This is a genomic window from Variovorax sp. GW821-FHT10B04, from assembly GCF_059415645.1.
The window spans coordinates 169,665-224,345 of the sequence record NZ_JBWKNQ010000008.1 but is presented as its reverse complement, the minus strand read 5'-3'; the positions used below and the strand labels follow the sequence as shown (position 1 = coordinate 224,345).

Annotated in this window: 50 protein-coding genes (2 of these 50 running past the window's edge); 27 read left to right on the top strand and 23 right to left on the bottom strand. The window is 67.0% G+C overall.

Going from position 1 to position 54,681, the window contains the following annotated elements:
* From AC07PZ_RS20615 to aptA, 4 genes are all read right to left on the bottom strand, one after another.
* Positions 1 to 675 carry the 5' portion of an ABC transporter permease gene (locus AC07PZ_RS20615; RefSeq protein WP_495296985.1) on the bottom strand. 270 nt of this gene lie to the left of the window's left edge, so only the first 675 of its 945 coding nucleotides appear in the window; its start codon is at positions 673 to 675; its stop codon lies beyond the left edge, outside the window.
* Between the two features lie 6 nt (positions 676 to 681).
* Positions 682 to 2,319, bottom strand: a complete 1,638-nt coding sequence (locus AC07PZ_RS20610) for an ABC transporter substrate-binding protein (RefSeq protein WP_495296984.1) — start codon at positions 2,317 to 2,319, stop codon at positions 682 to 684.
* 28 nt (positions 2,320 to 2,347) lie between these two features.
* Positions 2,348 to 3,439: a C45 family autoproteolytic acyltransferase/hydrolase gene (locus AC07PZ_RS20605; protein ID WP_495296983.1), complete on the bottom strand. Its 1,092-nt coding sequence runs from the start codon at positions 3,437 to 3,439 to the stop codon at positions 2,348 to 2,350.
* A gap of 61 nt (positions 3,440 to 3,500) precedes the next feature.
* Positions 3,501 to 4,889, bottom strand: coding sequence for an omega-aminotransferase AptA (gene aptA, locus AC07PZ_RS20600; RefSeq protein WP_495296982.1), 1,389 nt, complete (start codon positions 4,887 to 4,889; stop codon positions 3,501 to 3,503).
* Positions 4,890 to 5,055: 166 nt separating this feature from the next.
* On the opposite strand from aptA, the gene AC07PZ_RS20595 reads away from it, so the two are divergent.
* Positions 5,056 to 5,985 (top strand): GntR family transcriptional regulator, encoded by a 930-nt coding sequence (locus tag AC07PZ_RS20595; protein ID WP_495296981.1) that lies wholly within the window; start codon positions 5,056 to 5,058, stop codon positions 5,983 to 5,985.
* Positions 5,982 to 7,280, top strand: a complete 1,299-nt coding sequence (locus AC07PZ_RS20590; RefSeq protein ID WP_495296980.1) for a serine hydrolase domain-containing protein — start codon at positions 5,982 to 5,984, stop codon at positions 7,278 to 7,280. The genes AC07PZ_RS20595 and AC07PZ_RS20590 overlap by 4 nt, the downstream gene beginning before the upstream one ends.
* Before the next feature lie 43 nt (positions 7,281 to 7,323).
* Here AC07PZ_RS20590 and AC07PZ_RS20585 read toward each other — a convergent pair whose 3' ends face one another.
* From AC07PZ_RS20585 to AC07PZ_RS20575, 3 genes are all read right to left on the bottom strand, one after another.
* Entirely contained in the window at positions 7,324 to 8,160 is an 837-nt protein-coding gene (locus AC07PZ_RS20585) for an alpha/beta hydrolase (protein WP_495296979.1), read from the bottom strand.
* The gene (locus AC07PZ_RS20580) at positions 8,157 to 9,206 is read right to left on the bottom strand and encodes an alpha/beta hydrolase fold domain-containing protein (RefSeq protein WP_495296978.1); all 1,050 of its coding nucleotides are present in this window, start codon (positions 9,204 to 9,206) and stop codon (positions 8,157 to 8,159) included. The genes AC07PZ_RS20585 and AC07PZ_RS20580 overlap by 4 nt, the downstream gene beginning before the upstream one ends.
* Before the next feature lie 136 nt (positions 9,207 to 9,342).
* On the bottom strand, positions 9,343 to 10,830 hold the full coding sequence (locus AC07PZ_RS20575) for a glycine betaine ABC transporter substrate-binding protein (RefSeq protein ID WP_495297098.1): 1,488 nt from the start codon (positions 10,828 to 10,830) through the stop codon (positions 9,343 to 9,345).
* Positions 10,831 to 11,075: 245 nt separating this feature from the next.
* Here AC07PZ_RS20575 and AC07PZ_RS20570 point away from each other — a divergent pair, with 245 nt between their 5' ends.
* Positions 11,076 to 12,239, top strand: coding sequence for an ROK family protein (locus AC07PZ_RS20570; RefSeq protein WP_495296977.1), 1,164 nt, complete (start codon positions 11,076 to 11,078; stop codon positions 12,237 to 12,239).
* Between the two features lie 43 nt (positions 12,240 to 12,282).
* Here AC07PZ_RS20570 and AC07PZ_RS20565 read toward each other — a convergent pair whose 3' ends face one another.
* Positions 12,283 to 13,656 (bottom strand): phospholipase D-like domain-containing protein, encoded by a 1,374-nt coding sequence (locus AC07PZ_RS20565; protein ID WP_495296976.1) that lies wholly within the window; start codon positions 13,654 to 13,656, stop codon positions 12,283 to 12,285.
* 65 nt (positions 13,657 to 13,721) lie between these two features.
* Positions 13,722 to 14,837, bottom strand: coding sequence for a 5-methyltetrahydropteroyltriglutamate--homocysteine S-methyltransferase (locus AC07PZ_RS20560; RefSeq protein WP_495296975.1), 1,116 nt, complete (start codon positions 14,835 to 14,837; stop codon positions 13,722 to 13,724).
* A gap of 233 nt (positions 14,838 to 15,070) precedes the next feature.
* Between AC07PZ_RS20560 and AC07PZ_RS20555 the strand changes: the two genes are divergently transcribed.
* From AC07PZ_RS20555 to AC07PZ_RS20530, 6 genes are all read left to right on the top strand, one after another.
* Positions 15,071 to 15,799 carry a GntR family transcriptional regulator gene (locus AC07PZ_RS20555; protein ID WP_495297097.1) on the top strand — a complete coding sequence of 243 codons (729 nt, stop codon included), beginning with the start codon at positions 15,071 to 15,073 and terminating at the stop codon, positions 15,797 to 15,799.
* A 194-nt stretch (positions 15,800 to 15,993) separates the two neighbouring features.
* Entirely contained in the window at positions 15,994 to 17,166 is a 1,173-nt protein-coding gene (locus AC07PZ_RS20550; RefSeq protein ID WP_495296974.1) for an ABC transporter substrate-binding protein, read from the top strand.
* Between the two features lie 24 nt (positions 17,167 to 17,190).
* Positions 17,191 to 18,063, top strand: a complete 873-nt coding sequence (locus AC07PZ_RS20545; RefSeq protein WP_495296973.1) for a branched-chain amino acid ABC transporter permease — start codon at positions 17,191 to 17,193, stop codon at positions 18,061 to 18,063.
* Entirely contained in the window at positions 18,063 to 19,052 is a 990-nt protein-coding gene (locus AC07PZ_RS20540) for a branched-chain amino acid ABC transporter permease (protein WP_495296972.1), read from the top strand. Before AC07PZ_RS20545 ends, AC07PZ_RS20540 begins: the two co-directional genes overlap by 1 nt.
* Positions 19,049 to 19,837: an ABC transporter ATP-binding protein gene (locus tag AC07PZ_RS20535; protein WP_495296971.1), complete on the top strand. Its 789-nt coding sequence runs from the start codon at positions 19,049 to 19,051 to the stop codon at positions 19,835 to 19,837. Before AC07PZ_RS20540 ends, AC07PZ_RS20535 begins: the two co-directional genes overlap by 4 nt.
* Positions 19,830 to 20,534, top strand: a complete 705-nt coding sequence (locus tag AC07PZ_RS20530; RefSeq protein ID WP_495296970.1) for an ABC transporter ATP-binding protein — start codon at positions 19,830 to 19,832, stop codon at positions 20,532 to 20,534. The genes AC07PZ_RS20535 and AC07PZ_RS20530 overlap by 8 nt, the downstream gene beginning before the upstream one ends.
* A 34-nt stretch (positions 20,535 to 20,568) precedes the next feature.
* Here AC07PZ_RS20530 and AC07PZ_RS20525 read toward each other — a convergent pair whose 3' ends face one another.
* Positions 20,569 to 22,194 carry an EAL domain-containing protein gene (locus AC07PZ_RS20525; protein WP_495296969.1) on the bottom strand — a complete coding sequence of 542 codons (1,626 nt, stop codon included), beginning with the start codon at positions 22,192 to 22,194 and terminating at the stop codon, positions 20,569 to 20,571.
* A 233-nt stretch (positions 22,195 to 22,427) separates the two neighbouring features.
* Here AC07PZ_RS20525 and AC07PZ_RS20520 point away from each other — a divergent pair, with 233 nt between their 5' ends.
* Positions 22,428 to 22,916 carry a hypothetical protein gene (locus tag AC07PZ_RS20520; RefSeq protein ID WP_495296968.1) on the top strand — a complete coding sequence of 163 codons (489 nt, stop codon included), beginning with the start codon at positions 22,428 to 22,430 and terminating at the stop codon, positions 22,914 to 22,916.
* On the opposite strand, the gene AC07PZ_RS20515 is transcribed toward AC07PZ_RS20520, so the two are convergent.
* Positions 22,910 to 23,845 carry a LysR family transcriptional regulator gene (locus AC07PZ_RS20515; RefSeq protein WP_495296967.1) on the bottom strand — a complete coding sequence of 312 codons (936 nt, stop codon included), beginning with the start codon at positions 23,843 to 23,845 and terminating at the stop codon, positions 22,910 to 22,912. The genes AC07PZ_RS20520 and AC07PZ_RS20515 overlap by 7 nt on opposite strands.
* A gap of 120 nt (positions 23,846 to 23,965) precedes the next feature.
* Here AC07PZ_RS20515 and AC07PZ_RS20510 point away from each other — a divergent pair, with 120 nt between their 5' ends.
* The 3 genes from AC07PZ_RS20510 (at position 23,966) to AC07PZ_RS20500 (ending at position 27,206) form a co-directional block, all read left to right on the top strand.
* Positions 23,966 to 24,934 (top strand): hydroxymethylglutaryl-CoA lyase, encoded by a 969-nt coding sequence (locus tag AC07PZ_RS20510; protein ID WP_495296966.1) that lies wholly within the window; start codon positions 23,966 to 23,968, stop codon positions 24,932 to 24,934.
* An 8-nt stretch (positions 24,935 to 24,942) separates the two neighbouring features.
* Positions 24,943 to 26,106 (top strand): CaiB/BaiF CoA transferase family protein, encoded by a 1,164-nt coding sequence (locus AC07PZ_RS20505; protein WP_495296965.1) that lies wholly within the window; start codon positions 24,943 to 24,945, stop codon positions 26,104 to 26,106.
* A gap of 137 nt (positions 26,107 to 26,243) precedes the next feature.
* A complete protein-coding gene (locus tag AC07PZ_RS20500) occupies positions 26,244 to 27,206 on the top strand; it encodes a tripartite tricarboxylate transporter substrate binding protein (RefSeq protein WP_495297096.1) in 963 nt (320 codons plus the stop codon).
* A 2-nt stretch (positions 27,207 to 27,208) separates the two neighbouring features.
* Here the strand turns inward: AC07PZ_RS20500 and AC07PZ_RS20495 are convergent, their stop codons facing one another.
* Positions 27,209 to 27,691 (bottom strand): Lrp/AsnC family transcriptional regulator, encoded by a 483-nt coding sequence (locus AC07PZ_RS20495; protein WP_495296964.1) that lies wholly within the window; start codon positions 27,689 to 27,691, stop codon positions 27,209 to 27,211.
* Between the two features lie 121 nt (positions 27,692 to 27,812).
* Here AC07PZ_RS20495 and hppD point away from each other — a divergent pair, with 121 nt between their 5' ends.
* Together hppD and phhA are read left to right on the top strand one after the other, a co-directional pair.
* Positions 27,813 to 28,901: a 4-hydroxyphenylpyruvate dioxygenase gene (gene hppD / locus AC07PZ_RS20490; RefSeq protein ID WP_495296963.1), complete on the top strand. Its 1,089-nt coding sequence runs from the start codon at positions 27,813 to 27,815 to the stop codon at positions 28,899 to 28,901.
* A 2-nt stretch (positions 28,902 to 28,903) separates the two neighbouring features.
* The gene (gene phhA, locus AC07PZ_RS20485; RefSeq protein ID WP_495296962.1) at positions 28,904 to 29,800 is read left to right on the top strand and encodes a phenylalanine 4-monooxygenase; all 897 of its coding nucleotides are present in this window, start codon (positions 28,904 to 28,906) and stop codon (positions 29,798 to 29,800) included.
* 41 nt (positions 29,801 to 29,841) lie between these two features.
* On the opposite strand, the gene AC07PZ_RS20480 is transcribed toward phhA, so the two are convergent.
* The 3 genes from AC07PZ_RS20480 to dnaG form a co-directional block, all read right to left on the bottom strand.
* Positions 29,842 to 31,071, bottom strand: coding sequence for a multidrug effflux MFS transporter (locus AC07PZ_RS20480; RefSeq protein WP_495296961.1), 1,230 nt, complete (start codon positions 31,069 to 31,071; stop codon positions 29,842 to 29,844).
* Between the two features lie 94 nt (positions 31,072 to 31,165).
* Complete coding sequence (gene rpoD / locus AC07PZ_RS20475; protein ID WP_495296960.1) at positions 31,166 to 33,505, bottom strand: RNA polymerase sigma factor RpoD; 2,340 nt, start codon at positions 33,503 to 33,505, stop codon at positions 31,166 to 31,168.
* Positions 33,506 to 33,781: 276 nt separating this feature from the next.
* Positions 33,782 to 35,749, bottom strand: coding sequence for a DNA primase (dnaG, locus tag AC07PZ_RS20470; RefSeq protein ID WP_495296959.1), 1,968 nt, complete (start codon positions 35,747 to 35,749; stop codon positions 33,782 to 33,784).
* Positions 35,750 to 35,836: 87 nt separating this feature from the next.
* Here dnaG and AC07PZ_RS20465 point away from each other — a divergent pair, with 87 nt between their 5' ends.
* The gene (locus tag AC07PZ_RS20465; protein WP_495296958.1) at positions 35,837 to 36,742 is read left to right on the top strand and encodes a YihY/virulence factor BrkB family protein; all 906 of its coding nucleotides are present in this window, start codon (positions 35,837 to 35,839) and stop codon (positions 36,740 to 36,742) included.
* A 16-nt stretch (positions 36,743 to 36,758) separates the two neighbouring features.
* Here AC07PZ_RS20465 and AC07PZ_RS20460 read toward each other — a convergent pair whose 3' ends face one another.
* On the bottom strand, positions 36,759 to 37,517 hold the full coding sequence (locus tag AC07PZ_RS20460) for a 3-hydroxyacyl-CoA dehydrogenase (RefSeq protein ID WP_495297095.1): 759 nt from the start codon (positions 37,515 to 37,517) through the stop codon (positions 36,759 to 36,761).
* A 122-nt stretch (positions 37,518 to 37,639) separates the two neighbouring features.
* On the bottom strand, positions 37,640 to 38,191 hold the full coding sequence (locus AC07PZ_RS20455) for a phasin family protein (RefSeq protein WP_495297094.1): 552 nt from the start codon (positions 38,189 to 38,191) through the stop codon (positions 37,640 to 37,642).
* 189 nt (positions 38,192 to 38,380) lie between these two features.
* Here AC07PZ_RS20455 and AC07PZ_RS20450 point away from each other — a divergent pair, with 189 nt between their 5' ends.
* Positions 38,381 to 38,818 carry an acyl-CoA thioesterase gene (locus tag AC07PZ_RS20450; protein ID WP_495296957.1) on the top strand — a complete coding sequence of 146 codons (438 nt, stop codon included), beginning with the start codon at positions 38,381 to 38,383 and terminating at the stop codon, positions 38,816 to 38,818.
* A gap of 71 nt (positions 38,819 to 38,889) precedes the next feature.
* On the opposite strand, the gene AC07PZ_RS20445 is transcribed toward AC07PZ_RS20450, so the two are convergent.
* Both AC07PZ_RS20445 and AC07PZ_RS20440 read right to left on the bottom strand, forming a co-directional pair.
* On the bottom strand, positions 38,890 to 39,294 hold the full coding sequence (locus tag AC07PZ_RS20445) for a hypothetical protein (protein ID WP_495296956.1): 405 nt from the start codon (positions 39,292 to 39,294) through the stop codon (positions 38,890 to 38,892).
* 76 nt (positions 39,295 to 39,370) lie between these two features.
* Entirely contained in the window at positions 39,371 to 39,604 is a 234-nt protein-coding gene (locus AC07PZ_RS20440; protein WP_495296955.1) for a CsbD family protein, read from the bottom strand.
* A gap of 210 nt (positions 39,605 to 39,814) precedes the next feature.
* Here AC07PZ_RS20440 and pncB point away from each other — a divergent pair, with 210 nt between their 5' ends.
* Genes pncB through AC07PZ_RS20415 form a run of 5 tightly spaced genes read left to right on the top strand, consistent with a single transcriptional unit; the run spans position 39,815 to position 46,045 of the window.
* Positions 39,815 to 41,032 carry a nicotinate phosphoribosyltransferase gene (gene pncB / locus AC07PZ_RS20435; RefSeq protein ID WP_495296954.1) on the top strand — a complete coding sequence of 406 codons (1,218 nt, stop codon included), beginning with the start codon at positions 39,815 to 39,817 and terminating at the stop codon, positions 41,030 to 41,032.
* Between the two features lie 23 nt (positions 41,033 to 41,055).
* Positions 41,056 to 42,471 (top strand): sodium:proton antiporter, encoded by a 1,416-nt coding sequence (locus tag AC07PZ_RS20430; RefSeq protein ID WP_495296953.1) that lies wholly within the window; start codon positions 41,056 to 41,058, stop codon positions 42,469 to 42,471.
* 10 nt (positions 42,472 to 42,481) lie between these two features.
* A complete protein-coding gene (locus AC07PZ_RS20425; RefSeq protein WP_495296952.1) occupies positions 42,482 to 43,477 on the top strand; it encodes a 2-hydroxyacid dehydrogenase in 996 nt (331 codons plus the stop codon).
* Between the two features lie 29 nt (positions 43,478 to 43,506).
* Positions 43,507 to 44,871 (top strand): DNA recombination protein RmuC, encoded by a 1,365-nt coding sequence (locus tag AC07PZ_RS20420; protein ID WP_495296951.1) that lies wholly within the window; start codon positions 43,507 to 43,509, stop codon positions 44,869 to 44,871.
* On the top strand, positions 44,861 to 46,045 hold the full coding sequence (locus tag AC07PZ_RS20415) for an MFS transporter (protein WP_495296950.1): 1,185 nt from the start codon (positions 44,861 to 44,863) through the stop codon (positions 46,043 to 46,045). The genes AC07PZ_RS20420 and AC07PZ_RS20415 overlap by 11 nt, the downstream gene beginning before the upstream one ends.
* Here AC07PZ_RS20415 and AC07PZ_RS20410 read toward each other — a convergent pair.
* Positions 46,033 to 46,896 (bottom strand): LOG family protein, encoded by an 864-nt coding sequence (locus AC07PZ_RS20410; RefSeq protein WP_495296949.1) that lies wholly within the window; start codon positions 46,894 to 46,896, stop codon positions 46,033 to 46,035. The two genes, AC07PZ_RS20415 and AC07PZ_RS20410, sit on opposite strands and share 13 nt — an antisense overlap.
* Before the next feature lie 91 nt (positions 46,897 to 46,987).
* Positions 46,988 to 47,542 (bottom strand): elongation factor P, encoded by a 555-nt coding sequence (gene efp / locus AC07PZ_RS20405; RefSeq protein ID WP_495296948.1) that lies wholly within the window; start codon positions 47,540 to 47,542, stop codon positions 46,988 to 46,990.
* A 162-nt stretch (positions 47,543 to 47,704) separates the two neighbouring features.
* Here efp and AC07PZ_RS20400 point away from each other — a divergent pair, with 162 nt between their 5' ends.
* On the top strand, positions 47,705 to 48,481 hold the full coding sequence (locus tag AC07PZ_RS20400; protein WP_495296947.1) for a fumarylacetoacetate hydrolase family protein: 777 nt from the start codon (positions 47,705 to 47,707) through the stop codon (positions 48,479 to 48,481).
* A 17-nt stretch (positions 48,482 to 48,498) separates the two neighbouring features.
* On the opposite strand, the gene earP is transcribed toward AC07PZ_RS20400, so the two are convergent.
* The gene (gene earP / locus AC07PZ_RS20395; protein WP_495296946.1) at positions 48,499 to 49,593 is read right to left on the bottom strand and encodes an elongation factor P maturation arginine rhamnosyltransferase EarP; all 1,095 of its coding nucleotides are present in this window, start codon (positions 49,591 to 49,593) and stop codon (positions 48,499 to 48,501) included.
* Between the two features lie 136 nt (positions 49,594 to 49,729).
* On the opposite strand from earP, the gene uvrC reads away from it, so the two are divergent.
* The 3 genes from uvrC to AC07PZ_RS20380 all read left to right on the top strand — a co-directional run bounded on the left by uvrC (position 49,730) and on the right by AC07PZ_RS20380 (position 53,226).
* Positions 49,730 to 51,694: an excinuclease ABC subunit UvrC gene (gene uvrC, locus AC07PZ_RS20390; RefSeq protein ID WP_495296945.1), complete on the top strand. Its 1,965-nt coding sequence runs from the start codon at positions 49,730 to 49,732 to the stop codon at positions 51,692 to 51,694.
* Between the two features lie 81 nt (positions 51,695 to 51,775).
* A complete protein-coding gene (gene pgsA, locus AC07PZ_RS20385; RefSeq protein WP_495296944.1) occupies positions 51,776 to 52,342 on the top strand; it encodes a CDP-diacylglycerol--glycerol-3-phosphate 3-phosphatidyltransferase in 567 nt (188 codons plus the stop codon).
* A complete protein-coding gene (locus tag AC07PZ_RS20380) occupies positions 52,339 to 53,226 on the top strand; it encodes a DMT family transporter (protein ID WP_495297093.1) in 888 nt (295 codons plus the stop codon). Before pgsA ends, AC07PZ_RS20380 begins: the two co-directional genes overlap by 4 nt.
* On the opposite strand, the gene AC07PZ_RS20375 is transcribed toward AC07PZ_RS20380, so the two are convergent.
* Entirely contained in the window at positions 53,223 to 54,182 is a 960-nt protein-coding gene (locus AC07PZ_RS20375; protein WP_495296943.1) for a LysR substrate-binding domain-containing protein, read from the bottom strand. The genes AC07PZ_RS20380 and AC07PZ_RS20375 overlap by 4 nt on opposite strands.
* A gap of 32 nt (positions 54,183 to 54,214) precedes the next feature.
* Here AC07PZ_RS20375 and AC07PZ_RS20370 point away from each other — a divergent pair, with 32 nt between their 5' ends.
* Positions 54,215 to 54,681, top strand: partial view of an alpha/beta fold hydrolase gene (locus AC07PZ_RS20370; RefSeq protein WP_495296942.1) — the 5' portion only. Its footprint extends 454 nt past the window's final position; the window shows 467 of its 921 coding nt (coding positions 1-467); its start codon is at positions 54,215 to 54,217; its stop codon lies off the right edge, out of view.

The following is a 54,681-nucleotide window of genomic DNA, read 5'->3' as shown; positions in this document are numbered from 1 at the left end:
CTGGCTCTCGGGCACGCCCTTGGCACGCGCATGCGTCACGTATTCGAGCCGCAGGATCTCGATGGCGCTGGCGCGCGACATGCGCGTCAGCACGCCGGTCTCGATCAGCGTCAGCGTGGCGATCGGCAGGATCACGTACAGCAGGCCCTGCGACAGGTTCTCCGACATCGGCACATAGCCGACCACCGGCAGCCACTGCAAATGCTGGCCGAAGAACAGCAGCAGCAACAGGCCGAGCCAGAAGCTCGGCACCGACAGCATCAGCGTGGCGGCACCGACGATCGCGAGGTCCAGCGGCCCGTCCTTGCGCCAGGCGGCGACGAGGCCGGCCGGCACCGCGATCAGCGCGGCGATCGCCACCGCGGCCAGCACGATCACGGCGCTGATCTGGAAGCGCTCCAGGATCAGCGGGAACACCGGCTGGCCGTTGGTGATGGTGACGCCGAGGTCGCCGCCGACGGCGTTGCGCAGCCACAGCAGGTACTGCGCGGGCAGCGCGAGGTCGAGGCCCATGCGCCGGCGCATCGCATCGATCTGCGCCGGGTCGGCGCTGTCGCCCAGCATCAGCTGCACCGGATCGCCCGGTATCAGCCGCATCAAAAGGAACACCGCCACCGACACCAGCAGCAGCGTGGGGATCGCCATCGCGATCCGCCGCAGGAGATAGGCAGGCATCGCGACTCAGGACCGCGAATCGAAGCGCACGTTCCAGAACCGGGCCTTGGCGGTCGGCCAGCCCTTGAAGCCCGTCACGTTCTTGCGCATGGCCGTGGTGTCGGCACCGTTGAACAGCACGATCAGCGGCACGTCCTCCAGCATCTGGCGGTGCATCTCGTCGAACAGCTGCTGGCGGCGCGCGGTGTCGGCGCTGGCGATCGACTCGACCAGCCGCGTCTGCGCATAGGCGCTGTCCCAGAGCTTGGCCGGTCGGGTGGCCTTCGGGCCGGTCACCATGTCGTAGCTGAGCGACGGGTCGACCCGCGCCGAATAGATGAAGGACATGGCCTGGTACTGGCCCTTGGTGTAGCGGTCGAGCTGGGTCGCCCAGTCGAGCACCTCGATGTCGATCTTGATGCCGGCGTCCGCCGCCATCGCCTGCGCCAGCACCGCGATGGTGTAGAGCGCCTCGTAGCGCTTGTTGGCTACCAGCTTGATCGGCTCGCCCTTGTAGCCGGCCTCGGCCAGCAGCTTCTTCGCGGCGACCAGGTCGCGCTTGTAGCCGGTGGCCTGCACCTTGTCGTGGAAGGCGCTGGCCGACGGGATCACCGAGTTGTTGACCGCCGACATGCCCTCGGACGCCGAGCTGGCGATCTCCGCCGTGTCGAGCGACAGCGCCAGCGCGCGGCGGATCCGCACGTCCTTCAGCAGCGGGTCGTTGGTCTGCATCAGCAGCGCGATCATCGACATCACGGGCGTGGTCTCCAGCGTGAGGTCCTTGCGGCCGCGCATCTCCATCACGTCCGACGGCGCCGGCGTCATGAAGACGTCGATCGCGCCGCTGTAGAGCGCGGCCTTGGCGGCGGCCGAGTCGGGAATGACGACGAAGCGCACGTTGTCGATCTCGGCCTTCTTGGCGCCGGTCAGGCCATCGCGCGGTTCGGTGCGTGCGCTGTAGCCGTCGAACTTCGTCAGCTCGATGTACTGGCCGCGCTTCCATTCCTTGAGCTTGTAAGGCCCGGTGCCGACCGGCGCGATCCATTGGCCGTCGGCGCCGACCGAGCTGCCGTGCAGGATGGCCGTGCCGCCGCAGTCGGGCCGGGCCATGGTCGACAGGAACAGGCCACTCGCGCGCTCGAGCTTCATCACGACCGTCTTCGGGTTGGGCGCCTCGACCGACAGCACCTTGGTCACGCCCTTGCCGTCGAACTCCGGCAGACATCGCCAGCCGGTCTCGGGCTTCATGTAGCGCTGCCAGCTCCACAGCACGTCCTGCGCCGTCAGCGTGGCGCCGTTGTGGAACTTCACGCCGTCGCGCAGCGTGAAGGTGTAGGTCAGGCCGTCGGTCGAGATGTCGACCTTGCTCGCGAGCAGCGGGCCGACCGAGGTGTCCTCGCGCAGCGCGACCAGGCCCTCGACCGTGTGCAGCATGATCGTGTCGGTGTTGTCGTCGCGGTTGCCGCCCGGCTCGGTCGACCGGATGTCCGAGTTCACCTGCACGCGCAGCGTGTTGGCCGAAGGCTGCGCGATGGCGGTGCCGGCGGCCAGGCAGATGGCGGCTGCAAGCAGCGGCCTCGTCCAGCCGGCGCGGAGGTGCGCGCGGCGTGGCGCAGCATCGGTCGGCGGCGCTTCCGCGGGCAAGCGGGCTCTGGGAACATTCATGGCAACACTCCTGTCGTGGGCTGTCGGGTCAAAGGGAATATTCGGTGAAGCGATGGGCGCGGAACGGCGCCGGTGCGATGCGCATCTTTCGGGCGGCCGGGTCGATCAGCAGCGTGGCGACCGTCGCGGACGACGCGCCGCCGGGCCCGGCGCTCGGGCTGCGGCAAACCGCGCGCGGTGCACCGAAGCGGTCCTGCAGCGCGTCGAGCACGTCCTGCCCGGTGATGTCGCCGGCGCGGGCGCGCAGGTGCGCGGTGACGCGGCGGTCGCGGTAGAGCGAGTCGGGCGTGGTCTCGAGGCTGCGGTCGTTCACCCGCGCCAGCGCACCGATGGTCTTGAAGTGGTTGGCATGCACCAGCAGGCCGGCGTCCGGCTGCTGCCAGAACACCTGCTGCGGACTCGTCTCGAGGCTCACGGCCTCGCCGTCGCCGTGCGTGATGATCATGTTGTTGGAGATCGAGCGCGCGCTGCGGCACACCACGCCGAGCGCGTCGGCGTACAGCGCCGACTTCAGGATGCCGCGCCGGATCAGCGGCAGCGGCACGCCCTGCTGGCCACCGTCGCCATCGGCCTTGATGAAGTTGCCCGTCACCGCGATGCCGTGGGCATTGACGCCGGCGCGTGCCAGCGTGCCGGCCTCGGCGAAGGTCAGCATCGCCGGTCCGTTCTCGGGCTGGATGCGCAGCACCACGCTGATGTCGAGGCTCTCGACCCGCCAGTCCCAGTTCTGCGCATGGATCAGCCGGCCGTCGCGCGCGGCCTCGGGCATCACCACCACGCCGGTGCAGCCGTCGGGCGGCTCGGCGGCTTCGAGTTGCGCGAAGGCGTAGAGCAGTTCGCTGCGCGCGTTCAGCGCCACGATGTCCTCGAGCGTCACCTCGGCGCCGGCCGCGATGCCTTCCATCTCGCGCAGCATGTCGGCGTCGAAGGCGCCGATCATCGGCACGAAGCGGCGCGCCAGCGCATGCGTGCGCGCCCAGTCCAGCCCGACGCGGGCGAACGCGGCGCGGTAGGTCTGCAGGCTCAGCGCGATGCGGTCGCCGGCCGCGCGGCCGTACTGCCGGCCGCACTGGTGCGCGTCGCCTTCGATGTCGTAGAGGGGGAAGGATTCGATGGTCATCGGAAGTCGGTCTGTTGCGGGCTGAGCGGGCGGATGGGCGCGTGCCGTCGATGTCGGCGCGTCAGCGCGGTGCGGCGCCGGCCACCGCGAGGATCGACGCCCGCAGCGTGCCGATGACCTCGTCGACGTGGCCGCGCGTGAAGGTGAAGGGCGGCGACAGCGCGATGGTGTCGCCCACCGGGCGGACCAGCACGTTGCGCTCCAGGCACTGCTGCGTGACCGCCTGCGCATGGTTGCCGACCGAGCCGTCACGTGTCGCAAGTTCCACGCCGGCCAGCAGGCCGATGTTGCGGATGTCGATCACGCCGGGCAGGTCCCTGAGCGAATGCAGCGCGTCCTCGAAGTAGGGCGACAGTGCGGCCGCCTGGTCGAACAGGCCGTCCTCGGTGTAGCAGTCGAGCGTGGCCATGGCGGCGGCGCAGGCCAGCGGATGGCCGGAGTAGGTGTAGCCGTGCAGCAGTTCCACGCTGTCCTCGCTGCCCCGCATGAAGGCCTGGTGCACGCGGTCGCTGACCAGCACCGCGCCCATCGGCACCGCGCCGTTGGTGAGGCCCTTGGCGGTCGTGATGATGTCGGGCACCACGCCGAACAGGTCGGACGCGAAGCGCGCGCCGACGCGGCCGAAGCCGGTGATGACCTCGTCGAGGATCAGCAGCACGCCGTGCTTGCTGCAGATCTCGCGCAGCCGCTTCAGGTAGCCCACCGGCGGCACCAGCACGCCGGTGGAGCCGGCGACCGGCTCGACGATCACGGCGGCCACGGTCGACGGGTCGTGCAGCGTCAGCAGCGCCTCGAGCGCGTCGGCCTTCTCGATGCCGAAGGCCGGCTCGCCGCGAGAGAACGCGTTGCGCGCCAGGTCGTGCGTGTGCGGCAGGTGGTCGACGCCGTTCAGCAGCGGGCCGAAGGTGCTGCGCTGCCGGCCGATGCCGCCGACCGAGATGCTGCCGAAGCTCACGCCGTGGTACGAGCGCTCGCGGCCGATCAGCCGGTAGCGGCCTGCGTCGCCGCGCGCCCGGTGGTAGGCCAGCGCGATCTTCAGCGCGGTGTCGACCGACTCCGAACCCGAGTTGGTGAAGAACACATGGTCCAGGTCGCCGGGCGCCAGGTCGCCCAGGCGCGAGGCCAGTTCGAACGCGCCGGTATGGCCCATCTGGAAGCTCGACGCGTAGTCGAGCGTGTCGATCTGCGCCTTCAGCGCGGCACTGATGCGCGGGTTGCGGTGGCCGGCGTTGACGCACCAGAGCCCGGCGATGGCGTCGAGCACGCGGCGGCCGCCGACCATGTCGTAGTACAGCCCTTCGCTGCCCGCGATCAGCTGGGGTGCGCGCTTGAATTTGCGGTTGGGGGTGAAGGGCATCCAGAAGGCGTCGAGCGACGGCGTGGTTGCGGCGGCTGCACCGTTGGGCACGGCTGGAGTGGCGAGGGATGACGAGGCGTCGGCAAGTGCCATGGGATGGTTTCTCCGTTGTGGCGGTCCGTGTGTCGGGCCGTCGTGGAGCGGAATCTTAGGAACGGAAATTGTTTTTTCGAGCCGGTATGTACATGGTTTTTGGCGTGGCAGAAATACAAAAGAGCCGCGATCATCGAGCCCGTCGGACGCATCCGGAGAACCCTGCATGGGCCCAGAATTTGAGAAACCGGTACCGCCGCTCACGCAACGCGTGAGCCGCTTCATCCTTGATCAGGCGCTGGCCGGCAGCTACCAGAACGGCCGCCATCTGACCGAGGCGGACCTGGCCAGCCGGCTGGGCATTTCGCGCACGCCGGTGCGCGCCGCACTGCGCTTCCTGCATGAGCGCGCGGTGCTGGCGCACCTGCCCAACCGCGGCTACACGCTGGCCGCGGACCGCGAGGCGCTCGGCCTGGCGCGCCGCGACATGCCGGAGGACGAGGAGAAGACGCTGTACTACCGGCTGCTGCGCGACCGCCTGGCCGGCAAGCTGCCGACCCGCGTCAACGAGCTCGAACTCGCGCAGACCTACGGCGTGCGCCGGCCGCTGTTGCGCAGCGTGCTCACCACGATGCTGCAGGACGGCGTGCTGCGCGGGCGCCACTACCAGCGCTGGGAGTTCACCGAAACGCTGGACTCTGTCGAGAGCGAACGCGAGAGCTACCGGTTCCGCCTGACGGTCGAGTGCGCCGCGCTGCGCGAGCCCGGATTCCGCATCGACCGCGACCGGCTGCTGGCCTGCCGCGACCGCCAGCGCGCGCTGATCAGCCATGCGCCGCGCTACACCTGGATGGACTTCTTCGAAGCCAACGCCGAGCTGCACGAACTGCTGGCCAGCGCATCGGGCAACCGCTTCATCCTCGATGCGGTGCGCCAGCAGAACCGGCTGCGCCGCATGTCCGATCTGTCGGACTACCCGCTGGTCAGTGCCGCGGCACTGCGCAAGTCGAGCGAAGAGCATCTGCAGATCCTCGACGCGGTCGAGGCCAACGACCTGCCCGCCGCGGAGCAGCGTATGCGCGCGCACCTCAGCCGGGCCGCCGACATCCTGGAGCGCCGCGTGATCGGCGCCCTCAACGAACGGGAATCCACATGACGTCAACTCTTCTCGCCGACGCGACAGGCACCGCAGGCACGGACGATGCAGCCGGCATCGCCGCTTCGGCCACCGCCCATTACTGGCGCGACGGCTTCGCGCCGCCGGCCGCATCCGGTGCCGGGTCGCCGCCACTGCGTCCGCCGCGCACCACGTCGATCTTCGAGTTTCCGCACAACCGCTGGGCCTTCTCGCACCTGCGCGAACTGCAGCCGACCCGCAACGTGCCGCGCGGCCAGGGCCCGGTCGCCGTGTTGCCGCGTGCCGAGCGCGACGACCTCGACGCGCTCGGATTCGTCCCGCTGCAGGACGGCATGCCCGCCACCTGGCAGGAGGCGCTGGCCGCGGTGCATGCCGATGGCGCGGTGGTGCTGCACCGCGGGCGCATCGTGTACGAGCGCTACTTCGGCGCGCTGCAGGACGATGGCCAGCACATGGCGATGTCGGTCACGAAGTCGGTGGTCGGCACCGTGGGCGCGATGCTGGCCGCCGAAGGCACGCTCGACCCCGAGGCGATGGTCACGCACTACATCCCCGAACTCGCCGCCAGCGCCTTCGGCACGGCGACGGTGCGGCAGGTGATGGACATGACGACCGCGCTCGACTATTCGGAGGACTACGCCGACCCCGATGCCAGCGTCTGGGGCTATGCGCGCGCAGGCGAACTGCTGCCGCGGCCTGCGGGCTATGCGGGGCCGCAGGGCTTCCGGCAGTTCCTGCAGACCGTGCCGCAGCGTGGCGTGCACGGCGATGCCTTTGCCTACAAGACCGTCAACACCGACGTGCTGGGCTGGCTCGTCAGCCGTGCGTCCGGCCGGTCGCTCGCGCGGGTGCTGAGCGAGCGCATCTGGTCGCGGCTCGGCGCCGAGCAGGACGCGGCCTTCGCGCTCGACGGCCAGGGTGCCGAGTCGGCCGGCGGCGGCCTGAGCTGCGGGCTGCGCGACCTGGCCCGCTTCGGCGAGATGATGCGACTGCGCGGGCGCTTCAACGGTGCGCAGATCGTGCCGGAAGCGGTCGTCGACGACATCCGCCGCGGCGCCGATCCGGCGCGCTTCGCCAAGGCCGGCATGGTCCGGCTGGCCGGCTGGAGCTACCGCAACATGTGGTGGGTCGCGCACGACCCGCATGGCAGCTTCACGGCGCAGGGCATCCATGGCCAGATGCTGCACATCGATCCGGTGGCGGAGATGGTGGTCGCGCGCTTCGCGTCGCATCCGCTGGCGGCGCATGGCCACCTGCCGACGGTGATGCCGGCGTTCCGCGCACTGGCGGCGCGGCTGATGCAGGCGCCCTGAGCGCAGCGCGGGGCCGCAGCCGCGCCGGCTGCGGCAGGCCGGCTCAGCGCCCGGCGATCACGTCCGCAAAGAAGTCCTGCACCGCGGGCAGCACGCCCGGTATCTTGTGCGCGACGCCGGGCACTTCATCGAAGCGCACCGCGATGCCGTGCCGCTCCCACGACGCCTGCAGCGCGCGCAGGCGGCCGATGCGCGAAGTGCGCTCGTCGTTGATGCCGTCGATGTGGAGCGGGCTGCCGGGTGGCACGGCGATCTCCCAGGTCTCGACATCGTTGCCGCCGACCACCATCTGCACGTGCACCTGGCGCAACGCGTCGATGTCGACGGCCCGGCCGAAGCGCTCGGCCAGGTCGGCCACGCCGCGCCATGCGGGCGCCGACAGGTCCAGCGGCGTGACCACGCCCGGCGCGCCGATCGATGCCGCGAGCAGGCGTTGCGGCTGCAGGTAGGCGAAGCGGTGCGTGAAGTGCCCGCCGCCCGAGAAGCCATGCAGCAGGAAGCGCGGCGCGGTGCGCCATTTGCGCGCGACCTCGTCGACCATCTGCAGCAGCACGAGGTCGTAGCGCACGCCGTGCGACTCGATCCACTTGTAGCCATCGGCCGCACCGGGCGCGCCCAGGCCGACCGGAAACAGCGGCGCCAGCGCGATGCAGTGGTGTTCTTCGCAGAAGGCCTGGAAGGCGTCGCGGTAGACGTGCGGCGTGCGGTTGCTGCCATGCACCAGCACCACCAGCGGGTAAGTGCGCGCAGCGTCTTCGTCGTAGCTCTGCGGCACGTACATGCAGTATGCAAAGCGCTGGTCGGCCTGCAGTGCGTAGAAGGGCGTGGCGCCCCAGTCGTAGTAGCTCAGCAGGCGTCCATGGCCCGGCGTGGATTTCATGCGTGCTGTCCTTCGGTGGGCGTCGACGCTGCCGCGGCGCCACGTTGAGCGCGCAGCCAGCGCGCCGAGTCGTCGAAGGCGCGGCCGGCCACGTCGACCGAGCCGACCATCTCCAGGAAGCCGTGGATGGTGCCGGGGTACAGCGTCGACTGCACCTCGACGCCGGCGGCCGACAGCCGCGCCGCCATCTCCACGCTGTCGTCCTGCAGCGGGTCGAGTTCGGTGATCACCAGGAAGGCCGGCGGCAGGCCTTGGAGCCGGGCGCTCAGGCTGTTCATGCGCGGGTCGCTGAAGTCCTCGGGCTTGCGCAGGTAGAGCGCCTGGAACCAGACCATCATGTAGACCGACAGGCCGTACTCGCCCGCGCCGTAGCGCAGCGCCGACGCGTGGTAGAGATCGGTGCGGTAGGCGCCGTAGTTCAGCAGCATGCCGCACGGCAGCAGGTGGCCTTCGTCGCGCAGCGTCAGGCAGGTGCCGAGCGACAGGTTGGCGCCGGCCGAGTCGCCGCCGATGAAGAGCTGCGCGGGGTCGATGTCGAGCGTCTGCGCGTTCGCCTGCAGCCAGCGCATCACGTCCACGCATTCGTCGAGCGGCTGCGGAAAGCAGGCTTCCGGCGCCAGCGAATAGGCAACGCCGATCACGGCGATGCCGGCGCGGCTCGCGTACTCGCGCATCACGCGGTCGTGCGTGTCGAGGCTGAAGAGCGCGAAGCCGCCGCCGTGCAGGTAGACGAGTGCGCCTTTCAAGGCGCGGCCTTCGGGGTAGTGGACGCGCACGCGCACGTCGCCGTGGCGCGTCGGCAGAAGCTGCTCGACGGTGCGCGCCATCGCCGGGCCGCCCTGGGCGGCGGGTACGCGCAGCTTCTCGGCGATGGCCCGGCCTTCCGCGATCGGGATCAGGTGGCGCGGCGGGTACTTCAGGCTTTCGGCGCCCATCTGGCGCATCACGGCCAGGACCTGCGGGTCGAGCGGCGGCGGTGCGCGCGGGGTCAGCCAATCGGGCGCGATGGCGGCGGAGGACGAGGCTGGGGAAGAGGGCGGTGTCACACGGAGCCTTTCGGGACTGTCGGGAGATCGGCCCGCGGCGCGGGCCGGCCGCCGGTCATCTTAGGAAGCGCAGTGTTCTTTGGGTGCCGCGACGGCCATGGTTTTCCGGTGCTGAAAATACAAAGCGAAGAGACCATCAGCGCTGCCGGCGCCGCATCAGCCACTCGATCAGCTCGAACAGCAGTTCGCTCAGCAATGCCAGCGCCGCGGCCGGCAATGCGCCGGCGACCAGCAAGGCGCGGTCGTTCAGCGCCAGCCCGGTGACGATTCGTTCGCCGAAGCCGCCGGCGCCGATGAAGGCCGCGATGGTGGCGGTGCCGATCGCGATCGTGGTGGCGGTGCGCACGCCCGCGATCAAGGTCGGCAGCGCGATCGGCAGCAGCACCAGGCGCAGGTTCTGCGCATGCGTCATGCCCAGCGCGGTGCCAGCCTGCCGCAAGCCGGCCGGCACCTCGGCCAGGCCGGTCACGGTGTTGCGCATGATCGGCAACAGCGAATAGAGCGTGAGCGCGATCAGCGCAGGCAGCGTGCCGATGGCGCCGATCGCCGAGATCAGCACCGCCAGCAGCGCGAGCGACGGAATGGTCTGCAGCAGGCCGGTCAGTCCGAGCAGCACCGCGCGCAGCCGCAGGTGGCCGAACACCAGCACGGCGAGCGGCACCGCGATCAGGATCGCCAGCCCGACCGACACGGCGACCAGCAGCAGATGCTGCCGCGCGAGCCGGCCCAGGTCGGGGCCGAACAGCTTGGCGGCGAAGCTGCGGATCGTGCCGTCACCTGCCTGACTGCCGGCTGCCGCCGGCCCGGCCAGGAAGTCGCGCGCGATGGTGTCGAAGGCCGCGCCCTGCAGCTCGGCGCGTGCGTTCATCGCGATCATCGCGTGCTCGTCGACCCGCCCTTCGAGCTTCTGCAGCGCGGCCCAGGCCTTCGGCTGGCGCGTCGGCAGGTCGAGCCGGTAGAGCACGACCGCGTCGTAGCGCGGGAAGTAGCGGCGATCGTCCTGCAGCACGCGCAGGCCCAGGTGGTCGATCTTCGCGTCTGTGGTGTAGATGTCGATGACGTCGACCTGCTTCGAGGCGATCGCGTCGTAGGCCAGCCCGTGGTCGAGACCGGTCGGCGACTGCGCGAGGCCGTAGCGCGCGGCCAGTCCGCGCCAGCCGTCCGCGCGGCCGATGAACTCGTTCGACAGGCCGAGCTTCAGCTCGGGGTGGCGAGCCAGGTCGCTCAGCGTGCGCAGCTGGAGCCGATCGGCATCGGCCGCGCGCATCGCCAGCGCATAGCCGTCGTTGAAGCCCAGCGGGATCGCGACACCGAGCCCGAGCGGCGCGAGCGCCGTGTTCATGGCGTCGCGCGTCATCGTGCCTTCGCCCTTGAGGATCTCCAGTGCGATGGTGCCGGTGTACTCGGCATACAGGTCGATGCCGCCGGAGCGCAGCGCCTCGTACACGATGGCCGTGTTGCCCAGGCCCTGGCGGACCTGCGGCGCTTCGTGCAGTTGCGGCGCCGCGGTCTGCGCGAGCACCTCGGCCAGGATGTACGACTCGGTGAAGCGCTTCGATCCGATGCGCAAGCCATCGGGCTGGGCCGATGCCACAGATGCGGCGCACAGCATGCACAACAGCATGCCCAGGCGGATCAGCGTGGAAAACCCGACGGGCCAGGCAGGGCGTGATGTGTGCATCCGCCGCAGTTTATAGACGGCGATCGTGATGGCGACGCCGCGTGCGCCGAGTCACGCCGGTTTCCTACAGGCCTTTGTCGGCGTCACCGATGCGGCTTGCGCGGCCGATGAAGGAGAGTCGACGCATCGCGCGGCGGGCTTCATTGCTTCATTCATTGCGCCGCGAACATCCTCTCTTGAAAGACGCCATGGCCGACAAGCCCACGACCAACGCCTCCAAAGCTTCGAAAGCCTCCAGGGTCTCCAAAGCGCCGCAAGCTTCGAAGCCCGCCAAAGGAGCCAAGGCTTCGAAATCGGCCGCTGCCGAGAAAGCCGTTCCCTACGTCGAAGTCCACGGCGCGCGCGAGCTGCCGTCGGTCACGGTCGACGGCTACAGCCTGCAGGTGCGCGACAAGGACGGCTTCGTCGGCGACCAGGCCAGCCAGACCGCCTTCCGCGAGCTGCTGGAGCGCTGGCGCAAGCGTCGCCGCAAGAAGGGCGACGATCCGCTCGGGCTGTCGCATTCGCGCGACCTCACGAAGAAGCAGCTCGACCTGGTCGTCGCGGCCAAGCATGCGTCGGAGGCCGGCGACATCGTGCACGGTGCGATCGAGGAGTTCGCTCAGGACCTGGCCTATGTGATCCAGCGCTTCCTTCGCCAGCCTTCATGGGACCGGGTCGAGCGCATCGTGATCGGTGGCGGATTTCCCGAGAGCGACGTGGGCGAGCGGGCCATCCTGCAGGCCGCGGCCATCCTCGAAGAGATGCGCATCCACGTGCAGATCGCGCGGCTGTCGCACGAGGTCGACAACGGCGGTCTGATCGGCTGGGTGCATCTGACGCCGCCGCCGATGCTCAAGGGCCACGACGCGATCCTCGCGGTCGACATCGGCGGCACCAACGTGCGCTGCGGCATCGTCAAGACGCGCGTGCGCCGGGCCGCCGACCTGTCGAAGGCCAAGGTGGTGCGGCGCGAGAAATGGCGCCATGCCGACGACAAGCCGAGCCGCCGCGGGCTGGTCGACCGCCTCGCGGAGATGCTGGAGGACATGGTGCGCTACAGCGCGCGCAAGAACATCCGGCTCGCGCCCTTCATCGGCATCGCCTGCCCGGGCGTGATCCGCAAGGACGGGTCGATCGCCAACGGCACGCAGAACCTGCCCGGCGACTGGGAGGCCGACACCTTCCACCTGCCGAGCGAGCTGCGCAAGAAGATCCCGGTCATCAGCAACCAGCTCACGACGGTGCTGATGCACAACGACGCGGTGGTGCAGGGGCTGAGCGAGCTGCCCTTCATGCAGGAGGTGCGCCGCTGGGGCGTGCTGACCATCGGCACGGGGCTGGGCAACGCGAGCTACACGAACCGGCGCTGACGGGCCTGGTTGGCCGGCTGAGCGGCCGGATGTGGCGACGCAGCTACAGCTGGAAGGCGACGGTCAGCAACAGGCCTTCCGCCAGGTCGCGCGGCAGCCCGGGCCGATGCGCGCGGTAGGGCGTGCCGCTGGCCGCGACCTTGTCGATCCACTGCGCGAGCCAGTCGATCTCCTGGCGGCCGTAGAACACGACGGCGGCTTCATGGTTGAGCAGCAGGCTGCGCAGGTCGAGGTTGATGGAGCCGCACATCGCCAGTTCCTCGTCCACGACAACGGCCTTGGCATGCGCCATGAAGGGCAGCATGCGGAAGTTCACGCCGGCATGCGCCAGGTCGCGCATGGCGCGGGCGCGCACGAAGTCGGTCAGCCGGTGGTTCGAGCGCTCTGGAATCGCGATGGTCACCTGCACGCCGCGCCGCGCGGCCAGCCGCAGCGCGTTGCGCAGTCCGTCGTCGGGCACGAAGTAGGGCGTGACGGCGAGCAGCCGGTGCTCGGCGCGGAAGCACGCGTCGATCAGCAGCGCATGGGCGGTGTCCTCGGTCTGGTCGGGGCCGCTCGGCAGGAACTGCGCGAAGTCGCCCGCGACGTCGCCCGGCGGCGGCGCGACCGGGCGCTTGTGGCGCCCGAGCACCGAGCCCCAGTCATGGTTGAACTGGCGCGCCGCGGCGCTCGCCACGTCGCCGTGCAGGTCGAAGGACAGGTCGTGCCACGGCACCGGATGCGCGTCGTTGCCGGTGAAGTACTCGCCTGCCAGATTGCGCCCACCGGCCCAGAGCCAGGCGTCGTCGGCGATCGTGAGCTTGCGATGGTTGCGCAGGTTGCGCGGGCCGCTGCGGCGCAGGCCGAAGAAGGGGCGGAACACCGACACCTCGCCGCCCGCGGCGCGCAACGCGTCGAAGTGGCGGCGCGGCAGCGTGAGCGCGCCGAAGCCGTCGAGCAGCACCCGCACGTGGATGCCGTCGCGCGCGCGCTGCGTGAGCCGCGCGATCACCTCGTGCCCGAGCGGGTCGTCGCCGATGATGAAGGTGCAGACGTCGATGCGTTCCTGCGCACCGTCGATCACGCGCCACAGCGCGTCGCGTGCAGCAGCGCCGTCGGCATGCAGCCGGATGTCGCAGCGGCCCGGTGCGGCGAGGCCGAAGCTTTCGATCAGGTCGGCTGCCCAATGTCCCGCGGGCCCCGAGCGTGGCGGCCGCGGCGAGCCGGAGGGGCGCAGCTTGCGCTGGCCGAACAGCAGGTACATCGGCAGCGTGAGATAGGGCAGCAGCAGCAGCCCCATGACCCAGGCGATCGCCGTGGCCGGCGCCCGCTGCTCGCGCCGCGCCCGCGTGGTCAGCACGTAGGCGAGCAATGCACCGGTGACGACCAGGAAGTGCTGGGAGAGGGAAGGCAGCCAGGCCAGGAAGGGATGCGCCATGCGTCGAGGTTAACCCGCGGCATGGCGCGCGGCCCGCATGACCTGTGCGGGCCGGGGCTTGTGGCTCAGTCCTTCCAGACTTCCTGTGCCGTCTCGATGACCAGCCGCAGCTTGGCGCGCTGCGCCTCGACCGCGATGTTGTTGCCGTGCACGGTGCTCGAAAAACCGCACTGCGGCGACAGCGCGAGCTGCTCCAGCGGCGCGTACTTGGCGGCGGCTTCGATGCGGCGCTTGAGCTCGTCCTTGTCTTCCATCTCGCCGAACTTGGTGGTCACCAGGCCCAGCACCACGGTCTTGCCCTCCGGCAGGAAGCGCAGCGGCTTGAAGTCGCCGGAACGGGCGTCGTCGTACTCCATGAAGTAGGCGTCGAGGTCCATCTCCTTCAGCAAGGCCTCCGCCACCGGCTCGTAGTTGCCGGCCGCGGCATGCGTGCTCTTGAAGTTGCCGCGGCACAGATGCATCGCGAGCAGCATGCCCGGCGGCTTCTGCGCGACCACCTTGTTGATGAAGGCGGCGTAGCGGTGCGGCAGTTCGTTCGGGTCGTCGCCGCGCTGGCGGGCCGCCTCGCGCATGTTCTCGTCGCACAGGTAGGCGAGGTTGGTGTCGTCCATCTGCACGTAGTTGCAGCCGGCCGCGGCCAGCGAGCGCAGCTCGTCGCCATAGGCCTTGGCCACGTCGTCGTAGAACGCCGGGTCGAGCTCGGGATAGGCCTGTTTGCTGATGCCCGCACGGCCGCCACGGAAGTGCAGCATGGTCGGCGAGGGGATCGTCACCTTGGGCGTGTTGCCGGCCGACACCTGGCTCTTCAGGTACTGGAAGTCCGCGAGCTGGATGTCCTTGACGTGGCGCACCTTGTCGATGACGCGCAGCACCGGCGGCGCCAGTTCTTCGCTGCCGTCGGGCTTGCGGATCGTCACCGGGATGTCCGTCTTCACGCCGCCGAGCTGGTCGAGGAAGTCGATGTGGAAATAGGTGCGGCGGAATTCGCCGTCGGTGATGCTCTTCAGGCCGATGTCTTCCTGGAACTTCACGATCTCGGTGATCGCCTTGTCTTCGACGGTGCGCAACTGCTCGGGCGTGATCTCGCCCTTGGCTTTGCGCTCGCGGGCCTCGAGCAGGTATTGCGGTCGCAGGAAGCTCCCGACGTGGTCGTAGCGGGCGGGCAGGGCAGCATGTGACATGGTGTTCGTCGTCTCCGGTTCTGGGGTTGCAGGGAAAGGTCGATCCATCGTAAACGCTGTCTGCAGTCGTTCAATGGATACAGAACCTTCAGTGTTTACCCTTGATGGAGCCGAATCGCCTGGGATTTGTGGGCTGCGCTGGATACATTGCGTATCCCATGAAGACGCCAGCGAACGCCCCACCCACCGCTCGGAACGTGACGGTCGGCGAGGCCGAAGCCAGCGAGGGCGGCATGCAGTTCTCGCAGGCCGTCAAGACGCAGTTGCGCCTGCGCGAGATGGTGCTGGCCGGTGAGTTGCCGGGCGGCGCGCGCATCGCCGAGGTCGCGATCTCCGAGCTACTGGGCGTGTCGCGCACGCCGGTGCGCAGCGCGCTGATGCGGCTCGAACAGGAAGGCTTGCTACAGGCGCTGCAGAACGGCGGCTATGCGGTCAAGACCTTCTCGGAGCGCGACGTGGCCGACTCGATCGAGCTGCGCGGCACGCTCGAAGGACTCGCGGCCCGGCTTGCCGCCGAACGCGGCGCGCCGCCGGTCGTGCTGCGCGAGGCGCGGGCCTGCCTGACGCGCATCGATGCCCTGCTGCGCGAGCCGTCGCTCGACGATGCGGCCTTCTCGCGCTACGTCGGCTTCAACGAGAACTTCCATCTGCTGCTGGCCGAGATGTCGGGCAGCCCGGTGATCGCGCAGCAGTTGCAGCGCATCGTCAACCTGCCGTTCGCATCGCCGTCGGGGTTCGTCGTGGTGCAGGCGAATTCGCCGGCGGCGCGCGACATGCTGATGATTGCGCAGGACCAGCACGTGCAGGTGCTCGACGCGATCGAGAACCGCGAGGGCTCGCGGGCCGAGGCGCTGATGCGCGAGCACAGCCGCATCGCGCAGCGCAATCTGAAGGAGGCGCTGCACGGCACCGCCAACCATCCGCTGCCCGGCGTGCAGCTCATCCGGCGACGCGACTACTGATCCACCCCGATGACCTCGATGACCCCGACGACACGACACCCGAGGGAGGCCGCGCGATCATCGCGCAGGCGCTTTGCTGATCGCGCAGAAGGCGTCTGTCGGCGTGCGTCCTTAGGTAGTTCCCAAGGCCCCCGAATCCATTACCTCTGTTCACAATAACCCCCACCCGGCATTCCCACAAGGAGACAAATCCCATGCAGCGTCGACATCTCATCCAGGCCGCGAGCCTGACCGCCATCGCCCTCGCCATGCCGTTCGCGCATGCGCAGGACAACAGTTTCAAGATCGGCCTGATCCTTCCGATGACCGGACAGTCGGCCTCCACCGGCCGCCAGATCGAAGCCGCCGCGCGTCTCTACATGGCGCAGAACGGCGACACCGTCGCCGGCAAGAAGGTGCAGCTGATCGTCAAGGACGACACCGGCCTGCCCGACGTGAGCAAGCGCCTGGCCCAGGAGCTGGTGGTGAACGACAAGGTCAACGTGCTGGCCGGCTTCGGCCTCACGCCGCTGGCGCTGTCGGTGGCGCCGGTCGCCACGCAGTCGAAGACGCCGCAGCTCGTGATGGCTGCCGCCACGTCGAGCATCACCGAGGCATCGCCGTACATCGTGCGTTCGGGCTTCACGCTGCCGCAGGTGTCGGTGCCGATGGGCGACTGGGCGCCGAAGAACGGCATCAAGAGCGTGGTGACGCTGGTGGCCGACTACGGCCCCGGCAACGATGCCGAGAAGTACTTCAGCGAGCGCTTCCAGCTCAACGGCGGCAAGGTGCTCGACAAGCTGCGCGTGCCGCTGCGCAACCCGGACTTCGCGCCTTTCCTGCAGAAGGTGCGCGACATCAAGCCCGATGCGCTGTTCGTGTTCGTGCCCTCGGGCGCCGGCGCGGCCGTGATGAAGCAGTTCCTGGAGCGCGGCATGGACAAGGCCGGCATCAAGATGATCGCGACCGGCGACGTGACCGACGACGACCAGCTCAACGACATGGGCGACGGCGCACTCGGCGTGGTCACCTCGCACCATTACTCGGCCGCGCATCCGTCGGCGCTGAACAAGAAGTTCGTCGAGGCCTTCGAGAAGGCCAACCCGAAGATGCGGCCCAACTTCATGGCCGTCGGTGGCTACGACGGCATGCGCGTGATCTACGAGGCGCTCAAGACGACCAAGGGCCAGGGTGGCGGCGACGCGCTGCTGGCCGCGATGAAGGGCCAGATCTTCGAAAGCCCGCGCGGCCAGATCCTGATCGACGCGCAGACCCGCGACGTGGTGCAGGACGTGTACCTGCGCAAGGTCGAGAAGAAGGACGGCCAGCTCTACAACGTCGAGTTCGACGTGATCAAGTCCGTCAAGGACCCGGCAAAAACCAAGTAAGCGCACGAGGACGCGAATCGCAGCATGCTCACTATTCTCTTTGACGGTATCGCCTACGGCATGCTGCTGTTCGTGCTCGCAGTCGGGCTCGCCGTGACGCTGGGGCTGATGAACTTCATCAACCTCGCGCACGGCGCGTTCGCGATGGCGGGCGGCTATCTCACCGTGTTCGCGATGCAGAAGTTCGGCGTGCCCTTCCTGTGGTGCCTGCCGCTCGCCTTCGTCGTGGTCGGGCTGGCGGGAGCGCTGCTGGAACGCACGCTGTACCGGCCGATGTACGGCAAGTCGCACCTCGACCAGGTGCTGTTCTCGATCGGGCTGGCCTTCATGGCGGTGGCCGCGATCGACTACTTCGTCGGCTCCTCGCAGCAGAACGTTCAGTTGCCCGAATGGCTGCGCGGCCGCAGCGAGTTCGGCGACGGCGCGCTGCTGCTCGGCATGGGCCATTACCGCCTGTTCATCATCGCCGTCTGCGCCGTGCTGACCGTCGCGCTGCAGCTCATCCTGTCGAAGACGCGCTTCGGCAGCCGGCTGCGCGCCGCGGTCGACGACCCGCGCGTGGCGGCGGGGCTGGGCATCAACGTCAACGTGGTGTTCCTGCTGACCTTCGCGGTCGGCTCCGGCCTGGCCGGGCTGGGCGGTGCGCTCGGTGCCGAGATCCTCGGGCTCGATCCGACCTTCCCGCTCAAGTACATGATCTATTTCCTGATCGTGGTGTCGGTCGGCGGTACCTCGTCGATCACCGGACCGCTGGCGGCGGCGCTGCTGCTGGGCATCGCCGACGTGGGCGGCAAATACTTCATTCCCAAGATGGGCGCTTTCACCGTCTACCTGCTGATGATCCTGATCCTCATGTGGCGCCCGCAGGGCCTGTTCGTGCGCAAGGGAGCACGCTGATGGCCGCCTTCTCCGTTGCCGACGCGCAGGCCGCGTTGTTGCGCAAGGCGCGCTGGAAGCCGCTCGAATTCGTCGCCTGGGCCGTGGCCTTCGCGCTGCCGCTCGCGATGCCCTCGCATTCGCTGCTGGTCAACGAGATCGCGATCGTCGCGCTGTTCGCGATGTCGCTCGACCTGATCCTCGGCTACACCGGCATCGTGTCGCTCGGCCATGCCGCCTTCTTCGGTTTCGGCGCCTACGTGGCGGCGTTGTTCGCCAAGCTCGTGATGCCGGACCCGACGGTCGGGCTGCTGGTCGCGATGCTCGCGGCCGCGGCGCTGGGGGCGGTGGCCAGCGTCACGATCCTGCGCGGCAGCGACCTCACGCGGCTGATGGTCACGCTGGGCACTGCGCTGCTGCTGCTCGAACTCGCCAACAAGCTCGACTGGCTGACCGGCGGTGCCGACGGGCTGCAGGGCGTGGTGCTCGGGCCGGTGCTCGGCCTGTTCGAGTTCGACCTGTTCGGCCGCGTCGCCGCCTGGTATTCGCTGGGCATCACGCTCGTGCTGTTCCTGCTCATGCGGCGGCTCGTGCATTCGCCCTTCGGCGCCACGCTGAAGGCGATCCGCGACAACCGGCTGCGCGCCATGGCGATCGGCCTGCCGGTCGGCTTGCGGCTCGCGGTGATCTACACGATCGCAGCCGGCGTGGCGGGTGCCGCGGGTGCGCTGCTCGCGCAGACCACCGGCTTCGCGTCGCTCGACGTGCTGGCCTTCGACCGTTCCGCCGACGTGGTGCTGATGCTCGTGATCGGTGGCGTGGGCTGGCTCTACGGTGGCGTGGCGGGCGCCATCGTCTTCAAGCTGCTGCAGAACTGGCTGTCCGCCGTCACGCCGCAGTACTGGATGTTCTGGATCGGCCTGATCCTGGTGCTGCTGGTGCTGGTCGGGCGCGAACGCCTGCTGCATCCATCGGCCTGGTTCGGCAGCAAGCGAAAGGCCGGACCATGAGTGCATCGATTGCAAGCGACGCCGACGTCGTGCTGTCGGCCACCGGCCTGGTGATGCGCTTCGGCGGCATCACGGCCACCAACAACGTTTCGCTGAACCTGCGGCGCGGCGCTCGCCACGCGCTGATCGGCCCGAACGGCGCCGGCAAGACCACGCTGATCAATCTGCTGACGGGCGTGCTCGTGCCGACCGAAGGCAGCATCCGGCTGCTCGGCGAGGACATCACGAACCTCGCGCCGCACCGCCGTGTGGCGCGCGGCATGGTGCGGACCTTCCAGATCAACCAGCTTTTCGATTCGATGACGCCGCTGGAGACGCTGGCGCTGGTGGTGTCGCAGCAGCAGGGCATCGCCGCGCAATGGTGGCGGCCGCTCGGCGCGTCGCGCGTGGTGGTCGAACGCGCTGCGCAGCTGCTCGAACAGTTCCATCTGGGCGACGTGGCGCGGCAACCGGTCAAGCAGCTGGCCTATGGCAAGCGCCGGCTGCTCGAGATCGCCATTGCGCTGGCCTGCGAGCCGCGCGTGCTGCTGCTAGACGAGCCGGTGGCGGGCGTGCCCGCCGGCGAGCGCGAGGAGCTGCTGCAGACCGTGGCCGCCCTGCCGGCCGACGTGTCGGTGCTGCTGATCGAGCACGACATGGACCTGGTGTTCAGCTTCGCCGACCGCATGACGGTGCTGGTCAACGGCACGCTGCTGACCGAGGGCGACCCGGACACGATCGCGAACGATCCGAAGGTGAAAGAGGTGTACCTGGGTCACGGTGCCACGGAGGATGCCCATGTCTGAGCTGCTGCACATCGAGAACCTCAGCGCCGGCTACGGCGAGGCCGTGGTGCTGCACGACGTGGCGTTGTCGCTCGGCGAAGGCCGGACGCTCGCGCTGCTCGGGCGCAACGGCACGGGCAAGACCACGCTGATCAACACGCTCGCCGGCGCCACGCGCCAGCATGGCGGCAGCATCGCGCTGGGCGGCGTTGCGCTGCACAAGCTCGCGCCGCACCAGCGTGCCGCGACCGGCATCGGCTGGGTGCCGCAGGAGCGCAATATCTTCAAGTCGCTCACCGTGCACGAGAACCTCACGGCGGTGGAGCGCGCCGGCAAATGGAATGCGCAGCGGGTCTACGAGATGTTCCCGCGCCTGGCCGAGCGCAAGGGCAACCTGGGGACGCAGCTGTCGGGCGGCGAGCAGCAGATGCTCGCGGTCGGCCGCGCGCTGGTCGTGAACCCGCGCCTGCTGCTGCTCGACGAGCCGCTCGAAGGGCTGGCGCCGATCATCGTGGAAGAGCTGCTGCGCGCGATACGCCGCATCACGCGGGACGAAGGCCTGGCCGCGATCATCGTCGAGCAGCATCCGCAGGCGATCCTCGCGATCTCGGACCAGGCCGTGGTGCTCGACCACGGCACGGTGGTCCATGCCGATACGGCGGCTGCATTGCGCGCGCAGCCTGCGGTGCTCGACCGGCTGCTCGGCGTCGCGCGCTGACGCAAGCGGCCCTGCCTGGGCCGCAGCCGATGCCTCAAGCCGTCGTGGCGGCGAATCCCGACGATGTGCGTTCGGGCTCGGCCCATGCCCGGTTGCGCGAGATGAGCTCGCGCAGCGCAGGAATCGAGTTGGGGCGGCCGAACAGCCAACCCTGCGCGTACTGCACGCCGTGCTCGCGCAGGAAGCGGGCCTGCGCCTCGGTCTCCACGCCTTCCGCCACGACCTCGAGGCCGAGCGACTTGGCCAGCTCGATCACCACGCTCACGACCTGGCCGCCCGCGCCGCCGCGGCCGATGGCATCGACGAAGCGCTTGTCGATCTTGAGCAGGTCCAGGCTGAAGCTGCTGAGGAACGCCAGGCTCGAATAGCCGGTGCCGAAGTCATCGATGGCAACGCGCATGCCGATGGTGCGGATCTCGTCGATGACGCGCGCCACCACGCCGCCTTCCAGGAAGCCGCGCTCCGTCGCCTCGACCCAGAAGCTCTGGGCGGGAAGGCCGGTGCGGTCGAGCATGTCGGTCAGCATGCTCACCGTCCGATCGGAGTTGAGGTCGGCGGCCGACAGGTTGATGCTGATGTGGAAGTCCGGATGCTGCTTCAGGAAGGCGGCCGCATCGTCGGCCACCAGCTGCACCACGCGCTCGGTCACGAGCTCGATGAAGCCGGCCTTCTCGGCGGCCGGAATGAAGCGATCGGGCGGCACCATGCGCTCGCCGCTCTGCCAGCGGATCAGCGCCTCGGCACCGACGAAGCGACCGCTGCGCAGGTCGACGATCGGCTGGTACTGCATGAACACCTGCGGTGACTGCAGCGCGAAGCGGAAGCCCGTGATGCGATGCGTGATCTGGCGTATCAGCGTGAACAGGCCGACGGACAGCAGCAGACCCAGCAGCCCGCCGGCCGGCATGATCACCCAGAGCGCCGCGTTGATGTTGTCCTGGATGCGTGCGACCGGCAGCGCGGCGTACGCGACGAGGTCCACTTCGGGCGAGCTGTGCATGGCCACCTGGAACTGGCCGTCGAAGTAGCTGGCCTCGGCTTCGCCGCGCAGTGCGTGCGCCCATTCGCTGCGGAACACGCCACGGCCCGTGATCGGCGTGCCCGTGCTGCGCAGGAACACGCCCAGCGGCACGTCGGGCGCCGTACGGATGATGTCGAGCGCCACGCTCTGGTCGACGAACACGGCGACCCCTTCGCGCTCGACCACCACGTACTTGTGGCCCTCGATGCCCGGCAGGTTGACCATCACGCGCGTCGTCGTGCCGAGCTTGCCGGTGGCCAGCGCGGGGCCGAGCGACACGCCCTCGCCATAGCTGCCGCGCAGGGTCGAGCACAGCAGCTTGTCGCCCTGCATCCGGCCGATGGCCTGGACCTGGATCGAACTGGTGGTGAGTTCCCGCATCAGGTTGAGGCTGGCCTCGCCGCAGACGTCGTCGCCGAAATCCTGCTGGGTCAGCGTGGCGATGATCGACGCGACGTTCGCGTTGGTGGCTTCGGCCTTGCTCAGCACTTCGATGGACGCCTTCATCGCGCGGTCGGCGCTGAGGCTGTGGCCGCGTATGTCCGCGAGCCACGCCGCTACCGCGACGCAGGTGCAGATCAGGAGTGCGCATGCCACAAGGTTCAACGCCAGGGCGAGCGTGCTGCGCATGGAGATCATGGGCAGGTTCACTGTCGAAGCCCCGTGTGTTCTACGTCCTCGTCAGCGTGATTGGGGGCCATCGGGACTGTGGGATTCCTTGAATGCATCTTGAAGACAGCGTTGTCGACCCCATCGATCATCGCCGCATTTTCGTGTGATGCGTCACATATATGCATCCCATCTAATTGCGACAGCAACGGAATGTTGCAGCGCGCTATGCTAGGAACATGTTGAGCGAAACTGCCGCTGCCATGAGCGAGCTGATGGCGTCCCTGCTGCGGACCGGCGGCATGCCGCACGCGCTGAATTACCTCAACGGCCGTGTGCCGCATCGCTTCACGGCGCTCTACCGGCTCGAAGGCGATCGGCTGCGCAACGTGTTCCTTCACGACAAGGCGGGCATCCGGCCGCTGTTCCTGCAGAACCTTCCGCTCGACGGCAGCTATTGCCGGCTGGCGATGCGCGACGGCTCGTTTCGCACCGACGACGCGAGCCATGATCGACGGCTCGTGGGCCACCCGTTGCAGGATGTCGTGCTGTGCTATCACAGCGTGCCGATCCACACGGACAAGGGCGAGATGCTGGGCACCGTGTCGCACTTCGACGTCGAGCGTTGCACCGCATTGAGCAATCAGGAGTTCGAGTTTCTGCACGTGGCTGCGCGCATGTTGCGGGACCACGTGGGCGTTCCCGGCGCGGGGGGCGACCGTTCATCGCCGCCGGGTCGCCACTCTCATTGACCCGAACGCTCGAGCGGATCGCGCGCCTCGGCATCGGCGCAGGCAGCGAGGTGCGCGAGCAGCAGTCTTGCCGCCGGCGACAACGCGCTCTCGTTGCGAAAGCAGATTGAAAAGTTGCGCTCGGCCCATGCATCGGTGAGCGCGATGACGCGCAATCCGAAGTTGTGGGCAAGCGGCTCGACCACTTCACGTGGCGCCACCGCGATGCCGAGGTTGGCACGCACGCAGCGCAGTTCGGCATCGAAGGTCGAGACCAGGGCCCGATAGGTCACGGGCCGTCCGATGATCGCCGCCGCGCGCGCCAGCATGGTGTGCACGGCCGTCGATGCCGGCAGGCCGATCTGCTCGAACGGCAATGTCTCCTCGAAGCTGCATTGCGGCTGTCGCGCCAGCGGATGCGATGCATGGGCCACGATGGCCAGCCGGTCGCTGCGGTAGCGCCGTGTCTGCAGTCCATCGAGATCGGCTGCGTCCCAGCACACGCCGAGCGATGCCGAGCCTTCGCGAATGGCACGCACCAGGTCCCGGCTCAGGCTCTCTTCGAGATCGACGCGGATGTCTTCGTGGCCGGGCGCCTGCAGGAAGTCGGCGATGTCGTCGGGCAGGCTTTCCGCGATGGACGACACCGACGCCAGCATGCGCACCTGGCCCTTGATGCCGCGGCCGTAAGCCGCCATGTCGCGGGCGACGCGTTCGGCGCTCGCCAGCATGCCGCGGGCGTGTTCCAGCAGGATCTCGCCGGCCGCGGTCGGCGCCACGCCGCGGCGCCGTCTCTCCAGCAACTGCGTGCCGACCACGCTCTCCAGCTGCGCGAGCCGCTTGCTGATGGCCGAGGCGACGATGTTCTCCAGTTCCCCGGCGCGGGCGATGTTGCGGGTCTCGCAAACGGTGACGAAGAGCCGGAGGCTGGTGAGGTCGAGGTCGCGCATGGCATTCCGTTTGGGAATCTTCAGGCTGACAGATTACCGCTTTTGGAAGCTCTCGGGAATGTCTAGAGTCAGGGCAAAGCACTCGGCCCTCATCCTGACGAAGGGCCATGGAGACAACCGATGAACACAGAATCCCCGCGCCTGCCGCGCGCCGCCGTCATTCGCGAAGTGGGCTTGCGCGATGGCTTGCAGAGCATTGCCACCATCCTGTCGACCGAGCACAAGCGCGCGTGGATCCAGGCGGCTCATGCCGCCGGCCAGCGCGAGATCGAGGTCGGCTCGTTCGTGCCGGCGCGCCTGCTGCCGCAACTCGCCGACACCGCCGAATTGCTCGCCGACGCGAAGGCGCTGCCAGGGCTCTTCGCTTCGGTGCTGGTGCCGAACCTGAGAGGCGCCGAGAGCGCGATCGCCGGAGGCGCCGACCTGATGATCGTGCCGCTGTCGGCCAGCCATGCGCACAGCCTTGCCAACCTGCGCAAGACGCCCGACGAGGTCGTGGCCGAGGTCGCGCGCATCCGTGCGGCACGCGATGCGGCCGGTTCGAAGACGCTGATCGAAGGTGGCGTCGGCACGGCTTTCGGCTGCACGCTGCAGGGCGAAGTCGACCCGGCCGAGGTGCTGCGCCTGATGCAGGCACTGCTCGATGCCGGGGCCGATCGCGTGAGCCTCGCCGACACCGTCGGCTATGCCGATCCGGCCATGGTGCGCAGCCTGTTCACGCAGGCCGTGAAGATCGCTGGCGACCGCTTCTGGTGTGGCCATTTCCATGACACGCGCGGCCTCGGCCTCGCCAACGTCTATGCGGCGCTCGAAGTGGGTGTGGCGCGATTCGACGCCTGCCTGGCCGGCATCGGCGGATGTCCGCATGCACCGGGCGCGAGCGGCAACGTCGCGACCGAAGACCTGGCCTACATGCTCGGCAGCATGCGCATCGACACCGGCATCGACATCGCGCAGCTGTTGGCGCTGCGCGAACGCGTGGCCGGCTGGCTGGCCGGCGAGACATTGCACGGCACGCTCTGGCAGGCCGGCCTGCCCCGGACTTTCGCGGCACGTGCGCCGTCTTCTCTCACTGCATCCGCTTCCTGAAGGAACCCATGAGCAACGAACATCCAAGGTCCGCAGACCTGCCACTGGCCGGCGTGCGCGTCGTCGAGTTCACCCACATGGTGATGGGCCCGACCTGCGGAATGATCCTGGCCGATCTCGGCGCGGAAGTCATCAAGATCGAGCCGCCCGGCGGCGACAAGACGCGGCGGTTGCCGGGTCTGGGCATCGGCTTCTTCCGCGCCTTCAACCGTAACAAGAAGAGTGTGGTGCTCGACATCTCGACGCCGGAGGGCCGCGCCACCGCGACCGAGCTGATCGGCGAATGCGACGTCGTGCTGGAGAACTTCCGGCCTGGCCTGATGGTGGAATTCGGGCTCGACCATGCCACGCTGTCGAAGCGCTATCCGCGGCTGATCTCCGTGTCGCACAAGGGCTTCCTGCCGGGTCCGTACGAGAACCGGCTGGCGCTCGACGAGGTGGTGCAGATGATGGGCGGACTGTCGTACATGACCGGGCCGGAGGGCCGGCCGCTGCGCGCGGGCACGTCCGTCAACGACATCATGGGCGGCATGTTCGGTGCGATCGGCGTGCTGGCCGCGCTGCGCGAACGCGAGCGCACGGGCCGTGGCCAGGAAGTGCAGAGCGCGTTGTTCGAGAACTGCGTGTTCCTGTCGTCCCAGCACATGCAGCAGTTCGCGATGACCGGCGAGGCGCCGCCGCCGATGCCGTCGCGTGTCTCGGCGTGGAGCGTGTACGACGTGTTCACGCTGGCCGACGGCGAGCAGCTCTTCATCGGTGCAGTCAGCGACAAGCAGTTCCTGACGCTGTGCCGCGTGCTGGAGAGCCCCGAGCTCGCCGCCGACCCCGCGCTGGCCAGCAACGCCTTGCGGGTCGCCGTGCGCCCCGCGCTGCTGGCGCGTCTCGGCGAGATCCTTACGCACCACCGCATCGAGGACCTCGCGCCGAAGCTGGAAGCGGCGGGAATACCTTACGCGCCCATCGTGCGCCCCGACCAGCTGATGACCGATCCGCATCTGCTGCAGAGCGGCGGCCTGGTACCGATGGAATGCGACGACGGCAGCATGACCGAGGTCGTGCTGCTGCCGCTGACGCTGGGCGGCCGGCGTCCCGGCGTGCGACAGCCGCTGGCGCGGGTCGGCGAACACACCGACGAGGTGCTCGGCCGGCTCGTGTCGCGCGAGCCTGCCTGATCCGGCCGGCGCCATGCGGGCGCCGCGCGACGAATTCCGCATCGGTCCGCCCCACGCACATCCATACATACATAAGGAGACAAGACATGACGACCCCATCGAATCCCGCGAGCCCCGCAACGTTCGCGAAGCCCGCGATGACCCGCCGCGGCGTGCTCGGCCTCGGCGCCGCGGCACTGGGCTGCGCGGCCTGGCCGGCCCTGGCGCAAGGCGACAGGCCGGTGCGCATCATCCTGCCGATCAGCGCCGGTTCGGGCGTCGATGCGATTGCCCGCGCCGCCACGGGCGCGCTCGGCAAGTCCTTCGGCCAACCGGTCGTGATCGAGAACCTGCCGGGCGCCGGCGGCATCACCGGCGCGTCCGCGATCGTCAAGGCGGCGCCCGATGGTTTCACGCTGGGCCTGGTGTCGAACAACCACGTCATCAATCCGTCGGTCTTCAAGAAGATGCCCTTCGACGCGATCAACGACATCACGCCGATCAGCGTGATCGGCGCCACGCCGCTGGTGCTCCTGGTGAATCCAAAGGTGCCGGCGAAGAACGTGGCGGAGCTGGTCGCGCTCCTGAAGGCGAAGCCCGACGGCTACAACTACGCCTCGTCCGGCAACGGTACGGTGATCCATCTGGCCGGCGAGATGTTCATGGACGAGGCGGGCGTGAAGGCCCGCCACATTCCCTACAAGGGCACCGGCCCGATGGTGACCGACATGATCGCGGGGCAGGTCGAGATCGGCGTGGTCGCGCTGCCGGCCGTGCAGGCCTACATGAAGAGCGGCGCGCTGCGTGCGATCGGGCTGTGCGGGCCTGCGCGTTCGCCGGCTGCGCCCGACCTGCCCACGATCGCCGAACAAGGCCTGCCGAACTACGCGATCGAGGGCTGGTTCGCCGTGATCGGCCCGGCGAAGATGGCCGCCGCGGACGTGCAGCGCGTGCATGACGCCATCGTCGCCGCGTACACGAGCCCCGAGGTGCGCGAGGCGATGGACCGGCAGGGCAACATCATCAAGCCGACCTCGCCCGACGTGGCGGCCGCCTACTTCCGCAGCGAGGCGGCGCGCTATGCGCAGCTGGTGAAGAAGGCGAACGTGGTCGTGGAGTAGGCCTATATCGGCAGCGCCGTCGTCGTCTTCACGCGGTCGAGCACGAAGCTGGTCTTGCAGTCCTGCACGCTCGGGTGCTTGAGCAGCGTGTCCATCACGAAGCGGGAGTAGTCGCTCATGTCGGCGACCACGACGCGCAGCAGGTAGTCCATGTCGCCGGTCAGCGATGCGCACTCGACCACCTCGGGCCAGCCCTGCACCGATGCGCGGAACGCGTCCATCGGGCTGCGCTTGTGGCGCTCGGTGTGCTTTTCGAGCCGCACGTTGATGTAGGCCGTCAGCGCCAGGCCGACGCGGTCGGCCCGCAGCAGCGCGACATAGCCCGCGATCACGCCGGCTTCTTCCAGCCGCTTGACCCGCCGCAGCGTGGCGGACGACGACAGGCTGACGGCGGCGGCGAGCTCGTCGTAAGTGGCACGGCCGTTGGCCTGAAGCGCGCGAAGCACGCGCAAATCGATCGCATCGAGTTCGGCTGGAGCGTTCATGCAGCCGATCTTGCAGGAATCCTGCGCAGACCGCCACCCATGCCCTGCAAGTTGCAGGAATTCTGTGTGCCGAATGCCTAGCATGGAGCCCATACCCCACCGTTTGAATCTGGAGACCCCGATGACCGATCTGTTCGACAACCCCATGGGCCTGATGGGCTTCGAGTTCGTGGAATTCGCCTCGCCCGAGGCCGGCGTGCTGGAGCCCGTGTTCGAAACGCTCGGCTTCACGCTGGTCGCCAAGCACCGTTCCAAGGACGTCGTGCTGTACCGCCAGGGCGATATCAACTTCATCGTCAACCGCGAGCCCAAGAGCCCGGCGGCCTATTTCGCCGCCGAACATGGCCCGTCGGCCTGCGGCCTGGCGTTCCGCGTGAAGGATGCGCACAAGGCCTACAACCGCGCGCTCGAGCTCGGCGCGCAGCCGATGGAAATCGCCACCGGTCCGATGGAACTGCGCCTGCCGGCCATCAAGGGCATCGGCGGTGCGCCGCTGTACCTGATCGACCGCTTCGAAGAAGGCAAGTCGATCTACGACATCGATTTCGAATTCATCGAAGGCGTCGATCGCCATCCGGTCGGCCATGGTCTGCAGCTGATCGACCACCTGACGCACAACGTGTACCGCGGCCGCATGACCTTCTGGGCCGACTTCTACGCCAAGCTCTTCAACTTCCGCGAAATCCGCTACTTCGACATCCAGGGCGAGTACACCGGCCTGACCTCCAAGGCCATGACGGCGCCCGACGGCAAGATCCGCATTCCGCTCAACGAGGAGTCCAAGAAGGGCGGCGGCCAGATCGAGGAATTCCTGATGCAGTTCAACGGCGAAGGCATCCAGCACATCGCGCTGATCTGCGACAACCTGAAGGACGCGGTGGACAAGCTGGCGCTGGCCGGCGTGCAGACGGCGACCGCACCCAACGACATCTACTACGAGATGCTCGACGGCCGCCTGCCGGGCCACGGCCAGAACGTGCCCGAACTGCAGGCGCGCGGCATCCTGATGGATGGAACCACCGAGGGCGGCAATCCGCGCCTGCTGCTGCAGATCTTCTCCACGCCGGTGTTCGGGCCGGTGTTCTTCGAGTTCATCGAGCGCCGTGGCGACTACCGCGAAGGCTTCGGCGAAGGCAACTTCAAAGCGCTGTTCGAATCGCTCGAACGCGACCAGATCCGCCGCGGCGTCCTGGACACGGCCGAGGCCTGAGCATGCCGGCTGCCGAAGCGACCAAGCACGGGCTCGCGGCCGGCGATGCCGCCAGGCCGGACCGGCCGGACTGGACCATCGACCAGGGCTGGTCGAACTACACGCCGGCGGAACATGCGGTCTGGAAGACGCTGTTCGAGCGGCAGACGAAGCTGCTGCCCGGCCGTGCCTGCGACGAATTCGTCGAGGGCATGAAGAACCTGCCGATCGGCGCCGACAGGATCCCCGACTTTCGCGCGCTCAGCGAGGTGCTGATGCAACGCACCGGTTGGCAGGTCGTGGCGGTTCCGGGGCTGGTGCCCGACGAGGTCTTCTTCGAGCACCTGGCCAACCGGCGCTTCCCTTCGGGCAATTTCATCCGCAAGCCGCACGAGCTCGACTACCTCGAGGAACCCGACGTGTTCCACGATGTGTTCGGGCATGTGCCGATGCTCATGAATCCGGCCATCGCCGACTACATCCAGGCCTACGGCGAAGGCGGCCTGCGCGCGCAGAAGCTCGGCGTGCTGAACAAGCTGGCGCGCGTGTATTGGTACACGGTCGAATTCGGCCTCATCCAGCAGAAGGACGGTTTGCGGATCTACGGCGCCGGCATCGCGTCGTCGCGCACGGAAAGCGTTTTCTCATTGGACGACCCGTCGCCGAACCGGATCGGGTTCGACCTCGAGCGCGTCATGCGGACCAACTACCGCATCGACGATTTCCAGGAGAGCTATTTCGTGATCGACAGCCTGGAAGAGTTGCTCGACCTGGCGCGCATCGACTTCGGGCCGCTCTACCAGCGGATCGCCGGATTGCCGGACTTCGAGCCCGGCGACGTGCTGCCGCATGACCGCGTGCTCAGTCGCGGCACCGGCCGGTATCACGACATGAAGCGGACGACCGCCGCTGCGGCCTGAGCGGCGGGCCTGGCCTGCGCCGGGCTGGGGATGGCAGGGCGCTAGACGGCGACGCGGCGCCCGATCGCCGGCCAGCGCCGGTGCAGCCAGACCCACGCCACCAGGCCGATCGCCATCATCAGGATCGAGGTGACGGCCAGCGCCAGCGGTGAATGCATCACGAGCGGTGCGATCACACCGGCGACGATGCCGTTGGCGGTCGATCCGATCACCGCCTGCAGCGACGACGCCATGCCGCGTCGCTCCGGATGCAGGTCGAGCACCAGCAGCGTGACGACCGGCACCATCAGCGCCCAGCCGAAGGCGAACACGCCCAGCGGCCACAGTGCCCAGGCCGCATGCGGCGTGAACAGCATGTTGGCGATCACGTTCACCAGCGACGTGACCAGCATGATCAGGAAGCCGTCGCGAATCTGCCGCTTGGGCGCGACCTTGCCGGCCATGCGCCCGCTGACCCAGGCGCCGGCCATGATGCCGCCGATGGTCATCAGGAAGAACCAGAAGAACTGCGTGGGCTCCAGTCGCAGGTGGTCGCCCAGAAAGGCGGGCGCCGCCAGCACGTAGAGGAACATGCCGTTGAAGGGCACGCCGCTCGCGAGCGCCAGCAACAGGAAGCGCGGGTCGGAGCACAGATCCCAGTAGCCACGCATCAGGTGCTTCACCTCGAAGGGTTGCCGGTGGGTTGGATGCAGCGTTTCCGGCAGCAGCTTCCAGTTGGCGACGAACAGGATCACGCCGACGGCGACCAGAAACCAGAACACGCTGTGCCAGCCCAGGTGGACGAACAGGAAGCCGCCGACGATCGGCGCAATGGCCGGCGCCACGCCGAAATAGATGGTGACCTGGCTCATCACCTTCTGCGCCTCGGCCGGCGGGAACATGTCGCGGATGACGGCCCGCGACACCACGATGCCCGCACCGGTCGAAAGCCCTTGCAGCGCCCGGAAGAACACCAGCTGGCCGATGCTCTGCGACAGCGCGCAGCCGAGCGATGCCAGCGTGAACAGCGCCATGCCGGCGAGCACGACCGGCCGGCGGCCGAAACTGTCCGACAGCGCGCCGTGGAACAGGTTCATGAAGGCGAAGCCGAACAGGTAGGCCGACAGCGTCTGCTGCATCTCGACCGGCGTGGCGCCGATGGACCGTGCAATGCCGGAGAACGCCGGGATGTAGGTGTCGATGGAAAAAGGCCCGACCATGCCGAGCACCGCGAGCAGGATGGCCAGCGCCCATCGTGGGGCTTGCCAGAGTTTGGCGGCGTCCGGATTCATGTGTGTCTCTCTTTTTTGTGCGATCAAGAAAAAAGCGCCCGGCACCCGAAGGACGGGTGCGGCGGGCGCTTCGGGCTCCGAAACCCTTCCGGGATCAGAGCGTATCGATGAAGCTGCGCAGCTTGTCCGAGCGCGACGGGTGCTTCAGCTTGCGCAGCGCCTTGGCTTCGATCTGGCGAATGCGCTCGCGCGTCACGTCGAACTGCTTGCCGACTTCTTCCAGCGTGTGGTCGGTCGACATCTCGATGCCGAAGCGCATGCGCAGCACCTTGGCTTCGCGCGGCGTGAGCGAGTCGAGGATGTCCTTGACCACGTCGCGCAGGCCGGCCTGCATCGCGGCCTCGATCGGGGCCGTGTTGCTGCTGTCCTCGATGAAGTCGCCCAGGTGCGAATCGTCGTCGTCGCCGATCGGCGTTTCCATGGAGATCGGCTCCTTGGCGATCTTCATGATCTTGCGGATCTTGTCTTCCGGGATCTCCATCTTCTCGGCCAGGATCGACGCGTCGGGTTCGAAGCCGAACTCCTGCAGATGCTGGCGCGAGATGCGGTTCATCTTGTTGATCGTCTCGATCATGTGCACCGGAATGCGGATGGTGCGCGCCTGGTCGGCGATCGAGCGGGTGATCGCCTGGCGGATCCACCACGTCGCATAGGTCGAGAACTTGTAGCCGCGACGGTATTCGAACTTGTCGACCGCCTTCATCAGGCCGATGTTGCCTTCCTGGATCAGGTCCAGGAACTGCAGGCCGCGGTTGGTGTACTTCTTGGCGATGGAGATCACGAGGCGCAGGTTGGCCTCGATCATTTCCTTCTTGGCATCGCGCGACGACGACTCGCCGTCGTTCATGCGCTTGTTGATGTCCTTGAGCTGCGTCAGCGGCACCACCACGCGCGACTGGATGTCAGCCAGGCGTTGCTGCAGTTCCTGCACCGGCGGAATGTTGCGCGCGAGCACGGCACTCCACGGCTTGCCGGCTGCGGCCTGCTTCTCGACCCACTTCAGGTTCAGCAGGTTCGACTCGACGCGCTTGCCGTTCTTGTCGAAGCCGCCGAAGTCGCGGATGAAGTCTTCCTGCGGGAAGCCGCACTTGTCCACGATGATGCGGCGGAGTTCGCGTTCCTTCTTGCGCACGTCGTCGACCTGCGTGCGCACCAGGTCGCACAGCTTCTCGATGGTCTTGGCCGTGAAGCGGATGGTCATCAGCTCGTCCGACAGGGCTTGCTGCGCCTTCTGGTAGTTGGGCGTGCCGTAGCCTTCCTTGTCGTAGATCTTGTGGACCTTCTCGAACATCGCGGCAATGCGGTCGAAACGCTCCAGCGCATCGCGCTTGAGTTCTTCGAGCTTCTTGGTCAGCGCCTTGGAGCCGCCCTTGCCGTCGTCGTCGTCTTCCTCGTCGAATTCGTCGAAGTCTTCTTCGGCCACGTAGTCGTCGGCCTCGTTCGGGTTCGAGAAGCCGTCGACGATGGTCGAGATCACGACCTTGCCTTCACGGATGTCGGCCGCCAGTCGCAGGATCTCGGCGATGGTGGCGGGCGATGCGGAGATCGCCTCCATCATGGCCATCAGGCCGCCTTCGATGCGCTTGGCGATTTCGATTTCGCCTTCGCGCGTCAGCAGTTCGACCGTGCCCATTTCGCGCATGTACATGCGGACCGGGTCGGTCGTGCGGCCGAATTCGCTGTCGACGGTCGACAGTGCGGCTTCGGCTTCTTCTTCGGCTTCTTCGACGGTCGTCGCGGTGGGCGCGGTGTTATTCAGCAGCAGCGTTTCGGCGTCGGGTGTTTGTTCGTACACCGCCACGCCGAGGTCGTTCAGCATCGTGACCACGACTTCCATGGTCTCGGCATCGACCAGCTTGTCGGGCAAGTGGTCGGAGATTTCGCCCTGCGTCAGGTAGCCGCGCGTCTTGCCCAGCGTGATCAGGGTCTTCAGGCGCGAACGGCGCTTGGCCATGTCCTCTTCGGACAGGACGGTTTCGTCCAGGCCGAATTCCTTCATCAAGGCGCGTTCCTTCGCCTTGCTGATCTTCATGCGCAGCGGCTTGACCTTTTCTTCGGTCGCGCCCGGGGCGGCAGCGACCGGCTCGTCGCCGGCCAGATCTTCTTCGATGTCCGACAGATCGACGTCGCTCACGGGCGCTTCATTGCCGGCCTTCGGCTTGCGGCCGCGCTTGGCGCCGGTGGCGGGCGCAGCGGCGGTGGTGCTGGCGGCCTTCGGCGGGCGGCCGGCTTTCTTGGCTGCGGGGGCTGCGGCCTTGGTGGTTTCGTCGATCGTGGCGGTCGTGGATTTGGTTGGCACTGGTTTCACTTTCGTTGCGGCTGTCGCCTTGGACGCGGCGGGCCCCGATTTAGTTGCCGGCGACGCAGTCGCTTTCAACGGCTTGTCGGCAACGGGTTTGGCGGCGGAAACGGCAGGCTTCTTCGAACTGGGCATACGACCTCGGTGCAAAAAGAATGGACAAGCGGAATCACGAGCGCCACAAACCCGGCGCAGGCATCGGTACACGGACAAGGGGCAAGGAGGAAACGGGTTCCTCAAAAGGCAAGATGTCGGGCGAACATTTGGTGTGCAGTCCTTGCGGTGTATTGACCCGTTTCCCGTTGGGAAGTGCATTGCGCATGGGGTCGGCCCGGAGGTGCTGCTGTCGCTCTTGCCTAATTTCGCCTATTGCGAAGCCCTACATTATAGCGTGATGCGCGTTTTCAAGTGTCACGCCGATGACGGTTTGAGACGATTGCGCAGTTCGATCCGCCGGATTTCCAGCGCGCGATAGCGTTCCAGCGCCGCAGGATCCGAGCCAACCGCTGCGATGGCCTCGCTCTGGTGCGCCTTCAGCAGGTCGTCCAGCATGAAGTCGAGCACGCTGCGCAGCTCCTTGGCGGCGTCGGCCAGATGATCGCCTTCCGCGCCGGATTCGGCGATCGGGCCGCCGCCAGGGTCGGTCATCGCACGCTCGGCCAGCGCCTCGAAGGACAGGCCGCGCAGGCCTTCGCGCAGGGCTGCCCAGGGCTGCACGCCGTGTTCGTGCCACTGGGTGTCGAGCCAGGTGAACAGCCGGCCATGCTCGCCCGGCAGGTCGCAAAGCAGTCCGTGCAACTCGTGCGACAGCGCGGCCCATTCGTGCATGTTCGACAGCAGCAGCCGGGCCGCCACGTCGGGCCGTCCGGGCGGGCGCACGCGGCCGCGGCCGGGCGGCTCGAAGTTCTTCTCGCGTGCCTTGCGCTCGCGGCGCTCGCGCCAATCGCCACGGTCCTTCTTGTCCCAGCTGTCGCGGCGCTCGTAAGCCGGCGGCGGCGCACCGTCGTAGTCGTCGAAGGCGGGCGGCTCCGAACCGGATGAAGAGGGCTGGGGCGTGTAAGCCGCGCGCGGCGCCGCCGCGGCAGGCGTCCAGAGCTGGCTGATTTCCTGTGCGCTGAGCTGCACCAGCTCAGCGATCTCGCCGAGCAGCTGGCGCTTGAGCGCACCGTCCGGCAGGGCGCTCCAGAGCGGGCGTGCATTGCTCGCCATGTGGGCGCGGCCTTCCGCCGTGCCCAGGTCGCAGCCTTCCCGGGCCGCTTCGACCATGAAGCGGCTCAGCGGCGTGGCCTCGTTCACGAAGCGTGCGAAGGCCTCGGCGCCGAATTCGCGGATGAAGCTGTCGGGGTCGTGCTCGGCCGGCAGGAACAGGAACTTGACGCTGCGCACATCCGTCGCATAGGACAGGGCGCCGTCCAGCGCCTTGCGGGCGGCGCGCCGCCCGGCCGCGTCGCCGTCGAAGCTGAACACGACCGAATCGGTGAAGCGGAACAGCTTCTGCACATGTTCGGGCGTGCAGGCCGTGCCGAGCGTGGCCACCGTGTTGGGAAAGCCCAGCTGCGCCAGCGCGACCACGTCCATGTAGCCCTCGGTGACCAGCGCGTAGCCCTTGTCGCGGAAGGCGGCGCGCGCCTCGTACAGGCCGTAGAGCTCGCGCCCCTTGCTGAAGACCGGTGTTTCGGGCGAGTTGAGGTACTTCGGCTTCTCGTCGCCGAGCACCCGGCCGCCGAAACCGATGCATTCACCCTTGACGTTGCGGATCGGGAACATCACGCGATCGCGGAAGCGGTCGTAGCGTTTGCCATCGTCGTCCTCGCCGACGATCACCAGGCCGCTCTCCGCAAGCAGCGGATCGTCGTATTCCGGGAACACGCTGGCCAGGGTGCGCCAGCCCGCAGGTGCATAGCCGATACCGAATTGTTTGGCGACCTCGCCCGAGACGCCGCGACCCTTCAGGTAGTCGATCGCGCCAGGCGACTGGCGCAGGTGCTTGCGGTAGGCCTCGCCGGCCTTCTCCAGCACTTCGGACAACGTGGCCTGTTTCTGCCGCTGGCCGGCGGCACGCGCGCGGTCCTCGGGGGAGGCGTCGTCCTCGGGCACCTGCAGGCCGTATTCGCCCGCGAGGTCGTGCACGGCTTCGACGAAGCCCATGCCGGCATGTTCCATCAGGAAGCCGATGGCATTGCCATGCGCGCCGCAGCCGAAGCAGTGATAGAACTGCTTGGTCGGGCTGACGGAGAACGAGGGCGATTTTTCGCCATGGAAGGGGCACAGCCCCATGAAATTGGCGCCGGCCTTCTTGAGCTGGACGTAACGCCCGACGATTTCGACCACGTCGGCGCGCGCGATCAGCTCCTGGATGAAAGATTGAGGGATGGTCATGTAGGCGGGGAGCGGCAAATGATACGCAAGGTGCTCGACCGTCGTCTCACGGCGGCATACTGACTTGCTCCAGAACGCTCAAGCCGCATGATCCACAGCCCCCTCACGCATGTCTCGCCGCTGCTGCGCCACCCGTTGCGTTTCCTGTGGTCGGCACTCAAGAGTTTCAAGGCGAATCAGGGCTTGCTGCTGGCCGGGGCCGTGGCCTATTACGCGCTGCTGTCCATCGTGCCGCTGCTGATCGTCAGTGTGATCGCCCTGTCGCACGTGATCGAGCAGGCCGAGTTGCTGAGCACCGTCGGCCGCTACCTGGAGTGGCTGCTGCCCGGCCAGTCACGCGCCATCGTCGAGGAGCTGTCGAACTTTCTCGCGCACCGCGACGTGCTCGGTCCGGTGCTCCTGGTCACGATGATCTTCTTCAGTTCTCTGGCGTTCACGGTGCTGGAGAGCGCGATGGCGGTGATCTTCCACCATCGCAAGGCCGATCGTCGGCGCCACTACCTGGTTTCGGCCGTCATGCCCTATCTGTACATCCTGAGTCTGTGCGTCGGTTTGCTGCTGGTCACGCTGGTGTCGGGCGCGCTGCAGCTGATTGGCCAGGAAAGCGTCGAACTGCTGGGCTACAGCTGGTCGCTGTCGGGGGTTTCCGGCGTGCTGCTGTATCTGCTGGGCCTGGGCGGCGAGATCTTCATGCTGACCTCGCTGTACCTCGTGATGCCGGTCGGCCGGCTGTCGCTTCGCCATGCGCTGCTGGGCGGCGTGACCGCTGCGCTGCTGTGGGAAGTCACGCGGCGGGTGCTGGTCTGGTATTTCTCGACGCTGTCGCAGGTCAATGTCGTCTATGGCTCGCTGACGACGGCCATCGTCGTCCTGCTGAGCCTGGAGATCGCCGCCACGCTGGTGCTTTTCGGCGCGCAGGTCATCAGCCAGTACGAGCGGCTGGAGCGCACCGGCCATGCCGGGCCGCTCCAGGCGGACATGTCTGCGCGCTGACGCGCTGGCAGCGGGGTTACCTCGGCGCCAAGCGGATCGCGCCGTCCAGGCGGATCACTTCGCCGTTGAGCATGTCGTTCTCGATGATGTGCTTGGCCAGCTTGGCGTAGTCCTCGGGCGTGCCCAGGCGCGAAGGGAAGGGCACGCTGGCGGCGAGTGCGTCCTGCACTTCCTGGGGCATGCCGAACAGCATCGGCGTGCCGAAGATGCCGGGTGCGATCGTCATGTTCCGGATGCCGCTGCGAGCCAGGTCGCGTGCGATCGGAAGCGTCATGCCGACCACGCCGCCCTTGGACGCGCTGTAGGCGGCTTGCCCGATCTGGCCGTCGTATGCCGCCACGGAGGCGGTGGAAATCATCACGCCGCGCTCACCGGTGGACTCCGGCTCATTCTTGGCCATCGCGTCAGCGGCGAGGCGAATCATGTTGAAGGTCCCGATCAGGTTGACCGTGACGGTCTTGCTGAAGACGGCCAGCGCGTGCGGGCCGTTCTTGCCCACGGTTTTTTCGGCCGGCGCGATGCCGGCGCAGTTCACCAGTCCGACCAGCTTGCCCAGCTTCTGGGCCGCGGCCACGACGGCCTGGCCGTCGGCTTCCTGGCTCACATCGCACCGTACGAAAGCGCCGCCGATCTCGCGGGCCACGGCTTCGCCTTTTTCGGCCTGCATGTCGGCCACCACGACCTTGGCGCCATTCGCCGCCAGCATCCGCGCCGTGCCTTCGCCCAGGCCCGAAGCGCCGCCGGTGACGATGAAAACCTTGCCTTCGATCTGCATGAAAAAGTCTCCTGATAAGAAGACAGCATTATCGAAGAGCGAGCCGGAATAAAAAAAGGCCCGATCCTGAGATCGGGCCTTGAATTGGATCCGGGAGGATCCAAGGAGACAAGGGGTACGGCTCAACGCTTGCGCGGTGTTGCTGCAGTCTTGGCAGCGTTCACGGCCTGAGCGGAGACGGCGCTGAAATTGGCTTCGGCAACGTCGCTGGCTTGCTTGACGGCCTTTTGGACGGACTCGAAAGCATTGTTGGCGGCAGCCACGGCGCTCTTCATGACGGCGACGGCGGTTTCGGAGCCAGCCGGTGCATTCTTGGCGGCGCTGTCGACCAGACCGACGAAGGCCTGCTGCGCTTCGGCTGCCTTGCCTTCGAAGGCCTTGCTGAATTCGGCGCCGGTGCCTTGCGCGATGTCGTACAGATGACGGCTGTAGGCGGCGGTCTTTTCTGCGAGGGGCTGGAACAGGCTGGCTTGCAGTGCGAGCAGTTCCTGTGCGTCCTTGACGCTCAGGATCGCCTGGCTGGCGGTGGCGGCTTCGGACAGTGCAGCCTTGGAGGCAGTCACGTTCAATTCGACGAGCTTCTCGACGCCTTCGAAGGCCTTGGTGGTCAGGCCGAACAGGGTTTCGAGGTTGGCTTTTTGGGCGGCGAGGATTTGGTCAGCGGTCAGTGCCATGGCAGAACTCCGGAAAGGTTGATTGGATGGATCACGTTGCGCTGCGCCTGCCACTGTCATGTTGCGGTGCAGCATGGATCGAAGTATAGGGAGCTGAGCGTATCGATCAACCCCTTTGGCCGCTGCGAGGCCGGTTTAGAGCGTGTTTTCTAATTCGGCTGCCGCGGGGTGGCTGGCAGAATCTGCGGCATGAGCAGCCGTCCCCAGCCCCATTCCCGTTCGGTGTACCGCGCCTTTCGGTCAATCTCCACCCGTTGGTCGGACAACGACATCTACGGCCATGTCAACAACGTCGTTTATTACAGCTGGTTCGACACTGCGGTGAACACGTTGTTGATCGAAAAAGGCGCGCTCGACATCCATCAGGGTGACACCATCGGCTTCGTCGTGGAGACGCAGTGCAACTACTTTGCGCCCCTCGCGTTTCCGCAGACCGTCGAAGCCGGCATGCGCGTCGCGCATGCGGGGAGTTCGAGCGTGCGCTATGAAATCGGCCTGTTCGCCGAAGGCGCCGACACTGCGGCCGCGCAGGGGCACTTCGTCCATGTCTACGTCGACCGCACGACGAATCGGCCGGTCAAGCTGCCCGAGGCCTTGCAGCGCGTGGTGACGGAACTGTCGGCCTGAAGAGGCATCGTCTCCACCATTGAAAAAGGCGCCACATGGGCGCCTTTTTCATGACTGCATGGTGATGCAGATCACATCTTCTTCATGGCCTTGATGTCGGCCTTGCCCTTGGCTTCGTCGGCCTTGGCTTGCTTCACGCAGGCGTTCTTGGCATCGCCATTCTGGTCGTCGCACTTTTCCTTGGCGACTTCATAGGCGGCGGAGACCTTTTCTTCGGCGACCTTGCGGGCGTGGCCGTTGGTCGGCTTGTATTGCTGTTCCAGTTCAGCCTTGGCGACCTTTTCCTGGCCCTTGGCTTCCTTCTCGCAGACGTCCTTGGCGTTGTCCTTCAGGGTGTCGCATTGGGCCTTGGCGACCTTGTAGTCGGCCTCGATCTTTTCCTTGGCAACCTTGTATTCGTCCTTGGTCACAGCGCCGGCCTGGCCAGCGATGAAACAGGAAGAAGCAATGGCGAGCATGAGCAGATGTTTTTTCATGATGAGTCCTTCGGAGTTGTGTTGATCGTTGTGTAAAGTGAAGTCTGTGGATCTGGAAATGAAGCGCGAATTGCGCTCAGACCTTCTCGTACCAGAGAGCGGCTGGCGTGCGGCCGTCGCGCACTTCCCAGTCCTTGATCTGTTTTTCCGCTTCATCGCGGCTGACGCCGTGGCGTTCCTGAATGCGGCCCAGAAGCTGGTCGCGCTTGCCGGCGATCACGTCGAAGTCATCGTCGGTGAGCTTGCCCCACTGTTCCTTGACCTTGCCCTTGAGCTGCTTCCAATTGCCTTCGATGGTGTCTTTGTTCATGCTGATCTCCTTCTCGATTGATTCGAACTCGTCCGCCTGGCCGAGCGACCGGGGACTGGAGTCCTCTGCCGCTCTGTTGGCGTGAGGAGAACTGTGTTCAGACCCCATCGCGGGGCTGGTAGGACTCTCCGGGAAGGGGCCGTAGGCAGGCACCGACGGAGATCGTGATAATCGAACGCTTGCCCGACCAAGAGACACGCGCGCCGCAACATGATCATTCAAAGCCTGCTCGATACCGACCTCTACAAGTTCACGATGATGCAGGTGGTGCTGCATCACTTTCCCGGAGCGCAGGTCGAGTACCGCTTCAAGTGCCGCAACCCCGGAGTCGACCTCGCGCAGTTCGCCAGCCAGATCCGCGACGAGGTCCGCCACCTCTGTTCGCTGCAGTTCCGGGAGCCGGAACTGGCCTATCTCAAATCGATGCGCTTCATCAAGAGCGACTTCATCGACTTCCTCGGGCTGTTCCGCCTCAATGAGAAATACATCGACATCGTGGCGCTGCCTTCGGGCGAGCTCGACATCCAGATCAAGGGGCCGTGGCTGCACACGATCCTGTTCGAGATTCCGGTGCTGGCGATCGTCAACGAGGTCTATTTCCGCAATACGCAAAGGTATCCCGACCTGACCGAAGGCCGGCGACGGCTCGAGACCAAGATCGGGCAGCTGAAGGCCGAAGGCCTGTCGGACCTGAAGATTGCCGACTACGGCACGCGCCGCCGTTTTTCCAAGGATTGGCACGAGGAGGTGCTGCGTACGCTGAGCGCGCGCCTGGGTGCGGTTGCAGCGCCGACTGCAACGAGCAGCGCGGCGCTTGCGCAGTTCGCTGGGACCAGCAACGTGCTCTACGCCATGAAGCTCGGTCTGCTTCCACTGGGCACGATGGCCCACGAGTATCTGCAGGCCTGTCAGGCGCTCGGCCCGCGGCTGCGGGACAGCCAGGTCTTCGGGTTCGAATCGTGGGCGCGGGAGTACCGGGGTGATCTGGGCATCGCCCTGTCCGACGTGTATGGGATGAGCGCCTTCCTGCGCGACTTCGACCTGTATTTCTGCAAGCTCTTCGATGGCGCGCGTCACGACAGTGGCGATCCGTTCCAGTGGGGCGAGCGCATGCTGGCGCACTACGCGGCCAACCGGGTGAACCCGAGGACCAAGACGCTGATCTTCAGTGACGGTCTCACCATCCCGCGCACCATCGAGCTGTATCACCAGTTTCGCGGCCGTTGCCTGCTGGCTTTCGGCATCGGCACGAATCTCACCAACGACCTGGGCTACGAGCCGCTGCAGATCGTGATCAAGATGGTCCGCTGCAACGGCCAGCCGGTCGCCAAGCTGTCGGACACGCCGTCGAAGAACATGTGCGACGACGAGAAGTACCTTGCCTATCTTCGCCAGGTCTTCGAGATCGAGCAGCCGCCCTCCGCCTGAACGGCGAGCGCGGCGTCGTGTCCATGAAGCGGTCGATTCTTCGCTTTTCCTCGACCTTGCCGCTGCTTGGGTTGACGCCGGTACCGGGCGTCGCCGCCGGGCTCGACGGCGCCGCGCTCTCGCCATTCTGGGGTGTGCCTTTCGCGGGAATCCTGCTGTCGATCGCGTTGTTGCCGTTGCTCGTGCCGACGTTCTGGCACCTGCACTACGGGAAGGTGGCCGCGGCCTGGGCGCTGGCCTTTCTGTTGCCTTTCGCCGCGGTCCACGGGCTCGTGATGGCCGGCACGCAGCTCGCGCATGCACTGCTCGCGGAGTACATCCCCTTCATCCTTCTGCTCACTGCGCTGTTCACTGTGGCGGGCGGCATCCACATCCGAGGCAACCTGCACGGCACGCCGGGGCTCAACGCCGGGATCCTTGCGGTCGGCGCCGTGCTGGCCAGCGTCATGGGTACCACTGGCGCGTCGATGCTGCTGATCCGCCCGTTGCTCCGTGCCAATGACAAGCGCGTCCACCGGGCGCATGTCGTGGTGTTCTTCATCTTCATCGTGTCGAACGCCGGTGGTGCGCTCACGCCGCTGGGCGATCCACCGTTGTTCCTCGGCTTTCTGAAGGGTGTCGATTTCTTCTGGACCGCGAAGAACATCCTGCCGGACATGCTGTTCATCGTCGGCATCCTGCTTGCGCTGTTCTACGCGATCGATCGTCATTACCACCGTCGCGAAGGCCTGCCGCAGATCGCTCCGACGCCGGGCATGCCTCAGGTGCGTTTTGACGGCGTCGCCAACTTCGGCCTGCTGGCGGGCATCGTGGCTGTCGTGCTGCTCAGCGGTTTCTGGACGTCGCCGGTGAGTTTCTCCGTTGCCGGCACCGAGGTCGGCTTGCCGGGCCTGGTGCGCGATGCCGGCTTGATCGGCATCACGCTGTTGTCTCTGAAGATCACCGCCGCCAAGGTGCATGCCGACAACCAGTTCGACTGGGCCCCGATGACCGAGGTCGCGAAGCTGTTCGCCGGTATCTTCCTGACCATCATTCCGGTGATCGCGATGCTGAAGGCCGGCGCCCAGGGACCTTTCGGTGCCGTCATATCGGCCGTGACCCGTGCCGACGGACAGCCCGATCCGGCGATGTATTTCTGGGCCACCGGCGCATTGAGTTCCTTCCTTGACAACGCACCGACCTACCTGGTCTTCTTCAACACCGCGGGTGGCGATCCGGCGGTCCTGATGACGACCCATGCGGCGACGCTGGCGGCCATATCCGCCGGCGCCGTATTCATGGGCGCCAACACCTACATCGGCAATGCGCCCAACCTGATGGTGAGGGCTATCGCAGAAAGCCGCGGTGTGCGCATGCCGAGTTTCTTCGGCTACATGGGGTGGTCGTGCACGATCCTCATGCCGCTGTTCATCCTCACCACTTTCGTTTTCTTCCGTTGAGACCGTACCCATGAGCAAAGCCAGGATCCTTGTCGCCCGCGCCGTCTTTCCCGAAACCATTGCGCGGCTCGAACAGCACTTCGAAGTCCGCTCGAACCAGACCGACGAGATCTGGTCGCAGGCCGGCCTGATCGAGCGGCTGCAGGGCGTTCAGGGCGTGCTGACCACGGCGTCCGAACGCATCGATGCCACGCTGCTCGATGCATGCCCCGACCTGAAGATCTGCGCCAACATGGCTGTCGGCTACAACAACTTCGACATCGATGCGATGGTGGCGCGCCACGTTGTCGGCACCAATGCGCCCGACGTGCTGACCGAGACCACGGCCGACTTCGGCTTTGCATTGCTGATGGCGACGGCCCGCCGCATCACGGAGAGCGAGCACTTCCTGCGTGCGGGCAAGTGGCAGAAATGGGCCTATGACATGTTCTCGGGCAGCGACATCCACGGCTCGACGCTGGGCATCATCGGCATGGGCCGCATCGGGCAGGGCATCGCCCGGCGCGGGGCATTGGGCTTCGGCATGAAGGTGATCTATCACAACCGGTCGCGCCTGTCGCCCGAACTGGAGGCCGCTTGTGGCGCACGCTACGTCGGCAAGGACGACCTGCTGAAGACGGCAGACCATGTGGTGCTCGTGGTGCCGTACACCGCTGCGTCGCACCACACCATCGGCGCAGCCGAGCTGGCCCTCATGAAGCCGACGGCCACGCTGATCAATATCGCGCGAGGCGGCATCGTCGACGATGCGGCGCTGGCGGCGGCGCTGCGCGAAGGGCGCATCGCCGCCGCCGGCCTCGACGTGTTCGAGGGCGAGCCCAAGGTGCATCCCGACCTGCTCACCGTGCCGAATGTCGTGCTGACGCCGCACATCGCGAGTGCTTCGGTGCCGACGCGGCGGGCCATGGCCGAGCTGGCGGCCGACAACCTGGTCGGCTTCCTCGACGGGCAGGGCGCCGTGACGCCCGTCACGCCCACGCCGGCGGCGCCAACGGCTGCGCCATAAGGATCGGCCTCCACGGCGCTCATCGACCCATGCCCCAGTTCCCCTTCGACATCGCCTGGCTTCTCCTCGCGCTCTGCACGCTGAATGTCCTCCTGATCGGCTGGCTGCTGCTGCGTCGGCCGCCGCCTGCCGACCATGCGGAATTGCTCGCTGCGCTCGACAACCTGGGTGACGGCAGCGAACGCATCGAGCGTGAGCTGCGTCGTGAGATCGCTGAATCGTCCCGTGGCGCACGGCAGGAGGCCGCGCAGACCTTCGCGGGCTTCCAGCGCGCGCTGTTGCTGCAGAACGCCGAAGCCACCCGCACCCAGAATGCCCAGATCGATGCGTTCGCGCAGCAGCTGACCTTGCTGCAGAAGTCGCTGGCCGACACGCTCAACACCCAGTTGCAGGGGCTGAGCGAATCGAATGCGCGCCGCCTGGCGGAAATGCGCGCAACGCTGGAGGCCCAGCTCGCGCAACTGCAGCAGAGCAACGCTGCCAAGCTCGACGAGATGCGGCGCACGGTCGACGAAAAGCTGCAGAACACGCTCGAGGCGCGGCTCGGCGAGAGCTTCAAGCAGGTGGCCGACCGGCTCGATCAGGTCCACAAGGGGCTCGGCGAGATGCAGACGCTGGCCGTCGGCGTCGGCAGCCTGCAGCGGGTGCTGAGCAACGTGAAGACGCGTGGCGTGTTCGGGGAGGTGCAGCTGGAGGCGCTGCTGGAACAAGTGCTCACGACCGAGCAGTACGCCAAGCAGGTCGAGACCAAGCCGCGCAGCAATCAGCGTGTGGATTTCGCGGTGCGCTTCCCTGGCCGTGGCGAGGACGGCTCGCCGGTCTGGCTGCCGATCGACGCCAAGTTTCCGCGCGACGACTACGAGCGCCTGATCGATGCCCACGAACGTGCCGATGCCGTGGCCGTGGAACTGGCCGGCAAGGCGCTCGAATTGCGCATCCGCACCGAAGCGCGATCGATCGCGGACAACTACCTCGCCGCGCCGCACACGACCGATTTCGCCATCCTGTTCCTGCCGGTCGAGAGCCTCTACGCCGAAGTGCTGCGCCGTCCCGGGCTGATGGACGCGGTACAGCGGCAGCACCGCGTCACGCTGGCCGGACCGACCACGCTGCTGGCGATGCTCAACAGCCTGCAGATGGGCTTTCGTACGCTGGCGCTGGAGCAGCAGGCCTCGGAGGTCTGGAAGGTGCTGGGCGCGGTGAAGACGGAGTTCGAGCGCTACGGCGAATGGGTGGCGCGCATCAAGGAGCAAGTGGCCAAGGCGTCGGACACGCTCGACAAGGCCGACACCCGCGCCCGCCAGATGCGGCGCGTGCTCAAGGGTGTGGAGGCGCTGCCCGACTCCGAAGCCCAGGCGCTGCTGCCGCCGAACGGCGTCGACGATGACGCCTGAGCTGCTCCGGCTGATCGCCGCGCAGATCTGCCTGCATGCGGCCATGACCGGCACCCGCCTGGCGGCACCTTTGTTGGCACTGCAGCAGGGCTACAGCGCCGCCGCCGTCGGCGTGCTGTTGTCGTTGTTCGCCTTGACGCAGGTGTTCCTCGCATTGCCGGCCGGGCGTTTTGCCGATCGTCACGGGCTGCGCTTGCCGCTGAAGCTCGCCGTCGGCGCAGCGAGCCTGGGCGCGGCCCTGGCCACGGTCTGGCCCGTGTTCCCGGTGCTGTGCCTGGCGGCCTTGCTCACCGGCGGCGCCACCGGTGTCACGGTGATCGCGCTGCAGCGTCACGTGGGCCGGGCGGCCGCCAATCCGACACAGCTCAAGCAGGTCTTCAGCTGGCTGGCGATCTCGCCCGCGGCAGCAAATTTCGTGGGCCCGTTCGCGACCGGTCTGCTGATCGACCATGCGGGGCGTGTTGCGGGCGATGCGACCGGCTACCGTACCGCCTTCGTGCTGCTGACGGTGTTGCCGCTGCTGTGCTGGCTGCTGGCGCGTCGCACGCAGGAGCTGCCGATCGCTGCGCCGCCAGCCGGCGCGCCGAAGCCGCGCGCGATGGACCTGCTGTCGCAGCCGATGTTCCGTCGCCTGTTGTTCGTGAACTGGCTGCAATCCGCGTCCTGGGATGTCCATACCTTCGTGCTGCCGATCCTCGGCCATGAGCGCGGTCTCAGTGCCTCGGTGATCGGCGCGATCCTCGGTGCCTTCGCGGTGGCGGCGGCCGGCATCCGAGTCGTGCTGCCATGGATCGCCTCACGCGCCAGCGAGCGCAGCGTGATCACCGTCTCGAACGTGATCACCGCGGCTGTCTTCCTGTTCTATCCGCTGATGCACACGGCCTTCGGCATGGGCGTGTGCTCGGTGGCGCTGGGCATCGCCCTGGGTGCGGTGCAGCCGATGATCATGAGCATGCTGCACCAGATCACGCCGCACAACCGCCATGGCGAAGCGCTGGGCCTTCGCGTGATGACGCTGAACGCCTCCAGCGTTGCGATGCCGATGCTGTTCGGCGCCGCCGGTGCCGTGATCGGCATCGCCGGCCTGTTCTGGGTGATCGGCGGCGTGGTGGCGGCGGGGACGCGCTCAGTCTGGGGCCTGACCGTGCCGGCGCCCGCCGATCAGAGCTTGTAGAAGCGCTTGACCGCAGTCCAGGCGTCTTCGGGTGCGTCCACGTACTCGAAGAGGTTCACGTCGGCCGGCGAGATCACGCCTTCGTCGACCAGGAAATCGAAGTCGATCAGCCGCTTCCAGTAGTCAGAGCCGAACAGCACGATCGGCACCGGCTTGGCCTTGCGGGTCTGCACCAGCGTCACCACCTCGAACAGCTCGTCGAGCGTGCCGAAGCCACCAGGGAACGCCACCAGCGCCTTCGCCCGCATCATGAAATGCATCTTGCGGATCGCGAAGTAATGGAACTTGAAGCTCAGCGCCGGCGTGACCCAGGGGTTGGCTTCTTCTTCCATCGGCAGCGCGATGGCCAGGCCGATGTTCAGGCCGCCGCCTTCATAGGAGCCGCGGTTGGCTGCCTGCATGATGCCGGGGCCGCCGCCCGTGCAGATGAACAGCTTGTCCTCGGGTTCCTTGTCGTTGCTGTACTGCGCAACCAGCTTGCCGAAGGCCCGCGCCTTTTCGTAGTAGTGCGAGTTGCGGGCCAGCTTGCGCCAGCGTTCGGCGGCGATAACGTCGCCCGAGGCTTCGGCCTGGGCGATCAGCGCGCCGGATTCTTCCTGGCTGCGAAAGCGTGCGCTGCCGAAGACGACCACGGTGTTCTCGATGCCGTGCTCGCGCATTTCCAGATCGGGCTTCATCAACTCGAGCTGCATGCGCAGGCCGCGCGTCTCGCGGCGCAGCAGGAATTCAGGATCGGCGAAGGCCAGACGCGACGGGTCGGCGTCGAGCGGCAGCCCGCGATCGGAATGGGCCTGCAGCGTGGCCCATGCGTCGGCCAGGCGTTTGTCGTGAAGGTCGTGCGTCTTGTTCATGCGGATGGAGAGCAATTTCGGGGCCCGGTCGCCAGCAGGAGCGACCATGAAAAAAGGCTCCCGATGGAGCCTTTGGATTCGTGTGCTGCGCTCAGACGCGCTTGCGGTATTCGCCGGTGCGGGTGTCGATTTCGATCCGGTCGCCTTGCGCCACGAACAGCGGCACGCCGACTTCGAAACCGGTGGAAATCTTGGCCGGCTTCATGACCTTGCCCGAGGTGTCGCCCTTGACGGCGGGTTCGGTCCAGGTGACTTCGCGCTCGACGCTGGTCGGCACTTCGACCGAGATCGCCTTGCCGTCGTAGAACACCACTTCGACGGCCATGCCGTCTTCGAGGTAGTTGAGCGCATCGCCCATGTTCTCGGCTTCGACTTCGTACTGGTTGAACTCTTCGTCCATGCAGACGTACATCGGGTCGGCGAAGTAGGAGTAGGTGCACTCCTTCTTGTCCAGCACGATCTGGTCGATCTTGTCGTCTGCCTTGAAGACCACTTCGGTGTTGAAGTTGGCGATCAGGCTCTTCATCTTCATGCGCACGGTGGCGGAGTTGCGGCCGCCGCGGCTGTACTCGGTCTTCAGAACGACCATTGGGTCCTTGCCGTGCATGATCACGTTGCCGGCGCGGATTTCTTGAGCGATTTTCATAAGGTTGTCTGGCTGGTTGGCCGCGGGGCGCGGCAGGCCCTGTGGCCATTGCGGTTCCTGGACGCTTTGCAGATCCGGACCGAACAGCGGGCAGCAAATTTCGGAGAGCCTCCGATTTTAGCGGTTTTCGCAGACCGCGGCTATTTGCGGCAGACTTGAGCGATGCACGACGACACGCTTCATGCCATTGCCTCCGCCCTGATCGACGCCCGCCGCAGTGGCGTCGCAGCCGACGAAACGCCCTGGAAAGACACGCCGCTCACCGCGGACGATGCCTATGCCGTACACGACGAGGTCGCAGCCGCACTGGGCTGGGCAGCCGAGCCCGAATTGCCGAGCCACTGGAAGGGTGGCGGGCCGACGCCGACTTCGACCGCCGTCTTCGCTCGGCTGCCGCGGCCTTGGGTGCAGCCGTCGCCGGGCCGGCTCGCGGCGCGCGATTTCCATCGGCTCGGCATCGAAATCGAGGTTGCCTTTCGGCTGGCGCGCGACGTGACGGCCGAGGATCTGGCTGCCCGCGGCACGCATGACGCGGCTGCGCTGCTGGACGCCATGGCGGTGACCATCGAGTTGGTCGACTTCCGGTGGCAGGGTACTGACCGTGCGCCGGGCATGTTGAAGCTGGCCGATCTGCAGTCGAACGGCGCGCTGGTGGTCGGCGACTGGACGCCGATCCGGTCGGTCGACTGGGCGGCGCAGACAGCCTCGTTGCACATCGACGGCCGGGAGATCGGCCGCTATCAGGGTGCGCATCCCTGCGGCGATCCGCTCTGGATGACGCCTCAATGGCTTCAACATGCGGTGCTGCGCCATGGGCAACTCGCGGCCGGCAGCGTGCTCACGACGGGCTCGTGGTGCGGCATGGTGTGGCTCGACGGCCCGGCGCGGGTGGATGCGGCGTTCGACGGGATCGGCGAGGCGCGCCTGACGGTCGGCTGAGCGGTCGACCCGCGGCATCAGCGCCGGCGCCGGACGAAATCCAGGAGCTGCGTGCAGAGGTCGGCTTGTGCGCCAAGTGCGTCGCGGGCGGCTTGCACGTCGGTGCTCCAGCGTTGCAGCAGGGTGTCGTCGGGCCAGGCGGGTGCGGTTTCGCCGATGCCGTTCCAGGCGCGGTGGAATGCACGCAGCGACGGCGGTGCGCCGATCGCGTCGAGGAAGGCTTCGAGCTTGACATGGTGCGCGTCGTCGTCCTGGGGGTAGATCTGCCAGGCGAAGGGTCGGCCGGCCCAGATCGCGCGAACCAGCGAATCTTCTCCGCGCACGAAGTTGAAATCGCAGCTCCAGAGCAATTCGTCGAACGCGGTTTGCGGCATGAGCGGCAGAAAGCTGATGCGCAGAGCGCCTGTTCGTGTCGGTACGGCATCGGCCAGCGACGGTAGCGCCGAGCGGATCGCGTCCGCTGCGCGGCCTTCGGTCACCAGCAGGTGCGTCGGGGTTGCGCCCGCGGCCCATTGCGCCAGCAGTGCGTCCAGATGCGGCGGTTCGTAGCAGAAGAGCGACACGAGGCGCTCGCCCTGCCAGTCGATGTTGCGGGCCGCGAGCCAGTCGGCGCGGCGGAAGCGGGCGCGCCGGTCGGCCAGGTCGGCTTCGCGCAGCAATCCGCCGGTCGCCGGAGTGAAACCGGGGTAAAAGAAATGCTTGGTCAACCCCTGGCCCGCGCCCTTGAAGACGGGGGAGGGCAGCGTGTGAAGCCGTTCGACATAAGGCTCGGCCGACAAATATTCGAGGTTGATCCAGGCGCCATGCGCGCCGCTGGCTTGCCGGTGCCCGGCGAAGCGCGCGACCAATGCAGGCGCCGGATCGCAGCCGAAGGCTTCCACCAGCACGTCGGGCGGGGTGTCTCGCGCAGCTTCGGCGACGGCGTCGGCGTTCGACCAGTCGACGACGGACACGCCCGCGCAGCCCTGCGGTGCCATCCAGCGCAGTGCGCGTCCGTCGTCGACCCAGAGCCGCACAGCCTCGCCGCGCTTCGCCAATTGGCACGCCAGGCGCCAGCAGACGCCCAGATCGCCGTGGTTGTCGATGACTTGGCAGAAGATGTCCCAGCGCATGGTGTGTTCGTCCGAAATTGGAAAGGGGCCCCGCGGCCCGCCGCTGCCGGAGCCTAGCGGATGAGATGCGGATGTTGCAGGCCGCACGGGTTCGCCCACGGGCAGGCCGGCGTTCTGCCACGCGACAATAGCTGCCATGTCCGACGTGCATTCCGATCAGTTGCTCAGTGAAGTCGCGGCCCTGCCGCAGTTGCCCGGCGTCTACCGCTATTTCGATGCGGCAGGTGCCGTGCTCTACGTGGGCAAGGCGCGCAATCTGAAGAAGCGCGTTGCCAACTATTTCCAGAAGAGCCATGGCGGCACGCGCATCGGTCACATGATCAGCAAGATCGCGCGCATGGAGACGACGGTGGTGCGCTCCGAGGCCGAGGCGCTGCTGCTCGAGAACAATCTGATCAAGACGCTCAAGCCGCGCTACAACATCCTGTTTCGCGACGACAAGAGCTATCCGTACCTGAAGATCGCCTCGCACACCTTTCCGCGGCTGGCCTACTACCGTGGTGCGACCGATCGCAAGCACCGCTACTTCGGGCCGTACCCCAGCGCCTGGGCCGTGAAGGAATCGATCCAGCTGCTGCAGAAGGTATTCAAGCTGCGGACCTGCGAAGACACGGTCTATGCCAACCGCACCCGGCCCTGTCTGCTCTATCAGATCAAGCGCTGCACCGGCCCGTGCGTCGGCTACGTCACGCCGGAAGCCTACGCGCAGGACGTCGCCAATGCCGAAGCCTTCCTGATGGGCGATACGCAGGCGGTGCTGAGCCAGCTCGAGGCGCGCATGACGGCCCATGCCGAGAAACTGCAGTTCGAGCAGGCGGCGGAACTGCGCAACCAGATGTCGGCCCTGTCGCGCGTGCTGCACCAGCAATCGATCGAGATCGCCTCGGACAAGGATGTGGACATCCTGGCCGTGCGGGTGCAGGGTGGACGCGCCTGCGTCAATCTGGCAATGGTGCGTGGCGGCCGGCATCTCGGTGACCGCCCCTACTTCCCGGTGCATGTGGAGGATGCGGCGCAGATCCACCACGGCGAACGGGACGAGGAGGACGAAGGCAGCGACATCGTGCCCGACGAGCCGGTCGAGGTGCAGGTGCTGGAAGCCTTCATCGCGCAGCACTACATCGACGTGCCGGTGCCGGCGACGTTGGTGCTGAGCCAGCAGGTCGGCCGTTCGCTGATCGAGGCGATCTCGCAGCAGTCGGGCACGCGCGTCACCGCCGTGTTCCAGCCCCGGGAGCAGCGTCGCCATTGGCTCGAGATGGCGCAGACCAATGCCGACCTGCAACTGGCGCGGCTGCTGTCAGAAGAAGGGTCCCAGCAGGCGCGTACGCGCGCGCTGGTCGACGCGCTGGAACTCGCGCCGGACGATCTCGACAACTTCCGCATCGAGTGCTTCGACATTTCGCACACGGCTGGCGAGGCGACGCAGGCGTCCTGCGTGGTCTTCGAGCGGCATGCGATGCAGAACCGCGAGTACCGGCGCTACAACATCGACGGCATCACGCCCGGCGACGACTACGCGGCGATGCGGCAGGTGCTCTTGCGGCGCTACGGCAAGCTTGCCGAGGCGATGGCGGCCGATGTCGATGCGCCGACCGCCGGCGACGCAGACGGTGTCGGCACCGACGCGCCGGTCGGCAGCAAGAGCGCCCGCATGCCGGACCTCGTGCTGGTCGATGGCGGCAAGGGCCAGGTGTCGATGGCGCGCGAGGTGTTCAGCGAACTGGGCCTGTCGCTGTCGCTCATCGTCGGCGTCGAGAAGGGCGAGGGCCGCAAGGTCGGGCTCGAGGAACTGGTCTTCGCCGATGGCCGAGAGAAGGTCTATCTGGGCCGCGACTCGGCTGCCCTGATGCTGGTGGCGCAGATCCGCGACGAGGCGCACCGTTTTGCCATTACCGGCATGCGCGCCAAGCGCGCCAAGGTGCGGGTTGGCGGCAGCCAGCTCGAGGACATTCCGGGCATCGGTCCGAAGCGCCGCGCGCGGCTGCTTCAGCGTTTTGGCGGGATTCGTGGCGTGGCCGCTGCGAGCGTGGAGGACATCGCGTCGGTCGAGGGCATCGCGGCCGATCTGGCGGAGGATATCTACCGTGCGCTGCATTAGGTCGCCGGCGCCGCAACTGCCCTTGCGGGCTGGAAGGGCGATGCGACCAGGCGGTCTTCCAGGGGTGTGACAATAGCCGTCATGTTCTGGACCCTGCCAACCATCATGACCTGGGCGCGCATCGTCGCAATACCCTTGATCGTGGGCGTCTTCTATCTGCCGATTTCGGAGCCGATGCGCAACCTGATCGCCACGGTGATGTTCATCGTGTTCGCGGCCACGGACTGGCTCGACGGCTTCCTGGCGCGCCGGCTCAATCAGACTTCGGCGTTCGGCGCCTTCCTCGATCCGGTGGCCGACAAGTTCCTGGTGTGCGCGTCGCTGCTGGTGCTGGTCCACCTGAACCGGGCCGATGTCTTCGTGGCGCTCATCATCATCGGCCGCGAGATCGCCATTTCCGCCTTGCGCGAGTGGATGGCCCAGATCGGCGCAAGCAAGAGCGTGGCGGTCCACATGATCGGCAAGGTGAAGACGGTCGTGCAGATGGTGGCCATTCCGTTCCTGCTGTTCGAGGGCCGGTTGTTCGGCGTCATCGATACCGGCGTCTGGGGGCAATGGCTGATCTGGATCTCCGCCGTGCTGACGATCTGGTCGATGGTGTATTACCTGCAGAAGGCGATTCCCGAGATAAGGGCGCGCGCCAAATGACCGGTGCAGCCCGCATGACGGGCTGGTTGCGGTCCATGCCCACGGTGTTCGTGCTGATCTGGAGCACGGGTTTCATCGTTGCGCGCTACGGCATGCCTTACGCACCGCCGCTCAAGTTTCTTGCCATTCGCTATGCGCTGAGCGGTGTCTGCTTTGCGGTGTGGGCCTTGGCATCCGGCGTGTCGTGGCCGGCGCGGCGCTCGCAATGGATGCATCTGGCGGTCACCGGCGTGTTGATGCATGCCGGTTATCTGGGCGGTGTCTGGGCGGCCGTTCATGCCGGCATGGGATCTGGCCTGGTGTCGCTTCTGGTCGGTCTCCAGCCGGTTCTGACGGCGATATGGCTGTCCACGCAGGGCAATCGGGTGTCGCGCAGGCAATGGACCGGCCTGGCGCTCGGTTTTGCCGGCCTGGCGCTCGTGGTCGCGCGCAAGCTCGTGCAGGGCGGTGAGGTCAGCGCCTGGACCATGATGCTGGCGATCGCCGCGCTGATCTCGATCACCGCCGGCACGCTGTACCAGAAGCGCTTCGTGGCGCCGTGCGACGTGCGCAGCGCGGCCACCGTGCAACAAGGCGCGGCGTTGCTGGTGACGTTGCCATTCGTGTTGCTGGAGTCGCAGTCGATCGAGTGGAATGTGTTCTCCATCGGCGCAATGGCCTGGTCGGTGCTGGCGCTCACGCTCGGCGCGGGTTCGCTGTTCTATCTGTTGATCCAGCGCGGTACCGCGACTGCCGTGGCCAGCCTGCTGTATCTGGTTCCGCCTTGCACTGCGGTGATGGCCTGGTTCCTGTTCGACGAGCCGATCACGGGGCTGACCTTGGCGGGTATCGCCATCACGGCGGTCGGCGTCGGTCTCGTCGTTCGAGAGCGCCCGCCCGCCTAGCCAGTGCGTTTGCCGGCGGCCGGTGGGCGTGCGGGCTTCCAGGGTTCGCTGCGGAAGCGCTCCGTCAGAAAGTCGATCAGCAGGCGAACACGCTGCGGCGTGCGGGGACGCCACGGCGCGATCCAGTGGATGTCGGCGTCGGGCATCGCGTACTGGGGCAGCACGCGGACCAAGGTGCCGCTGCTCAACTGCGGCGCAATGTCCCAGAGGCTGCGCAGCATGATTCCACGGCCGGCGAGGCACCAGTCGCGCACCATCTCTCCCGAGTTGCTCGACAGCGGTCCGCGGACACGCACACGCGTCATGTTGCTTTCCTTGTCGTGCTTCAGCGTCCAGTGCATGCTGCGTTGCCGCAGCAACTCACCGTTTTCCTGAACCGCCAGACAGTCATGCTGTTCCAGTTCGGCCAGTGTGGTCGGCATTCCGCGGAGGGCAAGGTAGGCCGGTGCAGCGGCCAGGACACGCTGGTTTCCCGCAAGGCGGCGCGATGTCCACTGCGTCTGCCGCGTCCCTTGGACGGACCACAGCCAGATGGCGCCGTCATAGCCTTCGGTGCTCAGATCGGGCAGCTCTTCGCTCAACTGCAGCTGGACATGGAGTCCCGGATACAGCGCCTGGAAATCGGCCAGCGCCGGGCCCAGCCAGCGACGGCCGAACCCCAGCGTCGCGGCAAGGCGGAGCGCGCCGCGCAACTGGCTGTGGTGTTCGCTCAATTCGGCTTCGAGTTCGGCGAAGCCCTCAAGGAGCCTGTCGGCATGCCGGCAGACTGTTTCGCCCTCGGCCGTCAGACTGAGCTTGCGGGTGGTGCGATCGAACAGGCGCTGGCCCAGGCCGGACTCGATGCTGGCGAGCCGCTTGGTGACGACAGAGGGCGCAACGCCGATGGACAAGGCGGCGCCAGCAAGACTGCCATGCTGCCGGATGGCCTGCACCAGAACCAGATCACTGCGGTCCATTCAGGCCTGAAAGGAAATGATGAATTCGGTGATTGTTTCTTGATTCGCTTCGGAGCGCAACGCACAATCTTGGCGTGCTCAATACCTTCACTTCGTTCGATGTGGTGCGCGACGGTGTCTCCCTGCATGGCCGCATCGGCGGTCGCGGGCGGCCGTTGCTGCTGCTCCATGGCCATCCACAGACCCACGTGATCTGGCACCGCGTGGCGCCCGCGCTCGCCGAGCACTTCACCCTCGTCCTGATGGATCTGCGGGGCTACGGAGACTCCGGGCGACCCGAATCGGACACGACGCATCGGCCCTACAGCAAGCGTGAGATGGCGTTGGATGCGTTGCATGTGATGCAGCACCACGGCTTCAACCAATTCCAGGTGTTGGCCCACGACCGCGGTGCGCGCGTGGCGCATCGTCTGGCGGCAGATCACCCGGCCGAGGTGGAGCGGCTCCTGTTGCTCGATATCGCGCCGACGTTGTCCATGTACGAGAACACCTCCGATGC

What these genes read in the sequence shown, in the direction of transcription:
- AC07PZ_RS20610 (WP_495296984.1), bottom strand. Translation starts at nt 2,319, where the DNA reads ATGAATGTTCCCAGAGCCCGCTTGCCCGCGGAAGCGCCGCCGACCGAT.
- AC07PZ_RS20605 (WP_495296983.1), bottom strand. Translation starts at nt 3,439, where the DNA reads ATGACCATCGAATCCTTCCCCCTCTACGACATCGAAGGCGACGCGCAC.
- aptA (WP_495296982.1), bottom strand. Translation starts at nt 4,889, where the DNA reads ATGGCACTTGCCGACGCCTCGTCATCCCTCGCCACTCCAGCCGTGCCC.
- AC07PZ_RS20595 (WP_495296981.1), top strand. Translation starts at nt 5,056, where the DNA reads ATGGGCCCAGAATTTGAGAAACCGGTACCGCCGCTCACGCAACGCGTG.
- AC07PZ_RS20590 (WP_495296980.1), top strand. Translation starts at nt 5,982, where the DNA reads ATGACGTCAACTCTTCTCGCCGACGCGACAGGCACCGCAGGCACGGAC.
- AC07PZ_RS20585 (WP_495296979.1), bottom strand. Translation starts at nt 8,160, where the DNA reads ATGAAATCCACGCCGGGCCATGGACGCCTGCTGAGCTACTACGACTGG.
- AC07PZ_RS20575 (WP_495297098.1), bottom strand. Translation starts at nt 10,830, where the DNA reads ATGCTGTTGTGCATGCTGTGCGCCGCATCTGTGGCATCGGCCCAGCCC.
- AC07PZ_RS20570 (WP_495296977.1), top strand. Translation starts at nt 11,076, where the DNA reads ATGGCCGACAAGCCCACGACCAACGCCTCCAAAGCTTCGAAAGCCTCC.
- AC07PZ_RS20565 (WP_495296976.1), bottom strand. Translation starts at nt 13,656, where the DNA reads ATGGCGCATCCCTTCCTGGCCTGGCTGCCTTCCCTCTCCCAGCACTTC.
- AC07PZ_RS20560 (WP_495296975.1), bottom strand. Translation starts at nt 14,837, where the DNA reads ATGTCACATGCTGCCCTGCCCGCCCGCTACGACCACGTCGGGAGCTTC.
- AC07PZ_RS20555 (WP_495297097.1), top strand. Translation starts at nt 15,071, where the DNA reads ATGCAGTTCTCGCAGGCCGTCAAGACGCAGTTGCGCCTGCGCGAGATG.
- AC07PZ_RS20550 (WP_495296974.1), top strand. Translation starts at nt 15,994, where the DNA reads ATGCAGCGTCGACATCTCATCCAGGCCGCGAGCCTGACCGCCATCGCC.
- AC07PZ_RS20545 (WP_495296973.1), top strand. Translation starts at nt 17,191, where the DNA reads ATGCTCACTATTCTCTTTGACGGTATCGCCTACGGCATGCTGCTGTTC.
- AC07PZ_RS20540 (WP_495296972.1), top strand. Translation starts at nt 18,063, where the DNA reads ATGGCCGCCTTCTCCGTTGCCGACGCGCAGGCCGCGTTGTTGCGCAAG.
- AC07PZ_RS20535 (WP_495296971.1), top strand. Translation starts at nt 19,049, where the DNA reads ATGAGTGCATCGATTGCAAGCGACGCCGACGTCGTGCTGTCGGCCACC.
- AC07PZ_RS20530 (WP_495296970.1), top strand. Translation starts at nt 19,830, where the DNA reads ATGTCTGAGCTGCTGCACATCGAGAACCTCAGCGCCGGCTACGGCGAG.
- AC07PZ_RS20525 (WP_495296969.1), bottom strand. Translation starts at nt 22,194, where the DNA reads ATGATCTCCATGCGCAGCACGCTCGCCCTGGCGTTGAACCTTGTGGCA.
- AC07PZ_RS20520 (WP_495296968.1), top strand. Translation starts at nt 22,428, where the DNA reads ATGAGCGAGCTGATGGCGTCCCTGCTGCGGACCGGCGGCATGCCGCAC.
- AC07PZ_RS20515 (WP_495296967.1), bottom strand. Translation starts at nt 23,845, where the DNA reads ATGCGCGACCTCGACCTCACCAGCCTCCGGCTCTTCGTCACCGTTTGC.
- AC07PZ_RS20510 (WP_495296966.1), top strand. Translation starts at nt 23,966, where the DNA reads ATGAACACAGAATCCCCGCGCCTGCCGCGCGCCGCCGTCATTCGCGAA.
- AC07PZ_RS20505 (WP_495296965.1), top strand. Translation starts at nt 24,943, where the DNA reads ATGAGCAACGAACATCCAAGGTCCGCAGACCTGCCACTGGCCGGCGTG.
- AC07PZ_RS20500 (WP_495297096.1), top strand. Translation starts at nt 26,244, where the DNA reads ATGACCCGCCGCGGCGTGCTCGGCCTCGGCGCCGCGGCACTGGGCTGC.
- AC07PZ_RS20495 (WP_495296964.1), bottom strand. Translation starts at nt 27,691, where the DNA reads ATGAACGCTCCAGCCGAACTCGATGCGATCGATTTGCGCGTGCTTCGC.
- hppD (WP_495296963.1), top strand. Translation starts at nt 27,813, where the DNA reads ATGACCGATCTGTTCGACAACCCCATGGGCCTGATGGGCTTCGAGTTC.
- phhA (WP_495296962.1), top strand. Translation starts at nt 28,904, where the DNA reads ATGCCGGCTGCCGAAGCGACCAAGCACGGGCTCGCGGCCGGCGATGCC.
- AC07PZ_RS20480 (WP_495296961.1), bottom strand. Translation starts at nt 31,071, where the DNA reads ATGAATCCGGACGCCGCCAAACTCTGGCAAGCCCCACGATGGGCGCTG.
- rpoD (WP_495296960.1), bottom strand. Translation starts at nt 33,505, where the DNA reads ATGCCCAGTTCGAAGAAGCCTGCCGTTTCCGCCGCCAAACCCGTTGCC.
- dnaG (WP_495296959.1), bottom strand. Translation starts at nt 35,749, where the DNA reads ATGACCATCCCTCAATCTTTCATCCAGGAGCTGATCGCGCGCGCCGAC.
- AC07PZ_RS20465 (WP_495296958.1), top strand. Translation starts at nt 35,837, where the DNA reads ATGATCCACAGCCCCCTCACGCATGTCTCGCCGCTGCTGCGCCACCCG.
- AC07PZ_RS20460 (WP_495297095.1), bottom strand. Translation starts at nt 37,517, where the DNA reads ATGCAGATCGAAGGCAAGGTTTTCATCGTCACCGGCGGCGCTTCGGGC.
- AC07PZ_RS20455 (WP_495297094.1), bottom strand. Translation starts at nt 38,191, where the DNA reads ATGGCACTGACCGCTGACCAAATCCTCGCCGCCCAAAAAGCCAACCTC.
- AC07PZ_RS20450 (WP_495296957.1), top strand. Translation starts at nt 38,381, where the DNA reads ATGAGCAGCCGTCCCCAGCCCCATTCCCGTTCGGTGTACCGCGCCTTT.
- AC07PZ_RS20445 (WP_495296956.1), bottom strand. Translation starts at nt 39,294, where the DNA reads ATGAAAAAACATCTGCTCATGCTCGCCATTGCTTCTTCCTGTTTCATC.
- AC07PZ_RS20440 (WP_495296955.1), bottom strand. Translation starts at nt 39,604, where the DNA reads ATGAACAAAGACACCATCGAAGGCAATTGGAAGCAGCTCAAGGGCAAG.
- pncB (WP_495296954.1), top strand. Translation starts at nt 39,815, where the DNA reads ATGATCATTCAAAGCCTGCTCGATACCGACCTCTACAAGTTCACGATG.
- AC07PZ_RS20430 (WP_495296953.1), top strand. Translation starts at nt 41,056, where the DNA reads ATGAAGCGGTCGATTCTTCGCTTTTCCTCGACCTTGCCGCTGCTTGGG.
- AC07PZ_RS20425 (WP_495296952.1), top strand. Translation starts at nt 42,482, where the DNA reads ATGAGCAAAGCCAGGATCCTTGTCGCCCGCGCCGTCTTTCCCGAAACC.
- AC07PZ_RS20420 (WP_495296951.1), top strand. Translation starts at nt 43,507, where the DNA reads ATGCCCCAGTTCCCCTTCGACATCGCCTGGCTTCTCCTCGCGCTCTGC.
- AC07PZ_RS20415 (WP_495296950.1), top strand. Translation starts at nt 44,861, where the DNA reads ATGACGCCTGAGCTGCTCCGGCTGATCGCCGCGCAGATCTGCCTGCAT.
- AC07PZ_RS20410 (WP_495296949.1), bottom strand. Translation starts at nt 46,896, where the DNA reads ATGAACAAGACGCACGACCTTCACGACAAACGCCTGGCCGACGCATGG.
- efp (WP_495296948.1), bottom strand. Translation starts at nt 47,542, where the DNA reads ATGAAAATCGCTCAAGAAATCCGCGCCGGCAACGTGATCATGCACGGC.
- AC07PZ_RS20400 (WP_495296947.1), top strand. Translation starts at nt 47,705, where the DNA reads ATGCACGACGACACGCTTCATGCCATTGCCTCCGCCCTGATCGACGCC.
- earP (WP_495296946.1), bottom strand. Translation starts at nt 49,593, where the DNA reads ATGCGCTGGGACATCTTCTGCCAAGTCATCGACAACCACGGCGATCTG.
- uvrC (WP_495296945.1), top strand. Translation starts at nt 49,730, where the DNA reads ATGTCCGACGTGCATTCCGATCAGTTGCTCAGTGAAGTCGCGGCCCTG.
- pgsA (WP_495296944.1), top strand. Translation starts at nt 51,776, where the DNA reads ATGTTCTGGACCCTGCCAACCATCATGACCTGGGCGCGCATCGTCGCA.
- AC07PZ_RS20380 (WP_495297093.1), top strand. Translation starts at nt 52,339, where the DNA reads ATGACCGGTGCAGCCCGCATGACGGGCTGGTTGCGGTCCATGCCCACG.
- AC07PZ_RS20375 (WP_495296943.1), bottom strand. Translation starts at nt 54,182, where the DNA reads ATGGACCGCAGTGATCTGGTTCTGGTGCAGGCCATCCGGCAGCATGGC.